The sequence below is a fragment of the Bifidobacterium sp. ESL0825 genome, from assembly GCF_052606465.1.
Genome location: NZ_CP199589.1, coordinates 288,357 through 346,027, shown reverse-complemented (window position 1 = coordinate 346,027; position 57,671 = coordinate 288,357). Strand labels below are relative to the sequence as shown.

Sequence of the window (57,671 nt, the reverse complement as noted above, 5' to 3'; positions counted from 1 at the left end):
GCCCAGGGTCTTGTGGGCTGTGGAGGAGACCACATCGGCATAGGGCACCGGGCTTGGATGCAGACCGGCCGCAACCATGCCGGCGAAGTGGGCCATATCCACCCAGAACTTGGCCCCCACCTCGTCGGCGATCTCCTTCATGGCTGCAAAGTCCTCAATGCGCGGATAGGCGCTCCACCCGCCGATGATCAGGGCCGGATGGGTCTCCAGGGCCCGCTGGCGGATGATCTCAGGCTCGATGCGGAAGGTGTCCGGATCGACCCCGTAGGACTCAGCATGGTAAAAGCGTCCGGAGAAGTTGATCTTCATGCCGTGTGTCAGGTGGCCGCCATGGTCCAGGGCCAGGCCCAGCACGGTGTCGCCGGGCTTGATCAGGGCCTGATAGACGGCGGCGTTGGCCTGGGCGCCCGAATGCGGTTGGACGTTGGCATATTCGGCGCCGAACAGGGCCTTGGCACGGTCCCGGGCCAGGTTCTCGACCTGGTCCACCCACTCGCATCCGCCGTAGTAGCGTTTGCCGGGATAGCCCTCGGCATACTTGTTGGTCAGCACGGATCCCTGGGCCTGCAAGACAGCCTTGGGCACGAAGTTCTCAGAGGCGATCATCTCCAGACCGCCGCGCTGGCGCTCCAACTCTCCATCCAGCAGTGCTGCGATCTCCGGATCCACCTGCGAGATCGAAGAGTTCAGGACATCGTAGGATTGCTGTACCGGGTTCTCTTCGACCATGGGTCGCTCCTTTGTCTGTAACGTACAGCCTCGGATACAGGGGCTGGTGGGCAACACTGTACGCCATGCCGACCCCTGGCAGGCCCTGGCGTCCACAGACAGTTTCCTCCGCGAGCCGAGCAAGGCCATGGTTCGGACCCCTGCACGGGGTAGAATGCCCTGGTAATGATCAGTTCGGCGACATGGCGGAGGGGCAGGCAACCATGAGCACATACCACAGCACCAGAGGCGGCAAGGAGCAGCTGCAGTCCAAGCAGGCCATCAGACGAGGCCTGGCTCCTGACGGCGGACTCTACGTCAGCGATGGACTGGACGCACTGACCATCGACCCTGCCGACGTTGCCGGCCTGGACTACAAGGGCACGGCCAAACTGGTCCTTTCGAGACTGCTGAGCGATTACTCTTCCGCTCAGCTGGACTCCTGCCTGGACGCAGCCTACGGAGAGCAGTGGTCCGATCCGGCAATCACCCCTCTGGTGGACCTGGGCGGCAACGACTTCGTACTGGAGCTCTTCCGCGGGCCCACCTCGGCCTTCAAGGATGTGGCCCTGCAGCTCCTGCCGAGACTGATGGCCCTGGCCGGGGACGATGGCGAACGGATCATGGTGCTCACGGCCACCTCCGGAGACACAGGCAAGGCGGCGCTGGCCGGTTTCGCAGACGCGCCGGGCACGGGCATCACTGTTTTCTATCCTCAGGGCAAGGTCAGTCAGATCCAACGCCTGCAGATGGTCACCCAGGAGGGCGGCAACCTGCAGGTCTGCGCGGTTCGGGGCAATTTCGACGATGCCCAGTCCGCAGTCAAGTCCATCTTCGCCGACGCTGATCTGGCTCATGAGCTGGACGAGAAGGCCTCAACCGTTCTCTCGTCGGCCAACTCCATCAATGTGGGCCGCCTGGCCCCGCAGGTCGTCTACTACTTCCGGGCCTACGGGTCCCTAATGGAATGGGGAGTGATCAGACCTGGGGATCCGGTCGAATTCTGCGTGCCCACCGGCAACTTCGGCGATGTGCTGGCCGGATACTACGCCAAGATGATGGGCCTTCCGGTGGCCCGCCTGACCGTGGCCTCGGACCGCAACCGGGTCCTCAACGACTTCCTGACCACTGGCGTCTATGACCGCAACCGCCCCTTCTACGCCACCACCTCCCCCAGCATGGACATCCTGATCTCCTCCAACCTGGAGCGGATGCTCTACTACATGGCCGGCGGCGACACCGAACTGATTGCCTCGCTTATGGCCGATTTGGAGTCCAAGGGACGCTACCAGGTGCCTGAGGCCCTGCTGACCAGAATCCGCGGGCTCTTCTCCTGCGGCTGGGCCGACGAGGACCAGGTGGGATCAGCCATCAGCGACTGCTGGGAGGACCGGGGATACCTGATCGATCCGCACACGGCCTGCGGTTACCAGGTCATGACCGGACAGACCGACAGGGATCCTGCCGTGCCCCGGGTGCTGCTGTCCACGGCCAGCCCCTATAAGTTCCCCCGGGTGGTCTGCCAATCCCTGGGCCTGGAGACCCCGGACAGCGACTTCGACTGCATGGACATCCTGGCCGAGTCCACCAACACCAGGCCCCCCAAGGCTCTGCGCACCCTGGAAAACGCGCCTGTGCGCTTCCAGGACTGCATCGATCCCGGAGATATGTCCGACTACGTCCGCCACGCGGTCATGCAGTCCTGAAGCCTGAGCGAATTGACTCAGATCTCCTTCCTGGCATAGACCTTGCGAGATATGGCTATCGAAACCATATCAGCCGCCAGAATCACCGCCAGCCCGAGGAGCACCGGCCGCCACAGGTCGGATGTCAAAAAACGCATGATTGAATTCCAGACGGCCCCCCAGTCAAAGGGCAGCCAACTGCCGACAAGGGCCGTTATTGGTACCAAACCAAGAAGCGCCAGAAAAGCTATCACGGCTTTCGCCATTTCCAGCCAATAAAACAGGGGGGCAGCTACTGCAAAGAGCAAAGACTCCGATATGAACAATCCCAGAGCAAACAGGACGGTAGCACGCCAATGGTCCTGACCCTGCAAAAACGAATCAGCAACGCAGAAATAGAATATTGCATAGCCGCAAGACTGAACCAGGACCAGCAGACTTACAGCAGCATAGCGTCCGAATACCTGGTGATCACGTGTTATGGGCAGCAGACCGTTCAACCGAATCGCCGCATTGCTGAAATCGACAAACAAACCAGATACCAGACCTACAATCAGTCCGATTCCCATGCCGGCCACCAATCCCGTCAACGCAGTCCGTGCATCATCCCCATCATGGCCTGTCAGAGCCATGACCAGGTTCAGCAGGATTCCGATGACGGGCGCAGACAGGAAAATCAGCACACCAACCCAAGTTCTCCCTGCTCCTGAGAAACGTTGCATGTCCAGCCTGATCTGCTCGGCTATCGCCTTCATGACTCCACCTCCTTGTTCTTGTCGGCCGCAGCAGGTGGGCCTGCGGTCAGTCTGATGATGTTGTCAAAGTCGGCCCGCTCCACCAGGTAGCGGTCCTCTGAAGGCTCCATGGCGGTTGGGGAAGCCGATGCCAGAAAATTCTTCAAGCGTTCAGTGGGCACCAGAGCCTCAAAACCTGTGGCGGAGCGCTGCAAGCCCATCAGATGCGGCATTTGCCCTCCAGCCAGATCGTCCGGCCCCCCTCTCACTATCTGGAAAGCCTCCACCAACTCGTCCTTGGGGCCGGTGTAGAAGACAGACCCCCGATTGATATACGTGACGAAGTCAGCCACCCGTTCGAGATCCGCGGTGATGTGCGTGGAGAAAAGCACCGAGTGACAACCGTCGCCGATGTAGTCCAGCAGAATATCCATGAGCTCGTCCCTGGCCAGGACATCCAGACCGCTGGTGGGCTCGTCCAGAATCAGGAGCCTTGCATCGTGGCTGAGGGCGACGGCCAGCATCAGCTTCATCTGCATGCCACGGGAAAGCTTGCCGATTTTACGGTTTTCCAGCAGACCGAACCGACGCAGATAGTCGTGATAGCGATCACTGTCCCAAGAGGGATACATGGGTGCCATCACTGGCTCGACGGCCTTGACCTTCCATGCCTCCGGGAAATAAATGGAATCGAAGACCACGCCCAGGTCTGCTTTGACCTCCTCCTCCTGGCTCAAGGGATCACGGCCCAAAATGCTGATTGCTCCGCTGTCCCGGCGGGTCATATTCAGCAAGAGCCGGATCAAGGTGGATTTGCCTGCGCCGTTGGGGCCTATCAATCCCATGATGTAGCCCAAGGGCAGGTCCATGGTGACCTGGTGCAGGCGGAAACCCGTGCCGTCGGCCCTGACATAGCTTTTCCCCAGGTCACTGACGCGCAGGGCATAGTCGACATCTTCGCCAGAGGTTGTCATCACCGGTGATGCGCACATGCTGCTATTCCTTTCCCTCTTCGGACGCGGGCGCAGAACCCTTGTCGCCAAGCAGGCCGTCGAGCAGGCCGCGAATCCGATCCGGCTCCATGCCGGCCCGACGAGCCGTATCGACTGCCTCGCCTAGCAGGGACTGCACGCGGTCCTCCAGATGCTGCCGCATGACCTGGTCGCCGCTGTCGGCCACAAAGGTCCCCTTGCCTTGGATGTTCTCCACCAAACCCTCTTGAGCGAGTTCGGTATAGGCGCGGGTCACGGTCAGCACGGACACCCTGAGCTCCTGTGAGAGATGTCGCAGGGAAGGCAGTCCCTCCCCCGCTTTCAGATCTCCGGTCAGGATGGCCGAACGTATCTGGTCCTCGATCTGCCGATAAATCGGCTGCCCGGACAGGGATGAGATGATCAGCTTCATCCAAGCCCCTTTCATTGATTGTCGGCACGACCCTGGCTGAGCTGTGCCGGTGTTCATATATACACTATAACAATTCAATCATGGAGACAAACTCCGACCTTGATCTTCCAAGGGGTGGTTCATGGATTGATAGATACGTCTCTGGTGCCGAAATCCCCGGCCGATCACAATTTCAGACAAAATCCATTTGGGCCAGGTCGCCGCCGCATTGTTCATGTCGAGGGCGGATACGGTGTCATCAACGAAAATCCAGCATGTTCGTTGCCGCACGGCCGCCAACAGCCGATTGCCTACCGTCAAAGCGTCAGAATGAAAAGCAACAGAAGGACAGATGTCGAGCATGCAGCAGCACGGCCGCAAAAAGCGACAAAGTCGTCAGCAACAAAGTCGTCGCAACTAGTCAAAGTCGCTGAATCGAGGGACTTCGGCATGGCAAAGTTGAGCCGACAATCAGACCTATCGGGCCTGGAGCCTGCTGGAGGCCAGAAGCTCTTGGGCGTGCTTCAGGGAGGTAGTGGACTCGCTGCCCGCCAGCATCCGGGCGATCTCCCGCTCCCTGTCCTCGCCCTCCACCTGGCGGACCAGGGTCTCTACGGCATCGCCGCCTTCACGCCCCTTGGCCACGACGAACTGCCGATCGGCCCAGGAAGCCACCTGCGGCAGGTGGGTGACCACGATCACCTGGGCGGTGACGGCCAACCGGGCCAGACGACGACCCAGCTCGACGGCAGCCCGACCGCCGACTCCAGCATCCACCTCGTCGAAGATGAAGGTCATCGTCGGGTCGCCAACCTGGGAATCCAGACCATTATGCCCATCTCCAGCGCCGTCAGATCCCGATGAGGTCCGGCCTTCGGCGGCCACCAGCTCCAGGGCCAGCATGAGCCGGCTGAGTTCGCCGCCCGAGGCGCTCTTGCCCATGGGCAGAAGGTCCGAACCCGGATACGGCCTGAAGAGAAAGTCGATCTGATCCAGACCATGCCCGTCCATGTCCTGGTCCTGGCGTGGCCTGACACGGATCTCCAGCCCGGCACCCGACATGGCCAGGGAGCGCAATTCGCCGTCGACGAGTTCGCTCAGCCTTCGTGCAGCCTTGCCCCGTGACGCAGACAGATTCCGTGCGGCCTTCAGGGCGCTCCCGCGAAGCTGCTCAACCTGGACCTGAAGCTCCTCCAGCTTCTCAGGTGAGGCATCCATGTCCTCAAGTTCAAACGCAGCCTTCTTGCGCCAGGCCAGAACGTCGTCGATGTCTGGTCCCCAGCGCCGGGTCAGCTCATCCAGATCGTGGATGCGGGCGTTGATCTTGTCCAGATCGCCCTCCTGGCCTTCGTCGTCCAGCTGGCTGCTCAGGGTGAAGACCAGGTCGGACAGGTCGGCATTCAGCGAGCGCAACCTCTGGGCCGACTCTTTAAAGACCCCCTCTACACCGATGCCCTCCAAGGCGGCGATGGCTCGTTCTACCAGGGCCGTAGCCGATGGTGAGTCTGCATCCGGGTCAATCTGGCCGGCGTCCAAGGCGGATAGTGCGGACATGACTCCCTGACTGATCTGGGCAGCATGCTCGATCCGGTCTCTCTGGGCCTTGAGTTCACGATCCTCGCCGGGATGGGGGTCGACACGGTCGATCCGGGCGATGGACTCGCGAAGATAATCAGCCTGGGCCATAGCGCCGGACTGCTGGTTGCGCAGCTCCTCCAGATGGCCCTGGGCCTGTCGGTACTGCCTCCAGGCCTTGGAAAAAGCCTCCAGCTGCAGACCGTCACCGGCATAGGCATCCAGAAATTCGCGCTGCCGGGCCGGACTGGCCATACGCATCTGATCCGCCTGCCCATGGACGGTGACCAGCATGCCAGCCACCTCCTCCAGCAGGCCACGAGGGGCCGTCCTGCCGTTCAGAGCGGCACGGGAACGCCCCTTGACAGGCATGGTTCTCGCCAGGAAGATCTGTCCTTCATCCTCCAAGGGCAGGCCAGCCTCGATTATGGCAGCGGTCACTGGATTCCCGGCTCCTGCCGCACCAGCATCAAAAATCCCCTGGACCCAGGACTCGTGTGCTCCAGGCGACACCAATTGCGGACGGGCAGTGGATCCCGAGATCAGCCTGATGGCGTTGAGCAGCATGGACTTGCCAGCCCCGGTCTCCCCGGTGATGGCCGTCATGCCAGCAGCAGGCCGTAGCAGGGCATGATGGATGGGACCCAGGTCTCGTACTTCCAGCTCTTCCAGCATCAGTGCTCCTTGTTCGACTCCTGCGGCTCCCCCTGGTCCTGCCCGTCTGCAGCCGCCGAGGGGCGATGCTGCTCCCTCCAGCCGACCACCGGCAGGTCGAACTTGGAGACCAGCCGTCTGGTAAAGGGCACCCCGGACAGCCTGGCAAGCCTCAGGATGTCATGGGACTGCCGCACCACGATGCGGGACCGCTTGGGCACTGGCCGTTGACGGCGCCCGTCATTGCAGATCCAGCCGGCCGACTGGGAATCACCCAGAATGTCCAGGGTGAACTGCGACTTTGGACCGATGATCAGGGATCGGGCGAAGAGGGCATGGGCAGCTATGGGCACCATCTGCAGCGACTGCGCATCCGGCCAGACGATGGGCCCGCCCACCGAAAAGGCATAGGCCGTCGATCCGGTCGGGGTGGCCACAATCATGCCGTCGCAGCCGAAGGAGCTCATCTCCACATCGTCCACTCGGACCGATACCTCGATCATCTTGCCCCGATCATATCGTTCCAGGGTCATGTCATTAAGGGCCCAGTCGCTCAGTGGTCGATCGGCTCCGGGTATCCACAGGTCCACATGGGCCACCATGCGCTCGTCGATGGAGTAGTCATGATCAGCCACCCGGCGAATGGCCTCCCCTATCTGGAAGCTCTCGAACTCCGCCAGGAACCCCACGTGACCCAGATTGACCCCCAGGATGGGCACCTGGGTGCCCTTGACCAGCTCCGCAGCACGCAGAATGGTCCCATCGCCGCCCAGAACGATGACGATCTCGGTGTCGTCGGCAACCTTCTGGCTGGGGCTGCCAAACTCCGGGGCGGCGATGTTGTCGACAACCGAGACGCGGAATCCGTCCCGGCGCAGCTGCTCCTCGACCTCGTCCACCAGGTGGCCGCTTGCCCGGACCCGGCTGTGCGTGACCACAACAGCGCTACGAGCACCCATGGGCCCTCCTTCCGGCATCAATGATCATCCTATCGGGCGCGGCCAACAGCGGCGCTCATCGTGGCGGGATCAGGCCAAACGACGACCAGCGGCTGCGGCCATACCCTGCCCGGTCTCATACCGGGGCGATCCCGTCCCGTCCACGGCGTCGGCATCCACCACGACACGGGAGACATCCGTCCTGTCGGGCAACTCGAACATGGTCGCCTCAAGGGTGTGCTCGATGATTCCACGCAGCCCGCGGGCGCCCACCTTGCGCTCCAGGGCGATGGCAGCAACACGGTCCAGGGCAGCATCGGTGAAGACCAGATCGGCCCCGTCATCCAGGAACATGCGCCGGTACTGGTCGACCAGTGCATTGTCCGGTTCGGTCAGCACCCGCCGCAGCTCATGGGCGCCCAGCGGCTCCAGGGTGGAGATGACCGGCAACCGCCCCACGAACTCGGGAAGCAGGCCAAACTGTTCCAGATCCTCGGCCCTGACCTGGCTCATGACCCGATCGTCGGGTACCCTATCGCTCCCCTGAGTTGCCGAGAATCCGCTCTCCCGCAGACCCAGCCGCCGGCGGACGATCTCCTCAAGACCGACGAAGGCGCCGCCGCAGATGAAGAGGATGTTGGCCGTGTCCATGACGACCGTGCGGACATCGCCGTGCCGCCGCGAACCCTGTACCGGCACACGGGCCTGGGTGCCCTCGATGATCTTGAGCAGGGCCTGCTGAACCCCCTCGCCGGACACATCCCTGGTGATGGAGGTGTTCTCGCCAGACTTTCTGGCGATCTTGTCAATTTCATCGATGTAGATGATGCCGCGCTGGGCCAGATCCATGTTGCCGTCGGCAGCCTGAAGCAGCCCCTGCAGGACGGACTCCACGTCCTCGCCCACATATCCGGCCTCGGTAAGGCTGGTGGCATCCACAATAACGAAGGGGACATTCATGATGGTGGCCAGGGTTCGTGCCAGGTAGGTCTTGCCCACGCCGGTGGGACCCATGAGCAGGATGTTGGACTTGTCCACCTGGACGCGCGGGGCCGCATCCTTGCCTCCAAACGTAGCGTCGGCAATACGGCCTCGGTCTCCCAGGTCCATATTGACGCGCTTGTAGTGGTTGTAGACAGCAACAGCCAGGGTGCGCTTGGCGGCCTCCTGGCCGATGACATACCGGTTCAGATAGGCGAATATCTTTGAGGGTGCAGGCAGTGTCACCCGCCGGTCGGCAGCATCCTTGGCCATATCCTCCTGGATGATCTGGGCGCATAGACGTATGCATTCGTCGCAGATGGCGCAGGAAGGCCCTTTGACCAGGCGACGCACCTGGTGCTCGTCCTTGCCGCAGAACTCGCAGCGATTCAGTCCGTCATTGTAGCTGACCACACGGCCCATGGCTCTCCCTTCCTGGAGAATCCGCAAGGATCGCCGAAATCACATTCTGACTGGCATCGTCCATGATGCCAAAAACGTCCGGAGGCCGTGGGTCCCGAGGACCCGCCGCCATCCGGACGATCAATCATGTACGCAGTCACTGGAGCTAATTGCGGTGCTCCAGGACCTCGTCCACCATCCCGTAATCCTTGGCCTGCTGGGCGGTCAGAATGGTGTCCACCTCGATGTCCTTGCGGATCTTGTCGACATCCTGGCCGGTGTGCTTGGCCAGGGTCTCCTCCAGCCAGGTGCGCATGCGCAGCATCTCCCTGGCCTGGATCTCGATCTCGGTGGCCTTGCCGAAGTCCTGCTCCATGGCCGGCTGGTGAATCAGCACACGGGCGTTGGGCAGGATCAGACGCTTGCCCTTGGTTCCGGCCGCCAGAAGAACGGCAGCAGCCGAGGCAGCCTGGCCCAGGCAGACAGTCTGCACATCGGGCTTGATGTACTGCATGGTGTCATAGATGGCGGTCATGGCCGTCATGGATCCCCCCGGCGAGTTGATGTAGATGATCACGTCGCGGTTGGGATCCTGGCTCTCCAGAACCAGGAGCTGGGCCATGATGTCGTCCGAGGAGGTGTCATCCACCTGAACGCCCATGAAGATGATCCTGTCGTCGAAGAGCCTGGTGTAGGGGTCCTGGCGCTTATAGCCGTAGGGGGTGCGCTCCTCGAACTGCGGCAGCACATAGCGGTCGGTGGGCATGGCGCCCAGGCCACGAGGGCCGGCCAGTCGACGGGCCCGTGCTACGAATTGCGCTTCTTCAGATGCCATGTGGAGTGCTCACTTCCCTTGATCCGCGGTCATAGTGCCGTGGGTGGTCACGATCCGGTCGACAAAGCCGTACTCCAGGGCCTGTTGGGCCGTGAACCAGTGATCGTATTCGTTGTCCCGGTAGATCTCTTCCAGGGTGTGGCCGGTCTGCTCGGCCGTCAGCTGGGAGAGTGTGCGCTTCATGTCCATGATCAGCTCGGCGTTGATCCTGACATCAGTGGCCGTGCCTCCGACGCCGCCCGAAGGCTGATGCATGAGCACCCGTGCATGGGAGGTGACGAAGCGCTTGCCCTTGGCCCCGCTGGAGAGCAGGAACTGGCCCATGGAGGCCGCCATGCCGACTGCGACCGTAGCCACGTCGGGCTCGATCAGCTGCATGGTGTCGTAGATGGCCATGCCGGCCGTAATGGAGCCGCCAGGCGAATTGATGTAGAGCCAGATATCCTTCTTGGGATCCTCGGCCGCCAGCATCAGCATCTGTGCGCAGATGACGTTGGCGTTGGCGTCCTTGACCTCGTCCCCCAGCCAGATGATCCTGTCCTTGAGCAGTCGATTGAAGATGGGATCGGTCGGCGCAGGGGCCTCCCCCTCCTCCATCACGGGACTGGTTGCCAATGAGTTGTTCACCCTGTCTCCTTCGATAAACGTATCTGTATTGAGAGTAGCCCCCGCAATCGACGCGGCCACGGTCTTTCCGCTCTTTGCGCAACCGTTGCGACAGGGCCGCACCCAGGCTGTTTCGCCACTGGGTGCGGCCCTGTTCGCTGCTTTGAAAGCTACTCCTGATCCTGGGAGAGCTGGTCAGCCACTTCAGCCGCGGCGGAGGCAGCCTGGACGCTCTCGTCCTGCTCCTCCTGGGCCTCGGGCTCATCCTCGCCCAGGAAACGGCTCAGATCCACCTCCTGGCCATCGGGATCCTTGAAGGTGACGGCCCGCATGCCGGCCAGCATGCCCTTGGAACGGCCGACCTCCTGCACGGCCGAACCCAGCTGGCCGTTGCGGACGATGCCGTTGATGAAGGCGCTGGGATCCATGCCGTACTGCTGAGCGATGGAAGCCAGGAAGTTGGTCACGTCGGCCTGGCTGACCGTGATGCCCAGCTTCTCAGCCAGGGCGTCCAGGGTCATCTGGTCGCGCAGCTCCTTCTCCACGCTCTCCTCAGCCTCGGACTTCTCATCCTTGCTGGCCTTGTCGGGATCCTTGCCGGTGTTCTTGAGCTGATCGGTCACCATGGACTGCTTGATGCCCTTGGGCACCGGGATGTCCAGGCCGTCCTGGAGCTTGGCGATGAAGGCGTCGCGTGCGTCAGTGGCCTGCCGACCCTCGGCATCCACCTGGCACTGCTTGCGCACGTCCTCGCGCAGCTCTTTCAGGGTCTCGAACTCCGAAGCCTCCTTGGCGAACTCGTCGTCCAGGTCGGGCAGCTCCTCAGCCTTGACCGAGTTGACCTTGACCTTGATCTGGGCCTTTTCGCCCTGGTGCTCGCCGGCCTCCAGGGTGCCCTCGAAGGTGGTCTCCTCCCCGGCAGACAGCCCATCCAGGGCCTCATCCAGGCCGTCCAGCATGGTGTTGGAGCCCAGCTCGTAGCTGACCCCCTGCTGGGAGTCCACGGACTCGCCATCGATGACGGCATCCAGGTCGATGTTGGCATAGTCGCCCTTGGAGGCGGGACGATCCACGCTGACCAGGGTGCCGAAGCGCTGACGCAGGTTGTCCAGACGCTTGTCCACGTCCTCGTCGGTGACGGCAGGCTTGGGAACCTCAATCTCCATGCCCTCGATGTCGGGCAGCTCGAACTTGGGACGAATCTCCACCTCAGCGGTGAACTTGAGCTTGGTGTCGTCCTTGGCCGAGGAAGGCATGTCCTTGACATCGATCTGCGGTTGGGCCATGGCGTGCAGCTGCTTCTCCTCCAGAGCCTTGGAGTAGAGCTCGGGCACGCCGGCGTTGACGGCCTCGCCCGCCACGCTGGCAAAGCCCACACGCTGATCGATGATGGGTCCGGGCACATGGCCCTTGCGGAAGCCGGGAATGGTTACCTGCTTGCCGATCTCCTTACGGGCCTGATCCAGGTAGGGGTTCAGCTCATCGGGATCGACGGTGATGGTGAGCCTGACCTTGGTGGGCTCGAGGTTTCTGACGCTGATTTTCACGCTGCGCTCCAATTCATCCAAACCGTTTGATCTGCCAGTAAGGCAACCGTTACATAATAGCGCGAGTCAGGGACTCTGACAGGAGCGAAACCTGCCAGGGACGGGCGCCCTCCTGACGCAGGAAGTCGGCCACATCCCGCTTCTCCGGTTGATCGGTCCAGCAGAGGTTGCGCAGGTAGCGGGGCTTGATCAGAATCTCGTCGGGGGTGTTGGTCTGGCGTCCCACCTCTGTCACCGCCTTGCGCGCTGCCTCCAGCCTGGCATATCGTTCCGGGTGGCGGTGCCGCCAGACCTGCATGGACTTAGGGGCATTGGTCTCCTCACACCGCGGCTTGGGAGGCACAGGCAGCTCTTCGGTGGGCAGATGCAACGCATCCAAAATGGCCTGTTTCCAGACTGAGGGTCTGACCCGGCGCTGGATGGGAGCATAGCGCTCGAACATGCGGTCCTGCTCACCGCCGGTGTGGATTCTGACCCGTTCGTTCAAGGATCGGATGGCTCGGAACTGGGCGTTGTTGCGGGGCTTGAGCCTGCCGGCCTCGATGATGGCCTTGTCGGGCAGGAGCAGCGTCGGAGCGATGTCGTTGCGCCGGGCCAGCTGGTCTCGGGTGGTCCACAGCGAACGGGCCACAGCAAGGCCTCGACGGTCATTGTGCAGGGCATTGATATGCGAAATATGCCGCCAGGGCTGCTCGGGCTCCAGCTTGGGGATTTTGCCCTGCTCCAGCAGCCAGGTGAATTCCTGCCTGGCCCACTCATCCTTGCCGTGACGGCGCAGATCCTCCAGCTCGCACGATCGCACCTGATCCAGCAGCTCCACATCCAAGGCGGCGTAATTGCGCCAATCACGCGGCAGTGGGCGGTAGGACCAGTCTGCGGCGGAGTGCTCCTTGGCCAGGGTCAGCCCCAGATAGTGTGCGGTCACTGCAGACAGGCCGTAATGACCGAGATTAAGCATCCTGGCCGCCAGCTCGGAGTCGAAGAGCGATGAGGGCCTCATGCCCAGTGCGTAGAAGCCTGGCAGATCCTGGGGGGAGTCATGAATGATCCACTGGGCACCATCAACGGCCTTATTGAATTCCGACCAGTCGCAGCCCGCCTGCGTCAGAGCCGGTGGGTCCAGCAGGAATATCCCAGCCCCCTGGCGCTTGAACTGGACCAGGTAGTCGTCGTGACCATAGCGGAAGCCTGATGCGCGTTCAGCGTCCGCGGCCAGCGCACCACTCCCCTGGGACAGCAGCCGACATGCCCGGCGGTATCCGGCCATATCGTCGATGACCGACGGTACACCCTGGGCGGGCTCTGAAAGCAGCTGCGTCTTAGGATCCGTGGTCACCTGCGCTCAACCTCTTTTTTAGTTTGTCTTCCATAACGCCACCGGGCCGACCAGGCCCGGAAAACACTCGCCTGAAAGCATAGTCCATGGCCTCAACCCGCTGACAATCGTTTACCGAGCATGACTGGTCAGCAATTTATCGATTTACAGTATCGGTCATCCATTGGATCCGCCACCCATTGGCTCTTCCAACCATTAAGTCGGTCATTCAGCGTGCAAGGCATTCAGTGAGTCGGTCATTCGCTGATTGGCTGGCTGGCCTGCGCCCGATCAGACAAAACTCCCCACGGCATCTGCCGTGAGGAGTCACAAGTTGATTATTCGGATTTGTCCTAGGACCGCCCGGGAACCACAGTGGGTTCTGCGGCTCAGTAGACCACGAAGCCGTGGGCCTCAAGCTGCTTCTTGACCCGATCCTTCAGGGCCGCCGAAGGGCCTTTGGCGTCCTCCAGCGGGTAGGGGATGCGAAGCTCATGCCACTTGGGCCGTCCAAGCTGATGGAAGGGAAGCACATCAATGTGCTCGATGGCATCCTTGAACTGTTCGCACACCCGCGCGACGTTCTCGACGTTCTCCTCGGAGTCGGTCAGCCCCGGCACCAGCACGAAGCGAACCCAAATCTTGCTGCCACGGGCAGCCAGACGCTTGCCGAATTCGATTGTGGGGGCCAACGTGCCGCCGGTCACCTTCTTGTAGGTGGCCTCGTCGCCGGATTTGACGTCCAGCAGACACAGGTCGATATCGTCAATCATGGCATCGGTGTAGTTGCGATTGAGGAAGCCCGAGGTGTCCAGGCAGGTGTGGACGCCCATCTCCTTGGCAGCGCGAAAAACGCGTGAGACAAAGGCTGCCTGCATCATGGACTCACCGCCGCTGAAGGTGATTCCTCCGCCCGTGCTCTTGAAGAGGTCCTGGTAACGGGCCACCTTGTCGATCATGGCCTGTAGGTATACGGGCTGGCCATCGCGCATCTTCCAGGTGTCAGGATTCTGGCAGTACTGGCAGCGCAGGGGGCATCCGCTCATGAAGACGGTCATCCTTGTGCCCGGCCCGTCCACTGAGGTATTGATGTCCCAGGAGTGAACAAATCCGATGTCGCCCGTGCGCAGGGCATTCATACGGTCGTGCCGGTCCAGTCCAATGGGCGATTCGAACCCCGAAAGGCCGCCCATCAGGGTCTGGCTCTGGTAGACCTTGGATTCCTTGAGCATGTGCGGCTGCGTGGTATGGAAGGTGGTGGTCTCCGTCATTGGATCCTCCTGAAAAAGACGAAAAGGGGGCGGGGCCTTGGTGCGCCCCGCCCCATGATTCACCGTCTCATCAACGGTTGACTATCGCACAAGGGCGATCAGTCGGTCACCGCGCCCTGGTGGAAGGTGCGGGAGATCACGTCGAGCTGCTGCTCGCGGGTCAGCTTGACGAAGTTGACGGCGTAGCCCGAGACGCGCACGGTCAGGTGCGGGTACTTCTCGGGGTGCTCGACGGCATCCTCCAGCTGCTCCTTGCGCAGGACGTTGATGTTGGCGTGGTAGAGCCCGTGGCCGTTGCCGGCGTCCAGGATGCCCACCAGGTTGTTGATGCGCTCATCCTCGTCGCGGCCCAGGCCGTCAGGGGTGATCGTGTTGGTCAGCGAGATGCCGTCCAGGGCGTCGTCGTAGTCGATCTTGCCCACGGAGAACATGGAGGGCAGCATGCCGTGCGAATCCATGCCGTTCTCGGGGTTGGCGCCGGGAGCGTACGGAGTGCCCTTCTTGTGGCCGGAGGGGAAGGACCCGGTGTTCTTGCCATACTCCACGTTGGAAGTAATGGTCAGGATGGACTGGGTCGGCACAGCGCCACGGTAGACAGGCAGGCGCTTGATCTGGCCCATAACGGTGGAGACAGTCCACTTGGCCAGGTCGTCGGCGCGATCGTCGTCGTTGCCGTAGACCGGGAACTCGCCGACGGTCTTGTAGTTGACGATCAGGTCGTCGTCAGCGCCCTCGACATACTCAGGGGTGCCCTTGGCATCCTTGTTGTAGATCGGGTAGACCTTGGCGTACTTGATAGCCGACAGGGAGTCAGCGGCGATGGACAGGCCGGACATGCCGCAACCCAGGGTGCGGTAGACCTCCTTGTCGTGCAGGGCCATCTCAATGGACTCGTAGTCGTACTTATCGTGCATGTAGTGGATGATGTTCAGGGCCTCGACATAGGTCTCGCTCAGCCACTCCAGGGCCTTCTCGTAATTGTCCTTGACCTCTTGGAAGTCCAGAGAACCGTCTTCCTTGGGGGTGACAGGCTTGATCACGTCCTTGTCGATGACCTGCATGCCGGTCATCTCGTCACGGCCGCCGTTCATGGCGTAGAGCAGGGCCTTGGCGGAGTTGACGCGAGCGCCGAAGAACTGCATCTGCTTGCCGACCCTCATGGGGGACACGCAGCAGGCGATGGCAGCGTCATCGCCCCAGTGGGCGCGAATGTCCTTGTCGGACTCGTACTGGATGGCGGAGGTGTCGATGGAGATACGGGCGCAGAAGCGCTTGTAGCCCTCAGGCAGCTTCGGATCCCAGAAGATGGTGATGTTGGGCTCGGGGCCGGGTCCAAGGTGCTCCAGGGTCAGGGTTGCCAGCAGACGGAAGGAGGTCTTGGTGACCATGGGCCTGCCGTCATCGCCGAAGCCAGCGTCGGACCAGGTGGCCCAGTAGGGGTCGCCCGAGAAGATGTTGTCGTAGTCCTTGGTCCGCAGGAAGCGCACGATGCGCAGCTTCATCACGATGTTGTCGATGATCTCCTGGGCATCGGTCTCGTCGATCAGGCCAGCGGCCAGATCACGCTCGAAGTAGACGTCGAAGAATGCGGACAGACGGCCGATGGACATGGCGGCGCCGTCCTGGCTCTTGACCGAGGCCAGGTAGGCCATGTAGGTCCACTGGACAGCTTCCTTGGCGTTCATGGCAGGACGGCTCAGATCCAGGCCGTACTCCTTGCCCAGGTTCAGCAGCTGCTTGAGAGCCTTGATCTGCTCGGCGTGCTCCTCGCGGAAGCGGATCCAGTGCTCGATCTCTTCCTCGGTGAAGTCGTTGCGGTAAGGAATCGAATCCTTGTCGGCCTTCTTGCGGGCAATCAGCTCGTCAATGCCGTAGAGGGCCACACGACGGTAGTCGCCAATGATGCGGCCACGGCCGTAAGCATCGGGCAGACCGGTCAGAATCTTGTTGTGGCGGGCCAGCTTGATCCTCTTGGTGTAAACGTCGAAGACGCCATCGTTGTGGGTCTTGCGATACCGGGTGAAGATCTTCTTGACCTCGGGGTCGGGCTCCTTGCCGGCCTCCTTGAGGGCCTGCTCAACCATGCGCCAGCCGCCGTAGGGCATCATCGCACGCTTGCAGGGCACGTCGGTCTGTATGCCGACAATCACGTCATCCTGAGTCTCGCCGGCAGGCTTGCCGTCGATGTATCCGGCCGGGAAGGCGTCAATGCCCGCCGGAGTGTGGGTGTCCACGTCGTAGACGCGCTGCTTGCGCTCCACGGCGAGGAAATTGTCATCCAGGTAGTTCCACAGGAACTTGGTCTTCTCTGTGGCCGGTGCCAGGAAGGATTCGTCACCGGTGTACGGAGTGTAGTTCTTTTGAATGAAGTCGCGAACGTCGATGTCTTTCTTCCAGTCCTCGCCCTTGAAGCCCTTCCAAGCCTTGGCTTGCAGCTCTGCGGGAGAGACGGTGTTGGTCTCAACTGCTGTCATAGTCAACTCCTTGTTGATATGGTCAATGGCGCTTCCTCACACCACTGTCACTTTCCAGTATAGGGTGCGCACTACCACGGGAAACCGAATCGCGACGTGAGCTATATCACACTAAGGGCAGACTCGCAATGGGCGCCACGCACATATCTTGCAAACTCGCCCGGCACACCGTCTGAGTCCCGATTCCTTCTGCCCGCATGGCTGACTGGTCGCTAACGCTAGTGAGCGATCCAGCAGGAGCTTCATCTGTCAGCTGATGACTGTCCCTGCCCAGGGTCTCCCTCCCAGGCCTGCCGCCAGCGACGGTCTTCTTCATCCCATTCCTTGTTCCGGCGCTTGGCGATCTTCCAGGCATCGAGGGCCTCCTGCCTGCTGCGGTAGGGGCCCATCCGCCTGTCCTGGGGAGACAGCTTGCCCTGCTCGGGTTCGCCGGTGACGGTGTTGAAGTACCAGGCCGTTTGCTCTTGTTCGGAACCCATGGCGATCATTCCCTGAAGGCGTTGGTGACAGGCAGCCGACGGTCACGGCCAAAGGCCAGGGAGGTGACCTTGGGCCCCAGCGGGTACTGACGCCGCTTCCACTCGGCTCGATCCACCAGCCGCATGACCGTGTCGACCGTGTCGGGATCGAAGCCGTCGGCCAGAAGGTCGGCCCGACCATGCGCATGCTCGATGTACGCCTCCAGGACCTTGTCAAGCAGGCTGTAGTCGGGCAGGGAATCAGAGTCCTTCTGCCCTTGGCGCAGCTCGGCCGAAGGCGGCTTGACGATGGAATTGACAGGGATGGGCTCACGTTCGCCCCGTGCCTGGGCCTGGGCGTTACGCCAGCGGGCCAGCTGCCAGACCCGGGTCTTGAGCAGATCCTTGATGGGCGCGTAGCCTCCGACCGCATCGCCATAAATAGTTGAATAACCGCAGGCCAGCTCGGACTTGTTGCCTGTGGCTAGGGCCAGAAGCCCCTCGGCATTGGCGTAGGCCATGACGATGACGCCGCGTATCCGGGCCTGCAGGTTCTCTTCAGCCACCCCTTCCAGATGCAGCTGCCCTTGGAAGGCATTGAATTCCGGGCCTATGGCTTGGACCACGTAACGCACGCCCAGACGCTGGGCCAGGTCGGCGGCATCATCCCGGGAGCCTTCCGAGGAATAGCGGCTGGGCATGGAAATGCCGCGCACGTGCTCCCCCCCGCAGGCATCGGCGGCCATGGTGGCCACCAGGGCCGAGTCGATCCCGCCTGAGAGCCCCAGGCAGACGCCAGTGAAGTGATTCTTGGCCATATAGTCTTGTAGCCCCAGCACGCAGGCCCGATAGACCTCCTCGTCTCCAGGCATCTCTTCGGCCATGCATGACTTGCTGGGCATTGGGCGCTCCCCTCGTGCAGGCAAGGTCCACGTGGACAGATCCTGGACGAACCTGGGCGAGCGCTCCAGCAGGGTGCCATCCTGGTCCACCACAAAGCTGCCGCCGTCGAAGACCAGATCGTCCTGCCCGCCCACCTGGTTCAGGTAGAGCAGAGGCGCACCGACCTGTTTGGCCCGGCGAGCCGCCAGCTCGTAGCGGACATGCCCCTTGCCCTCCTCGAAGGGGGAACCGTTGATGGTCACCAGGAGGTCGATGTCCCGGCCAGCCAGGTCGCTGATGGGATCGCCCTCCTGCCAGATGTCCTCGCAGATGGCCAGCCCTATCCGGTGCCCCTGCACCTCCAGGACCACGGTTCTGTCCCCCGGAGTAAAAATCCTGTACTCATCGAAGACTCCGTAGTTGGGCAGGAAGTGCTTGTCATAGCCGGCCTCGACACGCCCCTGGTGCAGCACTACCAGCCGATTGCGGGGCCTGTCCTGATCCGCGTCGGTGCCCACGGTCCCCACGATCACATGCAAATGGCCCAGACCTTGCTCGTCCAGTTCCCTAGCCAGACGGTCGGCCCGGGACCAGGCGGCCCGACGGAAGCTGGCGCGAAATGCCAGGTCCTCGATCGGGTAACCGGTCAGGCTCATCTCGGGAAAGACCACCAGGGTCGCCCCCTGCTTAGCTGCCTTATGGGAGTAGTCCATAATAATGTCGGCGTTGCCGTCAAGATCGCCCACACAGGTGTCGATCTGAGCCAGAGCCACCAGCAGATCGCCATCCCGCTGCGGCTGTTCGTCTTGTATGCCCATACCCATGATTCTAAACCGTGCGGGGAGGGACCCGGGAAAAGCAGGATCGCGGACGCCTCAGACCTTGTCGGCGCCAGCCTTGCGGGCGGCCCGACGCACCAGCACCGAGGCAGCCAGTCCCACGAGAAGCAGCAGGACTGCAAAGCCCATGGCCCACTGGGCGCCTTGGGTGAATCCCTCGGTCAGGGCATTGGTCACCTGAGGACCCAGGGCTCCCAGCCGACCCCGCGTGCCCTGGGCGCGCAGGCCGACGATGGCATTCCCGGCAGAGGACTGAACGGATCTGACCAGGCCATCGGCCATCTGCGCCGAGATCCCCTTGAGCGCCGTCAGATGCCTTGGCAGCACCAGGCTCAGAGCCAGGGAGAGGGCGGAACCGGAGACTGCAGCACCCAGGGCGGTCCCCCACTGACGAATGGTGGACTGGGTGGCCGAAGCCTGGCCGGACTGGGCCACCGGAACACCGGAGAGCACCAGGCTGGTCAGCTGTGCCGAGGCAAAGCCCAGGCCGGCACCGTAGATGATCAGAGTCAGGGTCATGGGCCAGACCGGCACCGACCCACGCATGAGCAGAATGGACAGGGCCACGCCGACGATCTCCATCAGCAGGCCCGTCTGCACCGTGCCGCCGGCCCCCAGACGGGCTGAGACCACCCGGGCCAGACCGCCCGAAACAACTGACCCCAGAGCCATGACGCCCAGGATGGATCCGGCCCCCAGTGGACTCAGGCCTCTGGCGTTGATCAGGTAGAGGGGCAGGATGAACATGACTGCGAACTGACCAGCGTTGACGATGGCGGCCGTCAGGTTGCCCCAGCCGAAGGTGCCGATGGTGAACATGGAAACGTCCAGGATGACCATCCTGCCCCTGCGCGCCCTGGCCAGCTCGGTCATCGCAAAGGCGGCCAGCAGGGCCAACCCCAGGAGCAGACTGACCGGGACCGGCGACAGCGGTGCCGATGCGGACCAGTGCAGAGGGCCCAAATCGAGTGCAGCGCGGGGGCGCCACCAGCCGTAGGTCTGCCCCTCGATCAGCGCAAAGACCACCAGAGCCGACCCCAGGGCCGAAAGGAGTATGCCCTTCCAGTCGGCAAGCATCCCCCACCGGTCGCCGGTCTGCCGGGGCGCTGACTTGGTCTCGGGCACAAAGACTGCGCTGGTCAGGAGGACGATCAGGCCCAGGGGCAGATTGACCAGGAAAATCCACCGCCATCCGATGGTGCTGGTGAAGACACCGCCCAGGAAGGGGCCGACCGCCGCAGCAGAGGACATGACGGCCCCCCAGATGCCGAATGCAGTAGCCCGGTGACGACCCCGGAAGGTGGCGGACACGGTAGACAGGGTGGATGGCATGACCAGGGAACCGCCGATTCCCTGAACAAGCCGGGCCAGAAGCAGCATTGTGCCGGAGGAGGCCGATGCGGCGAAGACGGAACCCAGCACAAAGATGACCGTGCCCACCTGCAGGATCCGCTTGCGTCCGATCATGTCCCCCAGTCGACCGGAAGGCAGGAGCAGGGCCGCCAGGACGATGCTGTAGAGGGCGGTCACCCACTGGGCCTGAGCCAGGTTGATGTGGATGGCAGCGATGATGGAGGGGATGGAGACGTTGACGATGGACGAATCCAGCACAATCATGGCCAGACCCAGGGCCAGCACCCAGAGGGCACGCCAGGGCGGTGCTGCCTCCTGAGACTCTTGACGGTTCCTCTGGATGCCCATCTTCACGTCCGTACTTGCCGATCCGGTCATCGGAGCTCCCCTCACCCTGGTCTGCGAATTTTTTGCGACTATACGTCGCAAAAACATATCTGGCAAGTTCACTCAGCGCGGACAAGCCGCACGCTGAACCAGTCCTTACAGCTTGGTTCCTCAGCGAATAGGCCATATCATATGCCCCAAGACCGGCCCAGCCCGATTCCGAATCGCTGCACCAAGGAGGCCGGACCAAGGAGAACCATGCCCAGGATCCGCGAATCCACGCTCCAGGAGCACCGTGCCAAGACCTTGGACCAGATCATCGCCGCCGCCGAGGCCATCCTGCGCACTGGCGGACGAGGCCAGCTGACCATGGCCGAGGTAGCCCGGCGCGCCAATCTGGCCCGGAACTCCCTCTACCGCTACGCCCGGGACGCCGACCAGCTCTGCGACATGGTCATGGAACGGCACCTGCCCGACTGGGGCCGTGCCCTGGACCAATCCCTGGGCAAGGCAGAAGACCCGCGCCGGACGATCGAGGTCTGGACCCGCACCAATCTGGAGCAGGCCGGACTGCACGGACACGGCTGGCTGATGAACCTCTACGCCGAGCAGCACGACGAGCAGCTACGCCAGGCCCTGATCTATGGCAACCCCTCGAATCCTCATGAGCCCGCCCCAGGGATCGACCGGTCCACAGACCGGCAGATCCAAGCCCTGCTGGACTTCCACGGGCAGGTCAACCAGCCGCTGATCCAGGCGTGGACAGCCCTGCGCCCAACAGACCCGGCCATGGGCGTGGAGGTGACGCGAGGGATCGTCCAATCCGGCATGCGGCTGATTGATGCCCTGGACCAGGAGCTCGCCACCGAGCAGCGGCAGAAACGACTGACTATCATCATCGAGAAGGTGACCGCCTGCGCCAAGGCCGTCACCGCCACCCTGACGGAAGGATCCACATGCGCCTGATCGGCAACATCTGCTGGCTGCTGCTGGGAGGACTGGCCATTGCCCTGGCATGGGCCCTGATAGGCATCCTGCTCTGCCTGACCGTGGTGGGCATCCCCTTCGGTCTGCAGGCCTTCAAGATGGCCAGACTGACTTTGACCCCCTTTGGCCGACAGGTCATCTATGGAGGCGGGCTGGGATCTTGGCTGGCCAATCTGCTCTGGATCATTCTGGGCGGCTGGTGGCTGGCCCTGGCCTATCTGGTGGCCGGACTGGTCACCATGTTGACCGTGGTGGGCATCCCCTTCGGTCTGCAGGCCTTCAAGATGGCCCGCTTGGCCCTGATGCCCTTCGGATCCTCAGTGTGAGTCGCCATCGTATGAAAGGATTGGTGACATGAGCACAGTTATCATGCATACCTCGGAGGGCGATATTCGCCTGGACCTCTTTGACGATCAGGCCCCTGAAACCGTAGCCAACTTCCTGGACCTGGCCGCAGGCCGCAAAAACTGGACCGACCCCGAGACGGGCCAGAAGCGTCAGGATCCCTTCTATGACGGTCTGACCTTCCACCGGATCATCAAGGACTTCATGATCCAGGGCGGCTGCCCGCTGGGCACGGGCACGGGCGGCCCAGGCTACGAGTTCGATGACGAGATCGATCCCTCTCTGACCTTTGAGGAACCCTACAAGCTGGCCATGGCCAATGCAGGGCTGCGCCGGGATCCGGCCACAGGAAAGACCCACGGCACCAACGGATCACAGTTCTTCATCACCAGCGTGCCCACCCCCTGGCTCAACGGGCATCACACCATCTTCGGCCAGGTGGCTGATGAGGATTCCCGGAAGGTAGTCGACAAGCTGGACGCCGTAGCCACTGATTCGAGCGACCGTCCCCTTGAGCCGGTCTTCATCAACAGCGTCGAAGTCCTCTGAGCCGGGCCGGGGATGGTTTCGAAAAAGACACCCAGCAGATTCCAGCCCGGCACACGCAGCTACACCATGTCCCGAATCAGGGGCACGGAGACATCAATAGAACGCCAGGTCCGGTCATATCTCTTCTCGCGCGGTCTGCGGTTCCGCAAGAACGACAAGAGGTATCCGGGCCATCCCGATGTGGTTCTGCCCAAGTGGAGGGCCATGGTATTCGTCAATGGCTGTTTCTGGCACATGCATCAGGGCTGCGCCAAATTCTCCCTTCCCAAATCCAATGTGGAATATTGGACCACAAAGCTGACAAGGAACCGTCTGCGGGATCAGGAACAGGGCGAAAAACTGAAAGCCATGGGTTGGCGGGTTTTCACAGTCTGGGAGTGCCAGCTGGACACCCGACATGCCGAGGAAACCCTGAAGAAATTGTATGAGGCCATCACAGCAGATGGCCTTCCAAACGAAGGAGTCAAGGATGAGCAGATTGAACGGCAAAGGACAAGAGGCTGAGCAGAAGGGCATGCGGGTCAACTTCGCCATTCTCGGCGCCGGACGGATAGCCAACGCCCTGGCCAAGACGGTGGTCATGATGGCCAAAGACCAGCAATACAGCCATCTGGTTGCCCCATACGCCGTGGCCTCGAGGGATGGGGATCGCGCAGCCGCTTTCGCCAAAAAATATGGATTCGAGCATTCTTATGGTTCCTACCAGGAGCTTCTGGACGATCCCCAAGTGGATCTGGTCTACATCGCCACGCCTCACAGCCTCCACGCCGAGCAGGCCATCGCCTGCATGAAGGCGGGAAAGAACGTGCTGGTCGAAAAGTCCTTCACGGCCAACGCCGACCAGGCCAGGCAGGTCATCGAAACATCCGAGAGCACCGGCCTGCTCTGCACCGAGGCCATCTGGACCAGGTACATGCCCTCGCGCTCCATCATCGACGACATCGTCTCCTCGGGAGAAATCGGCACCGTCAGAACGGTCACCGCCAACCTGGGATATGTGACCGTGGGCAAGGCCAGAATGACCGACCCGGCCCTGGCCGGCGGCGCGCTGCTCGACGTAGGTGTCTACCCTCTCAACTTCATCGACATGGTCATGGGAGCCAAGCCTATTGAGCGGGTCTGCACGGATTGGGTCCGCAGCCCGGAGGGCGTCGACAGCCAGAACTCCACGACCATTCTCTACCAGGACGGATCCATGGGGGCAGCGACCAGCTCCATGGTCTCGGCCAGTGACCGGACCGGCAGCATCTGGGGAGACCAGGGTTACCTGCAGTGCGCCAACATCAACAACGTGGAGTCAATCGACCTGTACGACGCGGATCACCAATTGAAGAAGCGCTACCCCATCCCTGACCAGCTGACCGGTTATGAGTATGAGGTGTCCAGCGCAGCGCAGGCCATTCTGGACGGCGAGACCGAGTGCGCCCAGATGCCCCACAAGGACACCCTGCGCATCATGGAGCTCATGGACTCTCTGCGCCGCCAGTGGGGACTGGTCTTCCCCTTCGAATCATGAACCAGCAATGCGAATGGGGGCTGATGCCGCAATCGCCACGGCATCAGCCCCCATTCAGATCATCCAGGAAAACCCTGTGTCATTCCTTTCTCACGAAGGTCACCAGACGCTGGAGGATGACGAAGACCAGGATCATCAGACCGACCACGATGGTGACGGCCTCAGCCGGGACTCCGAAGTCCGAGGTCAGAGGATCGATGATCGAGCGGACCAGCGCACCTATGACAGAACCCAGCACGTAGCCGTAACCGCCAGTGATCAGGGTGCCGCCGATGACGACCGCAGCTACAGCGTCCAGCTCCCAGCCCACGCCCATGGTGTTCTTGGCTGAACCGATGCCAGCCACATAGACGATGGAAGCGATGGAGGCCAGGACAGCCGAAGTCAGGTAGATGACATACTGCGTCCGCTTGACCGGAAGGCCCATCAGCTCGGCCGAGGACCGGGAACCGCCGATGGCGTAGATGGTACGGCCCGTCCTGGTCTTGTGGAGGATGACATAGCTGACTGCCACAACGACCAGAGCGACTACCACGCCGAAGTTCAGCGAAAGATCATTGGAAATCTTCGGGTTGTCGATGATTTTCAGTCCCTCGCCGCCGATCCAGCTGAAGTTGTTGTTCTGCGGCATATTGAGCGAATCAGTTGAGATGATGGAGGCTATGCCCCTGGCCAGGAACATAGTGGACAGTGTGGCGATGAAGGGCTGCATGTTGAACTCTTCGATGAGCACGCCGGCCAGCAGTCCAAAGACTGCGCCAATGGCGATCATGATGACGATGACCAACCCCGCCGGCACGCCGGCGATCATGAGCTTGACACCGACGACGCCAGTGATGGCGACTATGGCCCCCACGCTCAGATCGATGCCACCGGTGAGAATGGGGAAGGTCATGGCTACTGCCAGGATCACCAGGTAGGCGTGGTCCATGAACAGCGAGGACATGAATCCCAGCCGGATATAAGTGCCGAAGAGCACCTGGCCCATGATCAGCATGAGCAGGAAGATGACCACGGCAGCGACTGTCGGAATGGCCCTGGGGCTCAGCCGGAAACCTGCTTGTCTGCTTGCACTCTTCTTCATCATGCCACCACCTCTGCAGACTGCCTCATGGCACGCCTGCGTTTGAACTCAGCGACCGCGTTGTGCACCTTGGGCGCCTGCATGACGCAGATGATGATGACCACCACAGCGAAGAAGGCTGGCGTGGCGGCTGAATCAATGCCCAGAGTGATGATGGTCTTGCGGATCATCGCAATGATCACGGCGCCGAAAGCGCTTCCCAGCAGCGAGAACTTGCCGCCCAGCAGGGAGGTGCCTCCAATGACCACAGCCAGAATGGCGTACATCTCCAGGTCCTGACCGGTCTTGACCACGTCGACCCTCATCACTGAAGCAGTCGCGAACAGCCCTGCCACAGCGGCCAGCAGACCGGAGATGGCGTAGACCAGGAAGAGGATCCGCCGGGGCTTGATGCCGGTCATTCGGCTGGCTTCCTGGTTGATGCCCACCGACTCGATCATCATGCCGGCTGCCGTCTTCCTCATCAGAAGACCGACAAGGCAGACGATGATCACGGCTATGACGAAATTGGCCGGGATTCCCAGAATGAAGCCATTGGCCATCCAGCGCAACGGTCCGCTGCCGGCCACGCCTGAAGCGTCGGCATTCTGCCCATTGGTGATGACCTTGGCCAGTCCCCTGCCTGCCAGCATCATGATCAGCGTGGTGATGAAGGGCTGGAGTCCCAGAATGGAGACCAAGGCGCCGTTGATGCAGCCCAGAACCAGACCTACGGCCAGGGAGATCAGAATGGCCATCCAGACGTTCACCCCGTTGATCAGCATCTGCATGGCTGCAGCTCCGGCCACGGCCATGAGCGAGCCGACCGAAAGGTCGATGCCCGAGGTCGAGATGACCAGGGTCATGCCGGTGGCGATCATCAGGTATCGCGCAGACTCCTGGATCATGGTGATCAGGGGTCCTGCCAGGCCGCCTGTGCGCGGATTGTATGACAGGCTGAGGAAGGAATGATCCACTAGGGTGCAGACCACAATCAGCGCGAGGAAGGCGACCACGCTCCAAATCAGCTGATTGCCGAATATGCGGCGCAGGAAGGATGGACCTTCATCCTCCGATTGCTGCTTGGTGGGCTTGCTCATCTTTCCTCCTTTCCTTGAGATTGTCCGGAGACCGAGGTGTTGGCTATGTCTTCCACGATGGTCTGCTGGGAAACCGTGTCATCGTTGTCCATCAGGTCGATCTTGTGACGGTCCTTGAGGACGGTTATCTGATCGGAGAGGCGGACGACCTCATCAAGCTCAGAGGAGATGAAGACCACGCTCATGCCCTGAGCGGCCAGATCCAGCACCGTCTGCTGGATCTCCGCCTTGGCGCCGATGTCGATTCCCCTGGTCGGTTCGTCCAGGATCAGCAGCTCAGGATCCGTGGCCAGCCACCTGGCCAGCAGGACCTTCTGCTGGTTTCCTCCTGAAAGGTTCTTGATCAGCCTGTCGGGATCGGCCGGGCGGACATTGAGCTCCTTGATGTACTTGTCGACTATCCGATCGGCTTCCTTCCTGGGGATTGGCCTGAACATGCCCCGGGTGGCCTGGAGGGCCAGGATGATGTTCTCCCTGACCGTCAGGTCGCCGATGATGCCCTCATCCCTTCTGTTCTCCGTAGAGTAGGCAATCTTGTTCTTCAGGGCGTTGGCCGGGCTGTCGATGGAGATCTTCTTCCCATCAAAGGTGTAGGTACCCTTGTCGGGCTTGTCTGCGCCGAAGAGCAGGCGGCCGATTTCGGTTCTGCCGGAACCCAGCAGGCCGGCCAGTCCCATGATCTTGCCCTTGAAAAGATCCATGTCGAAGGGGTAGATGCTGCCCTTTCTGCCGAAGCCGCGGACGCTGGCCAGAGGCCGGTCTGTTGCGGCTTGGGGTGTCTCTTTCCTCGACTTGGTGCCGATCAGCGAGAGCTCATCGGCGTTCTTGCCGATCATCTTGGTAATAAGGACATCGCGCGGCATGTCCTTGACCATGGTCTCCTCGACGAATTTGCCATTGCGCAGAATGGTCATCCTGTCGGCGATCTCGTAGACCTGGTCCAGGAAGTGGGAAACAAACAGTATGGCGATGCCCCGGTCCCTGACCTTGCGCATGATCCGGAAAAGATCCTGAACCTCATTGGCATCCAGCGAAGATGTCGGCTCATCCAGGATCAGGACCTTGGCATCGATGACCATGGCCCTGGCGATGGCTACCAGTTGCTGCATGGCTATGGATATCTCATTGAGCGGTGTGTGAGGATCCAGATCCGTCAGGCCCATCTGGGCCAGAAAGCCTTTGGCCGCCTCATGGGTCTTGCGCCAGTTGATGCCCAGGTGCCCCCTCACCTCGTGCCCGAGCATGACGTTTTCGCCCACACTCAGATTGGTGCACAGGTTGACTTCCTGGTAGACCGTGGCGATGCCGGCGTTCTGCGCATCGGCTGTGCCGTTGAAAATCCTGTTTTGGCCGTTGACGGTGATGGTTCCCGCGTTGATTTTGTATACCCCGGTGAGCGCCTTGATCATGGTCGATTTGCCTGCGCCGTTCTCCCCCATGAGGGCATGGACCTCACCGGGGAACAGACGCAGATCGACATTGTCGAGCGCCTTGACACCAGGGAATTCAATGCTGATTCCCTTCATGGAGACCAAGGGTGCTTCTTTTGTCATTGTCTTGCCTCATCAAACTGAATGCTGATCGGGGGGCGGTACCGCGGCCCAAAGACCCTTTCCCGCCCATGAAAAACGGCGTACCGCAACCTTCCCGGGTGCGCCGTCCTGTGCGTCCTACGCGATCAGCGATAGATCAGTACGCTCTGGAATCGATGACCTTCCTGGCCTCATCGGCGGTGAAGACCTTCGAATCAATGACGATGTTCTTCTTGACCTTCTTGCCGTCCAGGTAATCCTTGACGGTCTTGGCGGTCGTTTCGCCGAAGAGCGGGTTGTACTCGATCACCAGCGACAGATCGCCGTCGATCAGGGCCTTCAGAGCAGGCTTGGTGCCATCGATGGTGATGATCTTGACCTTGCCCTTAAGACCTGCGGCATCGACAGCCTGTGCAGCGCCCAGGCCCATCTCGTCGTTCTGCGAGAAGATGAACTGGACATTCTGGCTCTTGTACTTGTCCAGCAGTCCGGCGGTGACGGTCTTGGCCTCGTCAGTGGACCAGTTGGCCGACTGGCTCTCCAGAACCTTGATGTTGCCACCGATCTTGGAATCCCAGCCCTTCTGGCGGTCCTTGACCACCGACAGGCCGGCAGGGCCCTCCAGAATCAGGCCATTGGCTCCATCGGGGAAGTTCTTGTTGACGAACTCTGCCGCCTGCTGCCCTGCCCACTCGTTGGAAGGTCCGATGTGGGAGGCGACCAGGCTTTCGTCCTTGGTCTGCACGTTGCGGTCGACCAGGAAGACCGGGATCTCGGCCTCCTTGGCCTTCTTCAGCGACTCATCCCATCCGCTGTCCTCGGTGGAGGACAGGACGATGGCATCAACCTCGTCGTTGACGAACTTGTTGAAGGCCTGGATCTGCTTCTGCTGATCGTTGTTCTGGGTCGGCGAATAGATCATGTTGAATCCGGCATTCTTGAAGGCCTTCTTCAGATCGTTCTCGTTGGCCGTGCGGAAGCCGCCCTCAGGACCTACAGCAACGAATCCGATGGTCTTCTGCTTGTCGCCGCCCTTGCTGGAGCTGGACCCGGAAGAGCCGCAAGCTCCCATGGCCAAGACCGCAGCCGAGGCCGTGGCGATGGTCAGCGCCTTCTTCAGTACTGTATTCATTGTTCTCCTCCTTGAGTAGTCAGCATCGAAGCCACAGCATTATGATCATCGATGATGACATCCACGATTTTCAGTATCGTTTTTCCTCTTGCCGAGCTCAAGGCGCAGTGATAACAAATCGATAACAGTTCAGCCACACCGACAGCCAAGCTGCAGCCGAGCCGCAGCCGGTACCACCCATCCCGGTGATTGTCACCTGCCGCTGGTAACCGTATCCACCTGGGAATCAATGATGTACCACATGCCCTCCAGGGCTCCGGAAAGGCAGTGAACGATGCCCGAACGGTCCAGGGCGATCAGGCTCTGCATCTGATTGACCTGCCCTGCAGCCAAGCCGGTGGTTCCGGCCGGCAGATGCTGGATCGTCTCCGGACCAGGGGCGATCTGGGAATGGCCGCCCGCATCCATGTCGCCATCCTTGTAGACCAGGGTGTCGTCGTTGTAGAAGGTCAAGGCCCTGATATCCCGATGTCGGGCGATGACCTGGATCTGGTCGCTCAAGCCCTTCGGCCGCTGATTCTCGCCTCGGACAATACCCAGCATGACCAGGGTGTTCATACCCTGCGAACCATCTTCGAGCACCAGGCATAGACGCTGCCCCTCAGGTGCCACAGTCAGGGCGACCACACGCCGCCCATGCAGCCAGGGCAGGGCGAATTCCAAGGCACCCGGCTTGCCTGCGTCGACCAGAATGGCGGAATCACTCTGCCTGACAGCCCAAACCTCATCGGTGAAACTGCCGGCTATGGCGGTAATGGGTGTGCCGGCAAACAGTTTTCCGCAGGATGAAGCATCGGGTTTCAGACAGGTCACCTGGCCCTGATCAGACAGCAGCGCACCGCCATTGGAGGAAAAGACCAGCCCCCTGGGCTCATGAAAGACGGGAGGCTGACCGACCCTGATCAGGTTCGAGGAGTTGAAACCTACCACCCCGCTGCTGCCCAGACTGTAGATGCGGTTGGAAGTCTGCCCTGAAGCTATGGTCAGGTCGTCATCCGCGTGGGAATAGTCAATCCCTGACGCATCGACCACCCGCAGATCAAACTCGCCATTGCCGTCGCCCAAGAGCATCCGCATTTGATGGACCAGCATGGCCCTGTTTTCGCTGCTCAGGGAGGCGAAGGAGCTGCTGACCCTGATTTCCATGCGTCCCTTGACCTGCTGCACCGCATCGACTGCCAGGGAGACCTTGGCGGTGTTGAAGTTCGTCACGGAATCCCGCAGCCAGGCCGGAGGGCCCTTCAGCAGTTCCTTCAGGGCCAGGGTCCTCCAGTTTCGCCAGCCGAACCAGCGGTTGTCGGGAACAGGCACACCCTTGGCCAAGGGGAACTGATAGATGACGACCTGACGGTAGACCTGCATGAAATCATCCGAAGAGATCACTATCCCCGCCGGGGCCTTGCTGATCCGCCATTGGCCGCGCACTTTAGCGAGCTCAAACCGTTCGGTCCTGTACCCTGAGCCGCAGTCCTGCTCGGTGACGGAGAATATTCCATGGGCGTCCAAGGAGCCAATGCACTCGGTGGTCAGGTCAAGGGCAGTCCTCTTCCCGCTGCCCTCGTCATCCACGCGGTCATAGACAGGAGAACCCTTATAGATCGAGACGGATGCATTGAAATCCCATCCCGCAAAGGCCCGCTTGGTCATGTAGGACTTGGCGACAGCAAAGCCATCGCTTTGAATGCCGGTAGGCAGAGCCGCCAGGAAGCCCTTGACAATGCTCTCTGGCACGGCTCCGTCCACAGGACCTTCCGGGGAGGAGAAGACGCGATGGGGCTGATTCTCGATGGGACTGAGCTGACGGACCGACCCTGAGGTCGGCAGCCCGAATGGATTGGCGCAGCCTCCTGCGACCAGAGCAGCCACCATGGCCATACACATCCCCAGCATCCGCACAGGGCGAAAGGCTCTTGGCCAGCGTGACGGTCTGAAAATGCTCATGATGCAGCCTCTTCGAAGAAGCCTTCCACGTCCAGACCATGGCCAGGCTGGAATCGGACCGGCGCACTCCCCTGATCCAGTTGCTCACAGACATCCCTGGGCAGGGTCAGCAGGAACCAGGTCCCCTTCCCAACCTGCGAGCGCACCTGGAGCAGGCCATGCATGAGGTTGGTATTGTCCAAGGCGATCGACAGCCCCAGACCTGTACCGCCCGTCAACCGAGACCGCGACGGATCGGCCCGCCAGAACCGTTCGAATATATGAGTCAGGTCTTCGGGCGCAATGCCGGTTCCCCAGTCGCGCACACTGAATACCACGGCCTGCTCCGAGACGGCCAGCCGCAGCTGCACCGGCCCGTCCTCGGCGAAATCGATGGCATTGTTGACCAGGTTGCGCAGAATCGAAGTGCAACGGCTGGCATCGACGGTGATCATCACCTTGTGGTCGGGAAGGAGCGCCTTCACGGGAACCCCTTTCGTCCTGGCTATCTGGGCGACCTGCTGAACCACGTTGCGGACCAGATCGCAGGCATCGCGCAGGTCCGGATTCAGCGATGTCTGGCCAGCCTCGTACCTGGATATTTCGAGAAGATCCTCAAGCATGCTGGCGAAGCGCGACACCTGCTTGTCCAGCAATTCCACGGTCCTGCGCTTGCTGGGATCCAGGTCGTCCCGAGTCTTGAAGAGCAGGTCCGTGGCCATGCGGATGGTGGTGACCGGGGTCCGCAGCTCATGGCTGACGTCTGATACAAACCTGCGCTGGTAGGCTTCGGCCTCCTCCAGCTGACCGATCTTCTCATTGATGGAATCAGCCATCACGTTGAAGGAACGCTGCAGGGTGCCCAGCTCATCGGTCCGGTCCTCAGTGACCCGGACGTCCGACTCCCCTTGGGCCAATCCCTTGGCGGCACCTGCCACCTTGGTCACCGGACGGATGACTGAGTGAAGGGCCAGGAACACGATGATCCCCATCACAACGCTGGTCACCACGCTGACCGCAAGAAGGGCCATCTGCACGGAGAGCACGGAGCGCTGCTGGTCTGCGAAGGAGTAGATGGCATAGAACTCGATCCCTCCGGTAGTGGCCGGCCTCAGCATGGACCCCATGACGATGCCCGGGACCGGGTACTGACCCTTGTCGGCCGTGTTGATCATCTGCGAGTATGAGTGGCTGCCATTTGAGACGACGGCATTCCTGATTTCCGGGGTGATCAGGTCGCTGTCTCCCGGGGCAGTGGATACAGGGACGAACCTGCGGGCTGTGGAGTCATCCGGCCAGATGAAGACCCCAACCATGTTGGGCGCCCCCTCATTCTGAACGTTGGCTGCCATATTGACCACCAGTTTCTGATAGCTGCCCTCATCACCGGTGATGTCTGCGGAGTCAAGTCCTCCCTGAGCCCTGGTCAGCTCAGCGGCAAAGTCGGCCTGTGCCTGTCGCAGAACCTGGTTCAAGAGGGAGGTCCTGACCGAATACAGGGAGGCTGTCATGAAGACGACGCCGATCAGGAGTGCCGAAACCGTTGCCAGAAGGACCATTCGTATCTGCAGGGAGCTCCTGACTGCTCTGTAGAGCCTGCGCAGGAACATCCCGACTGCGGAAGACACGACCCTGTGCCTCGTGCGACTGCTCATGATCCTGGCTGCTCAGCCGCATACTTGTAACCGATGCCCCGAACCGTCTCGATGATTCTGGGATTTTCGGGATCGTCTTCGATCTTCTGCCTGAGACGCTGCACGTGGACGTTGACCAGACGGGTATCGCCCATATCCTGGTAATCCCAGACCTTCCGCAGCAGCTCTCCCCGGCTGAGCACCTCCCCGGGATGCGAGGCCAGCACGTAGAGCAGCTCGAACTCCGTGGGTGTCAAGGAAAGCTGCCTGCCCCGCTTGACCGCAGTGTGCTCCTGGCGGTTGATCTCTATCAGGCCATGGATGGCGGCCGGTGACTCCTGCCCCTCCTGATCAGCCCGGACCGAGACCGGACGCAGACGTGCATGGATCCTGGCCAGGAGTTCATCGGTGCTGAAGGGCTTGACCACATAGTCATCGGCTCCAGCCTCCAGACCCTCGACGATGTTCTTGGTATCGGATTTGGCCGTCAGCATGATGATGGGGACATTGGATCTGGACCTGATCCACCGGGCGATGCCAATCCCATCCATGCCGGGCAGCATGATATCCAGCAGCACCAGATCAGGTTCCACCGTAGGGAATATCTCCACTGCCCTGGATCCATCCGTACAGGTCACCGGCCTGTAGGACTTCGTCTGCAGCACTATTGACAGCATCTCGCCCAGATCCCTGTCATCGTCGACAATCAGTATCGTGGCCGGCTCTTTCACAAGAAGCCCTCCCTCGTTCTCAGCATGCCATTATGCTCACTTGCTTCTAAGCAGAACGATAGCAGGGTTGGTCGGGGCTGAACCCGCCGACGGATCTTGGCGGGAATTGGCAGGGTTGACCTATTTGATGCGACGGACCCGGCCATGCTCCACCATATAGGCACGCCGCGCTAGATCGATCATGGGCAGATCGAAGGCCGAATCGGTGTAAAAGGCGTCAATGGCCGCCTTCTGGCCCAAGATCCGCTGAAAGTGCAGGGGCTTGTCAGGCCCGAAGTTGAGGTAGCCCACGGTCAGGGATTCCAAATCCAGGGTGGAGCCGATGCAGCGGGTGATGCCCAGTCGGCGGCAGGCCTCCCCCGCCACCAGATCGAAGGAGGCGGTCACCACCACATCGTCAGCCTGGGGGGTGTACCAATCCATGATCTTGTGCATGTTGGCATCCCAGAATTGGTTGACCAGCCGGTCCATGTCAAAGCCGGGACGCGAGGTCAGCCGACGCAGGTAGCGCGAGCCCACCCGGCGCATGGCCGAGTCCAGCTGCTCGAGTGTGACCCGGCCCAGACGGTAGCGGACGGCATAGAAGAGGGCAATCGGCAGGTAGCCAAGCACCCGCGGATCCTTGCGGGCGGTGAACAGGTAGAAGTCAAGCAGACTCTCGCCATCGTAGATGGTGCCATCGAAGTCCAGTACCCGCATGCCAGTCCTTTCCAAATCTCAGCGCTAAAAAGCGAACATCTTAGCATACCGTGGAGCAATGACGGTGATAGTCCCCGACTTCCATGGGTCATACTCCCCCAAATGCTGACCCGCACAGCCTCGTGAACAGGCAGTCCCTTTTCAGCCCACGAGCACGAAGGAGACAGAAATCCCTAGACGATCGGCCGTGACAGGCCTCGATCGGAATCGGCGTCTGGGCAATCATGGCCTGCCTGATCCATGTCCTGATCGTGGATCATCCCCATGGTGTCGACGGTATTGATATGATGAAAATGCGTTGTTCATATAAGGCCGAGGTTTGGGACTTGTCGAAAATAGGCCTGGAAGGGGAACGGCGCCGAAGGGGTCCATGCGGTCAATCATGTCCGCCGAGCTCTTTGATTTTCCTTACCAGCTAGGGGGCAGCAGCGATGTTGAAGAAGAGCCACTACCACAACCTGAGCAGCTGCATAGCCGGAATCTACCGGCATGCACGCAATGACACCAGCCGGTACATGGGCGACTCCACCTTACGGGGCACTCAAGGTGATCTGATCGTATATCTCTATGATCATCCAGGCCTCAGTCAGCGGCAGATCGCCCGGGATCTGTGCGTAGACCCCAGTCTGCTGGCCAGGGATCTCAAGGCTCTGAAGGCCCAGGGCCTGGTCAGCCGTGAACAGAACCCAGCCGATCACCGCGTCAATATCATCGCCCTGACCAGGTCGGGCGCAGACATCGCGCGCAAACGGATCAGGTCGGTCAACAACTGGTGGACGGACCTGTTCAAGCAGAATCCCGATATCGACCCCGAGACCTTCCAGACCGAGCTGCGCTGCGTCTACAACCGGCTGCTGGCCAATCAGCTCTGACCCGCTTACCGCAGAATCAGCCCACCGAACGGCCGGAGGTCTCCCAGCCCATCAGGCCTACAACCAGCATGGAGGCCAGGGCAACCAGGCTGATGGTGACGAAGATCGAGGTGCTCCCCCATACGCTGAGCATGGCACCGATCAGCACGGGCATGAGCACATTGCAGAGCTTGGCAACGGCATTGGCAATGCCCACGCAACGGAAGCGGACCGTGGTCGGGAAGAGCTCGGGCGCATAGACGGCCACCACTGAAGACATGAGGACGTAGAGGCTGGCCATGAGCAGGATGCCCACCAGGATGGCCGTGACCTGGCTGGTCTGCGCGGCGTAGAGCATACCGAAAACCGCTGTCAGCAGGAAGGCGGTGACGATGATCCGCTTACGACCTATCCGGTCCAAAAGCAGGGATCCGATCAGGCAGCCCAGGGGGGCACCCAGCATCATCAGGGTGCTGATCCACAGGGATCCGCTCAGATTGATGCCCCGCTTGAGCAGGATGGTGGGCACCCAGGAGGTGAAGGCGTAGGAGCAGACATTGGTGGCCGAGACTGCCACAGTGGCCACAATCAGGCCGCGGACAATGCTGCCCGAAGCCTTGGCAGGTGCTTGAGTGCCTTCATCCTTCCCAACAAGGGCGGAGCCACTGGCAGAACCGGAGCCTGAATTACCCTGAGCGTTGTTGGCCTCCAGAAGCTCGACCACCTGGGTGGCCTCGTCTATCCGCCCGTGCTGGGCCAGCCATCGAGGGGACTCAGGGATGTCACGCCGCAGGTACCAGATCAACGCCGCTGCCAGACCAATGCCCACGAAGAGCGGCCGCCAGGACCAGCGCGGAATGATCCAGGCGCACAGGAGCATGGCCAGGGGCACTCCGGTGTTGGCCACCAGCGAGACGATGGCGCTCCAGCGGCCGCGATGCTTGATGGGAGCGAATTCGTTGACCATGGAGAATCCGGTGACGATTTCGGCGCCAAGACCCAGGCCGGCCCCCAGGCGGCAGACCGAGAGGACGGCCATGTTCGGGGCCAGAGCGCCCAGCAGGGTAAAGCCGCCGAAGAGCAGCAGGTTGATCTGATAGGCGGTCTTGCGCCCCCGCAGGTCTCCGATGAATCCGGCCAGCAGCGAGCCCACCAGGAGCCCCAGGAAACCAGCCGACAGGAAGAGGGAATTCTGGGCGACCGTGGACCACCCGGTGCTCAGTGCTGAACTGGCTACTGCGCTGCCCACATAGACATCGATGCTGTCCATGAGCATTCCCGCAGCCACCAGGGCCACGATCTTGTAAAAAGTAGCCGATTCACGAGCATTGTCTACTCGCCGGGTAATCTCGCGGACCGCCAGGTCGTCCTCGGCCACGCCGAGGCCCTTTGATTGTTCGGATATGTCTGCATTGTCAATGACCGCTGTCGACATCGTCACCCTCGCGCCCGTGCATGAGGCAGGCATGCCCCATGCGTCCATGCCAGACCTGCCGACGACGACAGGCTCCTTGTGGGAGCGTGGCGAACGTCACTATGGAAGGCCTGGACCCTGCGGCGTTTCGGTCATTGTGTGGCTGCTCAACGTCTATTGGGTGCCCAGTATAGGAGTCTGGACGGTCATTGCCCAGACCCGGCGTTTCCCCCCGGCCCGGCTGCCCTGTCCAGGATGGCCCTGATGGCCTCCAGTCGTGGACCCAGCTGACGCTCATAGCCACGATCATTGGGGTGGTAGTAGCGTCGTCCGACCAGTTCGTCGGGCATGTACTGCTGGGGCGCCACCGCATCCGGCGCATCGTGGGCATACTGGTAGCCCTCATGGTTGCCCCAGGCCTTCATCAGCTTGGTGGGGGCATTGCGCAGGTGCAGGGGAACCTGGCCGATATGCCCGGCGTCCACATCCTCCAGGGCTTGGTTGATGGCCAGGTAGGAGGCGTTGGACTTGGGCGCAGTGGCCACGGCGATGACTGCCTCGGCCAGGATCAGCCGGGCCTCCGGCATGCCCACCATGGCCACGGCCTGGGCAGCCGCGACCGTGATCTCCAGCACCTCCGGAGAGGCCATGCCCACCTCCTCGGCGGAGGCGATCATGATCCGTCGGGCGATGAAACGCGGGTCCTCGCCTGCCCGGATCATCCGAGCCAGGTAGTGCAGGGCCGCATCCACGTCGGAACCCCGCATGGACTTGATGAAGGCCGAGGCCACGTCATAGTGGTCGTCGCCCTTCTTGTCATAGCGGACGGCGGCCACGTCCATGACCGAGGAGACCACCTTGGCATTGATCAGGGGCCGACGCGCCCCCTTGGCACGAGGCCCGCCTTCGGTGACGGCCCCGGCCGCAGCCTCCAGAATGGTCAGAGCACGACGGGCGTCGCCCCCGGCAAAACGCACGATCTGGTCCAGAGCCTCTGCATCCAGCCGCACCTGGTCCTTGAGCCCCCGCTGGTCCTTGACGGCCCTGCGGACCAGCTTGGCCAGGTCCCGGTCGTCCAGGGCCTCCAGCTTGACCACCACCGAGCGGGAAAGCAGGGGCGCAATGACCGAAAAGCTGGGATTCTCCGTGGTGGCTGCGATAAAAGTCACATCCCGGTTCTCCACGCTGGGCAGCAGGGCATCCTGCTGGGACTTGGAAAAGCGGTGGACCTCATCGATGAAGAGGACCGTCTCCTGGCCCTGGCTGACCAGCCGCTCCCGAGCCTGGGCGAGGACCTGCCGCACCTCCTTGACCCCCGAGGTGACGGCCGAAAGCTCCTCGAAATGCCGCCCGGACTGTCGGGCGACGATGTAGGCCAGGGTGGTCTTGCCCACCCCGGGAGGACCGAAAAGAATGACCGAGCTGGGAGCCGTCAGGCGGTTGTTCGGATCCGACCGGGCCAGCCGCTCCAAAGGGGTTCCAGGAGCCGTGACCTTGTCCTGGCCGACCACCTCGTCCAGGCTCTTGGGCCGCATCCTGACCGCCAGAGGCAGGGTGTGCTCCTCGGGGGGATCCGCCGCCTGGAAGAGATCATCAACCATCTGCAATACCTCATTCCTCGGGGCCCTATGGCTCCCCGCCTTCACCAGCATAGGCCTGCGCCTGCCACAAACAGCAAGACGAACGCGCTAGACTAGAAACCTATATGACCGTATCGCCCAGCGCGTAGTTGGGTCCCGGAAACCCGGTGTGTGTACAGTTTACTGGTCATCCGCCTGAACATCTTCAGGTAGGCCCATGGGCGGCAGCAAGGCCTGCGCCCTGAAACAACCGGGACCGGCACAGTAGGAGCAATAAGGAGAATCGCCAGTGATCGCCAAGCATGTTCGCCAGGGATGGACATCCGGTCCAGGCAGGTGGGCCATGGGCCTGCTTGCCCTGGTCCTGGGGCTCTCAGCCCTGATTGTCGCCCCCCTGGCCACGCCGGCGCAGGCGGCCCAGGACTCACCCGCCGCGCAGGCGGTCCACGGACGCACCTTCCGCGTCGCCACCGACACCACTTTCGCCCCCTTTGAATTCCGCGACTCCTCCGGCAAGCTGGTCGGCATCGACATGGATCTGATCCGCAAGATCGCCGACATCGAGGGGTTCTCGGTGCAGATCCAGTCCCTGGGCTTCAACGCCGCCCTGCAGGCCTTGAACTCCCAGCAGGCCGACGTGGTCATAGCCGGCATGACCATCACCGACCAGCGCAAGCAGGTCTACGACTTCACCGACCCATATTTCGACTCCGGCGTGCAGATGGCCATTGCCAAGGACAACGACCAGATCCACAGCTACAAGGATCTGCGAGGCAGCGTGGTGGCCGTCAAGACCGGCAGCGAGGGCGAGGCTTTCGCCAAGCAGCGTGCGGCCCAGTACGGGTTTAGCGTCAAGGCGGTGGACCAGTCCTCCACCATGTACGAGATGGTCAAGTCCGGCAACGCCCAGGCGGTCATCGACGACTACCCGGTCCTGGCCTACGGCATCGCCCAAGGCAACGGGCTGAAGACCGTGACCAAGAAGGAGCCTGGCGCCTCCTACGGAGCGGCCGTCCGCAAGGGCGAGAACAAGGAGTTCGTGGCCGCCTTCAACGAGGGACTGGCCAGGATGAAGGCCGACGGCAGCTATAAACAGCTGGTCGATGCCTATGTGGGCAGCGGCCAGTCCAGCAAGAGCGCCCCCGCCTCCAGGCCAGGATTCTTCGAGCTGGTCCGCCAGGCCTTCCCCTCCCTGATGCTGGGCCTGCGCAACACCCTAGCCATCACGGCCATATCCTTCGTCATCGCCCTGGCCATCGGCATCATCCTGGGACTGTGGCGGATCAGCCCCAACCGCATCCTGTCCTGGATCGCCCGGATCTATGTGGCGGTCTTCAGGGGCACACCCGTCCTGGTCTGGGCCTTCTTCTTCTACCTGGGCGTCCCCCAGCTGATCGGCCACCGCATCAGCATCTGGCTGGCCGGCGCGCTGACCCTGTCCCTGAACTCCGGAGCCTACCTGGTGGAGATCGTGCGCGGGGCCATCGAGTCGGTGGATGTCGGGCAGATGGAGGGGGCCCGCAGCCTGGGCCTGACACGTCGCATGGCCCTGCGCCGGGTCATCCTGCCCCAGGCCGTCAGATTCGCCACGCCCTCCATCATCAACCAGCTGGTCATCATGCTCAAGGACTCCTCCCTGCTGCTGGCCATCGGCTTCGGCGAGCTGCTCTACCAGGCCCAGCAGATCTACGCGGCCAACTTCCGCGTGACCGAGACCCTGTTCATGGTGGGCGTCATCTACTTCGTCGCCATCAGCGCCCTGACCTGGATGGCCAATATGCTCGATAGGAGGCTGCATCGATGAACTTCGAGGACCCGGACATGGACACCGGACGACTGACCCGTCGCATCCGCCAGAACCAAAGTCGCCTCAACCAGGGAACTTCCCAGGCGGCCGTATCCATCCGCGACCTGCATAAGCGCTACGGCGACACCGAGGTCCTCAAGGGGATCGACATGGAGGTCAAGCCGGGCGAGGTCATCTCCATCATCGGCCCCTCGGGCGCGGGCAAGTCCACCCTGCTGCGCTGCATCAACGCCCTGGAGATGCCCACTTCGGGCACCATCAGCGTCTATGGGATCGACATTTCCGATCCAAAGACCAACATCGACAAGCTGCGCGAGCACGTGGGCATGGTCTTCCAGCACTTCAACCTCTTCCCCAACATGAGCGTGGCCGACAACATCACGCTGGCCCCCCATATGCTGCACAAGACCCCCAAGGAGGATGCCCGGCAGCAGGCCCTGGAACTGCTGGAGACCGTAGGGCTTCAGGAGAAGGCGGACGCAAGGCCCACGGACCTGTCGGGCGGGCAGCAGCAGCGTGTGGCCATCGCCCGCGCACTGGCCATGCACCCGGACATCATGCTCTTCGACGAGGCGACCTCGGCCCTGGATCCGGAGATGGTGGGCGACGTGCTTGAAGTCATCCGCTCCCTGGCCGAGGGCGGCATGACCATGATTCTGGTCACCCACGAGATGGCCTTCGCCCGGGAGGTCTCCTCCAGGGTGATCTTCACCGATGCCGGGATCATCGAGGAGGAGGGCACGCCCGAACAGATCTTCGGCCACCCGCAGAGCCCTCGGCTGCAGTCCTTCCTCTCCAAGGTCCTATGAAGCCGCGGGTCTAGAGGTCCATCAGCTCCTCGATGGGACCCACCCGGTACTCCTTGAAGACCACCTGGCCGCTCCCCTGGGTGGCATCCAGATCCACAATGCCGGCGATGCCCCAGTCGCGATCCCCTTCGACGTCGTCGAAGATCTGCTGGACCCGCCAGGTGCGGCCCTTTCGCTCATCACGGTCATCCAGGCTGAAGAAGTCCGAGGACCTGGCCTGGGCATCGGTCAAAATCTGCTCATGGTCCTCATAGAGGTCATCCAGTGCATCGCTCCAGGCCCGCAGGCCGTAGCCCCAGTCTGCATCCAGGTCGGCCAGGGCCTCCGGCCGGTCGGCAGCCACCAGCTCCACCCGCTGGAACATGGCGTTGCGCACCAGCAGGGTCAGCCCACGCCGGTCAGCCACCACCTGGTCCTCCACCTTGGGCGGGGCGGCATCTAGCCCGCTAGGAACTTCGCCGTTTTCGGCCCTGCCCGCGGCCTCCCACTCATCCACCAGGCTGGAGTCCACCGAGCGCACGATCAGTCCCAGCCAGGCCAGGATGTCCTCCAGCCGCTCATCCATGAACTCTTCGGGAACCGTCCTGCTGAGCGCCCGATAGGCATCCGACAGATAGCGCAGCAGGGTCCCCTCCGACCGGGATATTCCGTAGCGGGCGATGTAGCCGTTGAAGTCCGAGGCTGTCTCGATCATGTCCCGCAGCACGGACTTGGGATGGATCTCATAGTCGTTGGCCCAGGGAACGTCCCGACGGTAGCGGTCGAAGGCCTCGCCCAGCAGCTCCTCCAGGGGCTTGGGCCAAGTCACCTCCTGCAGGCGCTCCATCCGTTCCTCGTACTCCAGGCCATCCTCCTTCATCTGCTGGATGGCCGCGTCGCGGGCCTGCCGCTGCTGGGCCTTGAGTATCTGCCGGGGATCCTCCAGGGTGGCCTCGACCATGGAGAGCAGGTTCATGTCGTAATCAGGATCCTCAGGATCCAGCAGCTCCAGGGCGGCCAGCAGGAAGGGCGAAAGGGGCTGGTCCAGGGCGAAGTCCTCGGGCAGGTCCACGGTCGTGAAGTAGTCCAGGCCGCCGTCCGGGTTCTTTTCGGTCTCGATGACCCCGGTGTCGGTCAGAGTCTGGAAGATCTCGTCGGCCCGGTCCTGCAGATGCTCCTTCTGCTGCGGGGTCTGACGGGAGTCCTCGATCAGGTCCTCCACCCGCCTCCTGGCATCGCCGCCCTGGTCGACCTCGTTGAGAACCATGGCGTGGGAGATCTTCAGGTGCGGCGTCAGGGTCTCGGGACGGGCCTCAATCAGCTTGTCGAAGGTTCCCTTGCCCCAGGTGACGAACCCCTCCTGTGGCTTCTTGCGTTTGATCCGCTTGAGCTTCTTGGGGTCGTTGCCAGCCTTGGCCACGGCCCTGGCGTTCTCAATCTCGTATTCGGGGGCCTCGGCCACGACCAGTCCGCTGGTGTCGAAGCCCATGCGTCCGGCTCTGCCAGCGATCTGGTGGAATTCCCGGGCCCGCAGACGGCGCATCTTGTAGCCGTCGAACTTGGTCAGTCCGGTCAGCAGGACGGTATGGATGGGCACGTTGATGCCGACCCCCAGGGTGTCCGTGCCGCAGATGACCGGCAGAAGGCCATCCTGGGCCAGCTGCTCCACCAGGCGCCGGTACCGGGGCAGCATGCCGGCATGGTGGACCCCGACCCCGGTGCGCAGCAGCCGCTGCAGAATCCTGCCGAAGGCCGTGGTGAAGCGGGTGCCGGCCATGGCCTCCTTGATCCGGTCGCGCTGCCCCCGGTCCGAGACCCCCGTGCTGGACAGGGCCTGGGCCGTCTCCAGGGCGGCATCCTGGGAGAAATGAACGATATAGACCGGCGAATCCCCATCGGCCAGCAAGGACTCCACGGTGTTGGGCAATGGGGTGTCCACATAACGGTAGTCCAGAGGCACCGGTCGGGGGGCATCAGCCACGATGTCCACACCCACCCCGGTTTTGCGCTCCAGGTCCACGGCGATCTGATCCACGTCGCCCAGGGTGGCAGACATGAGCAGGAACTGCACATCGGGCAGGGTCAGCAGAGGCACCTGCCAGGCCCAGCCACGGTCCGGGTCCCCGTAATAGTGGAACTCATCCATGGCCACGCAGCCGATATCGGCATGGCGACCCTCCCTGAGCGCCTGGTTGGCCAGGATCTCGGCCGTGCAGCAGATGACCGGGGCATCCGTGTTGATATGGGTGTCGCCGGTGATCATGCCCACCCGGTCGCGACCCAGAACCGAAACCAGGTCGAAGAACTTCTCGGAGACCAGAGCCTTGATGGGAGCCGTGTAGTAGGAGCGCCGCCCGGTGCACAAGGCGATGAAATGCATGGCCAGGGCCACCATGGACTTGCCCGAGCCGGTCGGGGTCGACAGGATCACATGGTCGCCTGAAACCAGGGAGAGCACGGCCTCCTCCTGGTGCGGCCAGGGGGTGATGCCCCGGGAAGCCACCCAGGAGAAGAAGCGGTCGTAGATCTGATCCTCGGTCAGGTTGCGGGGGCCTCCCGCCTCGGGGACCAGGTCGCCCAGGGAGGGAGGCTGGTCGGTTGAGGCGGTTGAGGAATCAGTATGTTCTTGGACCATGTCCACCAGTCTATCCGGCCAGGCACACAAGTCCGGCCGGAGACCGGCTTGGAATCATGGGAGCTGAGGACCGGTCAGCCCTGGTCTTTGCCCTCCTGCTTCTTGCCCTCGTCCTTCTGATCGCCGTCGGAGCGGCCGCCACGTCCAGGCTTGAGGAAGTCCGGAATCTCCAGACTCGCCTTGTGCGGATCGACCAGCGTGTCGGGCTGGGTCCTGTCATAGCCCTGGATGTAGCGGGTCTTCCTCCAGTGCTGGATGGAGGCGTTGGATCCACGGTGATGTGCATGGTACTGCAGCGGCGCGCCGCCGTACCGGTCCTCGTCCACCTCCTTGGCCACGGCTATCTGGTTGACATTGGAGGGATCCATGATGGCCACGGGCGCGGCAGGCTCCACGAAGTCGGCGGGGGCGGCAGTGCGCTCCTGCATCTTCTTGGGCAGCCAGCGGGCGAAGTGGGACAGCAAGAAGCAGACGAAGAAGTAGACCACCGAGGCCACCACCAGGGTCTGCAGGATGTTGAAGTACATGGAACCCAGACGACGGGACTCCTGCAGCAGATCCGTGTACATGATGATGGAGCCCAGGGCCGTGTCCTTGAGGACCACGACCAGCTGGGTCACGGCCGCCGGCAGCATGGCGTAGACGGCCTGGGGAACCTCGATCTGCATCAGCGACTGGGTCCTGGTCAGCCCCAGGGCCAGGGAGGCCTCGCGCTGGCCGTTGGGCAGGTTGCCCACACCCGAACGGATCAGCTCAGCCACCACGGAGCCGTTGTAGAGGATCAGGCCCAGCACGACGGCCCAGTAGGAGGCCTGGCTGATTCCGGCAAAGGCGAACCAGCGCCAGAAGAAGATCATCATCATCAGCACCGGGACGGCCCGGCAGAACTCCACAATAACGCCCGAGACTGCCCTTGCCAGCCCGTTGGGCAGCAGACGGCCGATGCCGAAGACGAACCCAAAGATGACCGAGCCTATCACTGCCACAACCGAGGCCTTGATGGTCAGCCAGAGCCCGGGCAGGTAGAAGTCGGACCAGGCTTCGTAGTCCAGGGCCGGACGCCAGAGCTCCCAGCTCAGCTGGTTCTCGCCGTCCGGAGGGTTGTGCAGCCTCATCAGCACCAGGATGACCACGATGGCGAAGATGACGGCGGCTATCCAGTTGACGATTCGTATGGTGCGCCGGCCCTTGGGACCGGGCTGATCGAAGAGCAGCGAGCTCTCATTGTCCTGTGCCATGGCCGCTCACCTCCTCACTGCCAGCTTGTTGGACAGGTACGTGGTCAAGGCTCCGATGGGCAGAACCAGGATCACGTATCCCAGGGCGAAGATCAGGAAGATGGCCACAATGGCGTTGGCGTGGAACTCGATCATCTCGCTCATCAGGGAGGAGCTCTCGGAAGCCACGGAAGCGGCTGCAGCCACGGTGGAGTTCTTCAGCAGGGCGATGAAGGTGTTGCCCAGGGGCGCCACCGACCCGCGGAAGGCCTGGGGCAGAATGATCTGCGAGGCCGACTGGAAGAAGCTCAGCCCCAGGGCACGGGCCGCCTCGGCCTGGCCCAGGGGCACCGTGTTGATGCCCGAGCGCAGGGACTCGCAGACGAAGGCCGCCGTATACAGGGACAGGCCCGTCACCGCCAGCCAGAAGAAGTTGACGGAGAATTCCGGCGAGAAGCTGATCTTGAGCTGGGCGAAGGCACCCAGGACCATGAAGACCATGATGATGGTCAGTGGCATGTTCTGGAAGAACTCCACATACCCTCGGCCGACGGCCCGCAGGGAGGAGATGGGCGAGATGCGCATGATCACCAGGATGATGCCCAGAATCAGCGAGAAGAGGGCCGACCAGAGGGTCAGCTGGATGTTGACCCAGAAGGCCGCCGGGATGTCGTAGTCGGAAAACAGTTCGATGATGGTTGACATCTCACTCCCCTTCCGTGGGCTTGGGCGGATTGAACCGCGGGTCGGGTTTGTAGTGGGTGCCCCGGGTGTTGTTCTCCAGCGCCCGCTGCCAGGAGCCGTTGGCCTCCATGTCGGCCAGGGCCGCATTGATCTTGTGGGCCAGCTTGGTATTGCCCTTCTTGATGCCCACGCCGTAGTACTCCTGGGTGAAGGGCTTGCCCACCAGCCGCAGTCTTCCCCGGGATGCGGAGGCCAGGCCGGCCAGGATGATGTCGTCGGTGGTGACCGCATCGACGATGCCGGAGAAGAGGGCGGTGGCGCATTCGGCGTAGCCGGGCTGCTCCATCAGCTGGACCTCCTTGGCAAACTTTTTCTTGACGGTGACGGCCGAGGTGGATCCGGTCACTGAGCACAGACGCTTGCCGTTGAGGTCCTCGGGGCCGCGGATATGGTGGTCCTCCTTGCGCACCAGCAGGTCCTGGCCGGCCACGATGTAGGGTCCGGCGAAGGAGACGGCCCGCTTGCGCTCATCCGTTATGGAGTATGAGGCCAGGATCATGTCCACGTCGCCGTTCTGGAGCATGGCCTCCCGCTGCTTGGAGGGGGCCTCCTTCCAGACGATATCGTCGGCGCTGTAGCCCAGCTTGTCGGCGATGTAGGTGGCCACGTCCACGTCGAAGCCCACATAGGTCCCGGCCTTCTTGAAGCCCAGACCGGGCTGGTCGAACTTGATGCCCACCCGGATCTTGCCTGCCTCCTTGTCGGAGCCGCAGGCCGCCAGGGAGACCAGGCAACCCAGAGCGCACAGGATCGCGGTCAGATTCCTGGCCAGCCGTTTCAGCGGCCGGCCCATGCCATGCATGCTTGCATTCATGCGGATATGCTTCCCTCCTGCTTCAGTGGGTCAGAATCTTGGACAGGAAGTCGGCGGCCCGCTGGGTCTTGGGGTGGTCGAAGAAGTCGTCGGGGTCATCCTTTTCCAGGATCCGCCCATCGGCCATGAAGACGATATGGTCGGCCGCCTGACGGGCAAAGCCCATCTCATGGGTCACGCAGATCATGGTCATGCCCTCCTGGGCCAGCTGGATCATGACATCCAGCACTTCGTTGACCATCTCCGGGTCCAGGGCTGATGTGGGCTCGTCGAAGAGCATGATCTTGGGCTGCATGGCCAGGGCGCGGGCGATGGCCACACGCTGCTGCTGCCCGCCGGAGAGCTGGGAGGGCATCTTGGAGGCTTGGGATTCCACGCCCACCCGGGCCAAGAGGTCCATGGCCAGGTCCTCGGCATCCTTCTTGGGCATGTGGCGCACCTTGATGGGCGCCAGGGTCATGTTCTCCAGGATGGTCTTGTTGGCGAACAGGTTGAAGGACTGGAAGACCATGCCCACCTCGGCCCTGAGCCGAGCCAGGTCGCGTCCCTCCTGGGGCAGGGGCTCCCCCTCGATCCTGATGACGCCGGAGTCTATGGACTCCAGGCGGTTGATGGTCCGGCACATGGTGGACTTGCCGGAGCCTGAGGGCCCGACCACCACCAGCACCTCGCCGGTGTCGACCTGCAGGTTGATGTCCTTGAGGACGTGCAGGCTGCCAAAATGCTTCTCGACGTGGGCCAGCTCGACCAGCGGCCCGGACTTGTCCTTGACGGGGCGATCCGAGGCCGGTTTCTCCGGCAGAATCCGCTCCGACGGATGTTTGGTTGTTTCGCTCATACTGGGCAGTTTACTCATCCTTTGTTGCAGAACGGCCATAGAAACGGTTCTCCCGTCAAGCCGAAGCAAGGGCAAAGCCCGGCCCGATCGGTCCGCAGCGCATAACAAGGCATACACAATAAGGGCCGGAACCCCGCAGGATTCCAGCCCTTTGAAGACTCTCGCCGATCAGCGGCGGGATGCGCTCAGTCGGCATCCTCCTCATCCGGCTCCCAGTCCACGCCGGTCTCGGCGCGTTGCTGGTCGGAGATGGGGGCCGGAGCCCCGGTCATGGGATCCTGGCCGCCGCCGGACTTGGGGAAGGCGATGACGTCGCGGATGGAATCCGCCCCCGTCAGGATCTGTGCGGTCCTGTCCCAGCCGAAGGCGATGCCCGCGTGGGGCGGAGCGCCGAACTTGAAGGCATCCAGCAGGAAGCCGAACTTCTCCTGGGCCTCCTCGGGGCCGATGCCCAGCACCTTGAAGATCCGGTCCTGGATGTCGTCACGGTGGATACGCACCGAGCCGCCGCCCATCTCCTCGCCGTTGCAGACGATGTCGTAGGAGTCGCTCATGGCGTGCTCGGGATCCTCGTCGAAACGGTCGATCCAGTCGGCCGAGGGCATGGTGAAGGGGTGGTGCATGGAGGTCCACTTGGAATGGCCCACGGCCACATCGTCGTCATCCGGGTCGTCGGTGGGCTTGAAGAGCGGGAAGTCCACCACCCAGGTCAGGGCGAACTCGTCGGGCTTGAGCAGCCCCTGGCGGCGGGCGATCTCCACACGGGCCGCACCCAGCAGGGTCTGCGAGGCCTCGCGGGGTCCGGCTGCAAAGAAGACGGCATCCCCGTCCGAGGCGCCCACAGCCTCCTTGAGGCCCTGGCGCTCGGCATCAGACAGGTTCTTGGCCACGGGACCCTTGAGGGTGCCGTCGCCGGTGAACTGGACATAGGCCAGACCCTTGGCACCCCGCTGGCGGGCCCACTCCTGCCAGGCATCGAACTGCCTGCGGGGCAGGTTGGCCGCGCCCTGGTAGACCACGGCACCCACATAGGGGGCCTGGAAGACCCGGAAGGGCGTGTCCTTGAAGTACTCGGTCAGCTCGACGATGGGGTTGCCGAAGCGCAGGTCAGGCTTGTCGGAGCCGTACTTGTCCATGGCTTCCTGCCAGCTGATCCTGGGAATGGGCAGGGTGACCTCGAATCCTGCAGCCTTCCAGACCTCGGCGATGACCTGCTCAGCCATGGCCATGACGTCCTCCTGGGAGGCGAAGCTCATCTCGATGTCCAGCTGGGTGAACTCGGGCTGCCTGTCGGCACGGAAGTCCTCGTCGCGGTAGCAGCGGGCGATCTGGTAGTAACGCTCGAAGCCGCCCACCATCAGCAGCTGCTTGAGCAACTGGGGGGACTGCGGCAGGGCGTACCAGGATCCGGGCACCAGACGGGCCGGCACCAGGAAGTCGCGGGCGCCCTCGGGGGTGGACTTGATCAGGGTCGGCGTCTCGATCTCGCAGAAGTCCATCTTGTCCAGGGCGGCACGGGCGGCACGGTTCATGGCGGCCCTCAGGCGGATGTTGCGCTGCATGGAGGGGCGGCGCAGGTCAAGATAACGGTAGCGCAGCCGCACATCCTCGCCGGGCAGCTTGTTCTCGGCCTCGTTCTCCAGGGCTGTGGACACCTGGAAGGGCAGGGCGGCCGACTTGGCCAGAACCTCGATCTTGTCGGCCACGATCTCGATGTGCCCGGTGGACAGATGCTCGTTGTCGTTGCCCTCGGGGCGTTCGCGCACCTTGCCGGTGACCTGGATCACGTACTCGCTGCGCAGGGGCCGGGCCTCTTCCTCGTCGTAGATGACGATCTGCACCAGACCGGAACGGTCACGCAGGTCGATGAAGGCCACGCCTCCGTGATCCCGGCGGCGATCCACCCACCCGGCCACCGTCACCTGGCGACCGACCATATCCTGCGTGACATCCGTGGCGTAGCTCGTTCTGTAAGCCGACTGGCCCATGCTTTCCTGTACCTCCATAATGCTCGGCCTGCCCCTGCGTCAGGCCTGGTATTCCACACTCTGCCGGGCATACAGGCTATCCGGCGTCCACGACACCAGGTCAGCCGGAATCTGTTCGCCGGTGATGATGTTCTTGACCTGGTCGCCCTCCTGCTGGCCCTCCTTGGCGGGGAACCAGACATAGGGGATGCCCAGGCGGTCGGCATAGCGGATCTGCTTGCCGATCTTGGCTGCGGTGGGAGCCACGTCAGCGGCGATCCCCCTGGTCCTCAGGTCCTGGGCGATGTGGTTGCTGGCGGTGCGATCCTCCTCATCCCAGACGGCGACCATGACCGCAGCCGGGGAGACCCGGGAGGCCTGGACCCCCTGGGCCAGCAGGTAGGAGAGCAGGCGTGAAAGCCCGATGGACAGCCCCACACCCGGGTAGGTGCGGTTGCCCTGGCTGGCCAGGTTGTCATAGCGGCCGCCTGAGCAGATGGACCCTAGGGACTGCGCCCCCTCCAGGAAGGTCTCGTAGACCGAGCCGGTGTAGTAGTCCAACCCGCGGGCGATCTTCAGGTCGGCGATGACCGAGCCGGGCCGGATGCGGGCGGCCTCGTCGATGATCATGGCCAGCGTCTCCAGCCCCTCGATGGCCAGGGCATATGAAGAAGACTCCTTATCGATGCCAACCTTGTCGACCAGGGCGTCGAAGCGCTGGCGCAGCTGCTGGCCATCGTCGGCGGTCAGCTCAGCCAGATCCAGGCAGGCCCTGGCCTGGTCCTCATTGGCGCCGCACTCGCTGACCAGCAGGCTGGCCACCTCATCGGGACCGATCTTGTCCAGCTTGTCGATCTCGCGCAGAACGCCCTCGACATCCTCCAGGCCCAGACCCCGGTAGAACCCCTCGGAAAGCTTGCGGTTGTTGGCGTGCACGGTGGGCTTGGGCAAGCCGAAGGCCCGCAGCTCCTCCAGGGCGCTCAGCATGACCAGGGGGACCTCGACCTCGTAGTGGTCGGGCAGTTCCCCGTTGCCGATCACATCTATATCAGCCTGGACGAACTCCCTAAAGCGTCCCTCCTGGGGGCGCTCCCCACGCCAGACCTTCTGGATCTGCCAGCGCTTGAAGGGGAAGGTCAGATCGTTGCTGTGCTCCACCACGTAGCGGCTCAGCGGCACGGTCAGGTCAAAATGCAGGCCCAGCCGGCGCTCCACCGGCACATCCTTTTCCTGCCCCAGGTCCTGAAGACGGGAAAGCAGGTAGATCTCCTTGCTGGTCTCCCCCTTCTTGAGCAGGCTGGATCCCTCTTCCACGGCCCTGGTCTCAATGCCGATGTAGCCGTTCAATTCGAAGACCTTGCGGAGCGTGTCGGTGATGCGCTGCTCCACCACTCGTTGTGAAGGAAGCCATTCAGGGAAACCGGATAGAGATGTGCCTTTTGCCATAAGAACCTATACTATAGGAGGTCAAGGAAAATGGTATTGCCATATTTTGCGATCTCTCCAACACACAAGCCTAAGGAGCTGGCCATGGCCGACAACACCGCCATTACACCCGAGAACACCTCGACACCGCAGAAGGACCACACCGTGGATGCGGCGGGCCAGGTCGCCGCTGCGCCGGCACCCGAAGCCGGCCAGGGACAGGCAGCCGCCGAGCAAACTGCTCCCGCAGAGGATGCTCCGACCCAGAGCGCACCGGCACCGGCTGTGCCCAAGCCCAAGGCAGTCCCCTCCCCTGCGGCTTTGGCCCACAAGGCCCCTCGCGTCAAGGCCGCTCCAGCCGCTCCCTCATACAGCCAGGAAGAGATCGACAAGGCCGAAGCCTTCGGCCGGGTGGACGAGCAGGGCAACGTATTCGTCCGCGAGGGCGATCAGGAGCGCCAGGTAGGCCAGTTCCCCAACGCAGACACAAAGGAGGCCCTGAACCTCTATGCCCGCCGATACCTGGACCTCAAGGAGAAGCTGAACCTCTTTGCCTCCAGGTTGCGCAGCCCCAAGATCAAGGCCCACGAGATCGACGAGTCTCTCACCTCGCTCAAAGAGGAGACCAAGCAGCCCGAGGCCGTCGGCGACCTCGCCGCCCTCCGCACACAGCTGGATCAGCTGGCTGAACAGGGGCAGGCGCGCAAGGCCGAGCTGGCGCAGGCCCGCAAGGATGCCATGGCCAAGGCCATCAAGGAGCGTACTGCCATCGTGGAGAAGGCCGAAGATCTGGCCGCATCCCTGGGCGACTCCACCAACTGGCGGTCCACAGCGGACAAGTTCCGTTCCCTCTTCGAGCAGTGGCAGCATCACCAGCGCACGACCATCCGCATCGACAAGGCCGACGCGGACGCGCTCTGGAAGCGCTTCTCATCCGCCCGCACCACCTTCAACCAGGCCCGCCGCAAGTGGGCCCAGCAGCGTGATGCTCAGCGGTCCGAGACCAAGCGGATCAAGGAGGAGATCATCGCCGAGGCCGACCAGATCAAGGACTCCACCGACTGGGGACCCACCTCCCACCAGTTCAATGAGCTCATGGACCGTTGGAAGCAGGCCGGACGGGCAGGACGCCAGGATGACGACGCCCTCTGGGCTCGGTTCCGCCAGGCCGCGGATGTCTTCTTCAACGCCCGCCAGGCAGACCGGGACAAGACCTCGGTCAACGAGCGCGAAAATCTGACCAAGAAAGAAGCCTTGGTGGCCAAGGCCGAAGCTCTGCTGCCCGTCAAGGATGCCAAGGCCGCCAAGCAGGCGCGGCAGGAGCTGGCCAAGATTCAGGAGGAATGGGACGGCATCGGCTTTGTCCCCCGCGACGACGTGCGCCGGATCGAGGGCAGGATGGATGCTGTGGACCGGCAGATCAAGGCCGTGGAGGATGCAGCCTGGAACCAGTCCGACCCCGAGGCCGATGCCCGAGTCTCCAGCTTCGAGCAGCAGCTGGCCGCCCAGCTTGAGGATCTGGATCGTCGGATCGCCGCCGAGCAGGATCCGGCCAAGAAGCAGGAGCTTGAGGCCGAGAAGGCCACCAAGGAGCAGTGGATGAACGCTGTGCGCTGATCGCACCCGTTTCCGTCAGGGCCCCCGGCCTGGTCATTGACCACCGGGGGTCCTTCTGTAACCACCGTTCACAGCCGTCTTTCAGACTGTGGCCCAGTGAATTTTCAAGGCTGGAAGCAAATGATCACTTCGACTGCACAACAGGAAGAATGCCGTCGAAAAAGTGCAGAGGATAAGCGGATATATTGGCGGCTGAGAGGGAAGGTCAGATGGCCCGCATATGGGGACTGGCCGAGCCCTTGGCTCCGGTCAGCCGATAAGCATCGAAGACCCCGTCGATCTTCCTGACGGCCGCCAGGAGCGTGTTCAGATGCTGGGGATCGCCCATCTCGAAGACGAACTGGCTGACCGCCACCCGGTCACGGCCAGTGGACTGGCTGCCCGACAGGATGTTGACGCCATGGTCGGACAGCACCTGGGTGATATCCGAGAGCAGGTGGGGCCGGTCCAGGGCCTCCACCTGGATCTGGACCATGAAGGTGCCCTGTTTGCCCGTCCAAGAGACCTCGATGATCCGTTCGGGCTGCTTCTTGCGCAGGTCCAGAAGGTTCTGGCAGTCGGACCGATGGACCGAGACGCCCTGGTTGCGGGTGATGAACCCGGTGATGGGATCTCCCGGCACTGGGGTGCAGCAACGGGCCAGCTTGACCCAGACATCGTCCACGCCCTTGACCGAGATCCCCTGGGAGGTCTCCGGCCGGCTGGACTTGGCGACCCGCTGCAGAGGAATGGCCTCCTGCTCCACCTCGTCCTCAAGGGCCGACCGTCCAGCGTCATGAACCAGCCGGGAGATCACGTTCTGGGTGGAGACCTGTCCGTCGCCAATGGCAGCGTAGACCGCCTTCTCATTGGGATAGTTGAGCTCGTCGGCGGCCCCCACCATGGCTTCGGGGGTCAACAGGGTGGCCACGGGCAGGTTCCGCTTGCGCATGGCGCGGATCAGCTCGTCCTTGCCCTCCTCGATGGTCTCCGAACGACGCTCCTTGCTGAACCACTGACGGATCTTGCTGCGGGCGCGGGGGCTCTTGGCGAAGCTGAGCCAGTCGCGCGAGGGTCCGTCGGTGTCCGACTTGCTGGTCAGGATCTCGACCGTGTCCCCGTTGCGAAGCTTGGTATCCAGCGGGACCAGACGGCCATTCACCCTGGCGCCCATGGTTCTGTGTCCCACCTCGGTGTGGACGGCATAGGCGAAGTCCACGGGCGTGGACTCGGCCGGCAGGGAGATGATCTTGCCCTTGGGGGTGAACACATAGACCTCGGCCGAGCCCAGATCGTCTTTCAGGGAGCCCAAAAATTCGTTGGAGTCCGGAGTCTCGCTGGTCCAGTCGGCCAGCTGCTGGATCCAGGTCAGGTTGTCCTCCTGGGTCAGCTCCCCCTCCTGGCGTTCGCGCTTGACATCGGACTTGTCCGGCTGGGAGAGCTCACGGCCTGCGGAACCGTTCTCCTTGTACTTCCAGTGGGCGGCGATGCCGAACTCGGCCCTGCGGTGCATCTGCCAGGTTCGGATCTGGATCTCGACCGGCTTGCCGCCCGGGCCCACCACCGTGGTGTGCAGGGACTGGTAGCGGTTGGTCTTGGGCATGGCGATGTAGTCCTTGAACCGCCCAGGCACCGGGCTCCAGCGTGCATGGACGGCGCCCAGGGCCGCATAGCAGTCGCGGATGGTGTCCACGATGATGCGCACCCCTACCAGGTCGTAGATGTTGGCGAAATCGTGCCCTCGCACGATCATCTTCTGGTAGATGCTGAAGTAGTCCTTGGGCCGGCCGGTCACCTGAGCCTTGATGCCCTGGGCATCCAGATCCTCGTGGATCTCGTCCAGGATCTGCTTCAGGTAGACCTCCCGCTGGCCCGCCCTGCGGGAGACCAGCACTACGATTTCGTTGTAGATCTTGGGATAGAGGGTCTTGAAGCTGAGCTCCTCCAGCTCGGTCTTGATGGCGTTCATGCCCAGCCGGTTGGCAAGAGGGGCGTAGACATCAAGGGTCTCGCGGGCCTTGCGCTGGGCTGACGAAGCCTTGACGTAGCGCCAGGTGCGGGCGTTGTGGACCCGGTCGGCCAGCTTGACCACCAGGACGCGCACATCCCGGCTCATGGCCACGATCATCTTGCGGATGGTCTCGGCCTGGGCCGAATCGCCGTAGTCCATCTTGGATATCTTGGTGACCCCATCCACCAGGCCGGCCACGGTGTCGCCGAACTCATTGCGGCACTGCTCCAGGGTGTAGTCGGTGTCCTCCACGGTGTCGTGCAGCAGGCCGGCCGAAACCACCGTGGGACCCATGCCCAGGTCGGCCAGGATCTGGGCCACAGCCAGCGGATGAATGATGTAGGGCTCGCCGGACTTGCGCCTTTGGTTGGCATGCTGGACTACAGCCCGGTCATAGGCGCGCTGGAGCATGGACAGGTCCTCGCCGGGATGGTGGGCGGCGCAGATCTCCCGGATGGGCATCAGGGGGTTGAGCGCATCGTCGCTGATCTCGCAGCCCAAGGCTCTGGAGGACAGGCCGGACGGGGCCTGCTCGCCGACATCATTGCTGCAGACGCTGCCCTCCGGAGTGACCATTCAAGCCTCCAATATCCTGAATATAATGCACCAATCCTACACTTGCGCCTGACCCATTCAGGCCGTCCGTGTCCGAAGGATGCCTCATCGGCCCGTCGAGCCGAATCCGGCATCCGAACGCACCGAGCCAGGCAGACGTTCTGCGGGCACGAAACGGGCCTGCACGTAGCGCTGAATGACCAGCTGGGCAATGCGCTCCCCAGGCTCGAAGTGAACCGACTCATGCGGATCCAAGTTGATCAGCGGCACCTTGATCTCGCCCCGGTACCCGGCATCGATGGTTCCTGGCGCGTTGAGCACGGTCACCCCCATCTTGACTGCCAACCCCGAGCGTGGGTGAACCAGGCCGACGTACCCGTTGGGCAGGGCCAGAGCGACACCGGTGGGAACCAGCGCCCGCTGGAAGGGGGCCAGGTCCACGGCCACCCTGGCTCGCAGATCGGCTCCTGCATCGCCAGGCATGGCGTATTCCGGCACCTCGGCCCCATCCAAGGATTCGAACAGGACCTCGACCGTTTCTGGCTCGTTGTAGGACTCGTCGTAGGCCATCAGGCGGCGCACTCCTTGCAGACGGGCTTGCCGTCGGGGGTTGTGTAGGCCAGCTGGCTCCGGTGTTTGACCAGGAAGCAGTTGGAGCAGATGAATTCATCGCCCTGCATGGGAATGACAGTCACCGAAGAGTCCTCATTGCTCAGGTCGGCGCCCGGCAGCTCATAGTCCTCGGCGATGGCGTTCTCGTCGTCGTCCAGATCGGCCCCGGCATCCTGGCCGCTTTTGCCCAGCTCCTGCAGGGATTCCTCGTCTTCGTCCTTGTCTCGCGGGGTATCGTAATCCTGTGCCATCGTGTACCCTTTCCTTGTTCGGCCGGCCACCTCGTATACCGGTCATTTCACACGATATGTACTGCGCATAGGATACACGATTTCAAAAGCACGTAAAATACGAACCATAGGGCACAATGGAAATACCTGAGGCCGTGTAAAGGAACCGTAAGAGGATAGGGGCGTGCATGTCTGAGAATGGGACCAGGGTGGCCAGCTTTGACCATGTCGACGACAGGGGCGATCTGGTCTTCGTCTGTGACCACCGGCACTTCGCCGTAAGGGTCGACGATGCGCTTGATCGCGCCATTCTTGAGGCCAAGCAGGTCAAGGAGGAAGAGGACGTGGACCCCCAGACCGGCAAGTCCAAGCCCCTGCCCGTCTCAGCCATTCAGGCGGCTGTGCGCGCCGGTGCCCGCCCCGAGCAGGTGGCTCAGCAATACGCTGTCAACGAAGCGCTGGTACGGCGTTTCGCGGCTCCCGTGGAAACCGAGAAGAAGTACGCCATCGAACAGTTCCTGACCATGCCGGCGCCCAAGGGGTCGGGAGGGCGAAACTATCAGGAACTGATCGGCAAGGTGCTGGCCCGTGCGGGGGTCAGCCTGACACAGGTTTCCTGGCAGGCCACCAGACGAGGGTACGAACCCTGGAACATCAACGGCGTGTTTACGCTGGACAAGCGGATTTTCAACGCCCGCTGGGCATGGAACATGCATGACAACACGGTGACCTGCCTGAACGGGGCCGCAAGGATGCTGCTGGACAATTCCACAGACGACCATGGGCAGGAGCGACCCGCTAGGGACCAGGGCCCTGCTGAGGAGATTGACGATCAGACCGACAGACGGCCTCCAAGCCAGAAGGATGCCTTCAGCCAAATCGAAGAAGAGGGCGGTGAGCGTCAGGCGGCGCTCACGGCCTGGCTCTATGGCAAGCCCAAGGAAGGCCAGGACCAGACAGCCGAGCGGGAGCCCAGCCACCCCAGTGCAGAACTGACCGAGGATCCCGATACGGCCGAGCATCCTCCCATCAGAGACAACGAATCCACCATGGTCCTGCCCGTGCAGAACCATGGGCAGCCCCAGCAAGAGGATCAAGGCGATGATGCCGGACAGGACGAGCAGGAGGATCAGCCCAAGGAGGGCCGCCGCAGCAAGCGGGCCAAAAAGCACTCCGGGCGTTCGGCCGTGCCCAGCTGGGATGAGATCCTCTTCGGCAAGTAGTCAGACCAGGTCGATCAGGCAGGGGATCTGCGTCTCCAGACGGGTCCATGAGCCGTGGACGCCAGGCAGCCTGGTCGCTGCATCGGTCTGATCAGCCGAATTCACTAAGGTGATCCGATCGCCGGCCAGCACCAGAAGGTCGCCGATCATGGGTCTAATCCGGGAATCCACAGGACCGAAGATTCCCCGTTCGATGGCCTGGCCCCGGGTCAGCACCCAGGCTCGCTCCCCCAGACGCCCCCGCCAACGGGCGGCCACGACCTGGGGATCCGCCCCCTGGTCCAGATAGAGCATGACCGCCCTGGGCTCGCCGCCCACCAGTCGCACATCCCGGCTCAGCTCCGGATCCTGGGCGATGTCAATGCGCTGGTTCGGATCGGACTCAACCATGCCATGATCGGCTACGATCACCGTCAGTGTCCCGGCGGGCAGGCGGCGATGAAGCTCGGCCAGCTGTGCATCGGTCGCTTCAAGAGCGGCCACCCACTCCTCGCCCTCCCAGCCGCTGTGATGGCCCACCTTGTCCACATCGCGGATGTAGAGGTAGGTCAGCCCCGGCTGGCTGGCAGCTTGGCAGGCGGCCAGAAGACGCTGACGGGAGTGGTTGTGGGCCAGGTACTCCCCGCCGCGCAGAGCCGCACGGGTCAGGGCTGAGTCGCGAAAACGCGGCAGGCCCGAGGAGGTGACACGCACCCCTTGCGCCTGGAGGGTCTCGAAGACCGTGGGACGGCGTTGCAGGCGCTCGGGATCCTGAGCCCCCCTGAACTGGATCATCTGGCCCAGCTGGCCGGTGTCCGGATTCAGCTGGGTGTAGCCGGTCATGCCGGTCAGCCCGGGGCTGGTTCCGGTGCCGAAGACGCCCATGGCCGCCACGGTCGTCGAGGGCAGGCTGGTGTAGAGGGGACGCTGGTTGATGGGTTCGGACAGCAGCGAGCGCAGGTAGGGCACATGGCCCTGGCGGCTGACCAGATTCCAGAATCCCAGCCCATCCACCAGGACGACGACCACCGACCGGGCCTCCGGCAGTCCCAGGGCCTCCTGGAGGGCCTTGGCAGACGGGTGGACGTCGGTGGCCACGGGCGTTCCCAGGCAGGCGCTCAGGGCGGGCAGGACGGCGGACAGATGCCTGGCCCCGCCAACACGGTTGTCCTCCGCCCGGTCCCCGTATTGGATAGGCGGACTCGGCTGC

General features: G+C 62.5%; 48 protein-coding genes (2 of these 48 cut by a window edge). 11 read left to right on the top strand and 37 right to left on the bottom strand.

The window, feature by feature from the left end:
* On the bottom strand, nt 1–729 hold the 5' portion of the coding sequence (gene glyA / locus ACUIAG_RS01335) for a serine hydroxymethyltransferase (RefSeq protein ID WP_024627946.1). It extends 579 nt beyond the left edge of the window; the window shows 729 of its 1,308 coding nt (coding positions 1–729); its start codon is at nt 727–729; its stop codon lies beyond the left edge, outside the window.
* A 203-nt stretch (nt 730–932) separates the two neighbouring features.
* Between glyA and thrC the strand changes: the two genes are divergently transcribed.
* Complete coding sequence (gene thrC / locus ACUIAG_RS01330) at nt 933–2,414, top strand: threonine synthase (protein ID WP_445339917.1); 1,482 nt, start codon at nt 933–935, stop codon at nt 2,412–2,414.
* Nucleotides 2,415–2,431: 17 nt separating this feature from the next.
* Here thrC and ACUIAG_RS01325 read toward each other — a convergent pair whose 3' ends face one another.
* The 15 genes from ACUIAG_RS01325 to ACUIAG_RS01255 form a co-directional block, all read right to left on the bottom strand.
* Nucleotides 2,432–3,148, bottom strand: a complete 717-nt coding sequence (locus ACUIAG_RS01325; protein ID WP_445339916.1) for an ABC-2 transporter permease — start codon at nt 3,146–3,148, stop codon at nt 2,432–2,434.
* Nucleotides 3,145–4,101: an ABC transporter ATP-binding protein gene (locus tag ACUIAG_RS01320; RefSeq protein WP_445340347.1), complete on the bottom strand. Its 957-nt coding sequence runs from the start codon at nt 4,099–4,101 to the stop codon at nt 3,145–3,147. The genes ACUIAG_RS01325 and ACUIAG_RS01320 overlap by 4 nt, the downstream gene beginning before the upstream one ends.
* Before the next feature lie 22 nt (nt 4,102–4,123).
* Nucleotides 4,124–4,531, bottom strand: a complete 408-nt coding sequence (locus tag ACUIAG_RS01315) for a GntR family transcriptional regulator (protein ID WP_144086031.1) — start codon at nt 4,529–4,531, stop codon at nt 4,124–4,126.
* Between the two features lie 456 nt (nt 4,532–4,987).
* The gene (locus tag ACUIAG_RS01310; protein WP_445339915.1) at nt 4,988–6,760 is read right to left on the bottom strand and encodes a DNA repair protein RecN; all 1,773 of its coding nucleotides are present in this window, start codon (nt 6,758–6,760) and stop codon (nt 4,988–4,990) included.
* On the bottom strand, nt 6,760–7,698 hold the full coding sequence (locus ACUIAG_RS01305) for an NAD kinase (RefSeq protein ID WP_445339914.1): 939 nt from the start codon (nt 7,696–7,698) through the stop codon (nt 6,760–6,762). The genes ACUIAG_RS01310 and ACUIAG_RS01305 overlap by 1 nt, the downstream gene beginning before the upstream one ends.
* 69 nt (nt 7,699–7,767) lie before the next feature.
* On the bottom strand, nt 7,768–9,081 hold the full coding sequence (gene clpX / locus ACUIAG_RS01300; RefSeq protein WP_445339913.1) for an ATP-dependent Clp protease ATP-binding subunit ClpX: 1,314 nt from the start codon (nt 9,079–9,081) through the stop codon (nt 7,768–7,770).
* A 145-nt stretch (nt 9,082–9,226) separates the two neighbouring features.
* Nucleotides 9,227–9,895 (bottom strand): ATP-dependent Clp protease proteolytic subunit, encoded by a 669-nt coding sequence (locus tag ACUIAG_RS01295; RefSeq protein WP_045924202.1) that lies wholly within the window; start codon nt 9,893–9,895, stop codon nt 9,227–9,229.
* 9 nt (nt 9,896–9,904) lie between these two features.
* Nucleotides 9,905–10,492 (bottom strand): ATP-dependent Clp protease proteolytic subunit, encoded by a 588-nt coding sequence (locus tag ACUIAG_RS01290; RefSeq protein ID WP_029676324.1) that lies wholly within the window; start codon nt 10,490–10,492, stop codon nt 9,905–9,907.
* 179 nt (nt 10,493–10,671) lie between these two features.
* Nucleotides 10,672–12,048 (bottom strand): trigger factor, encoded by a 1,377-nt coding sequence (gene tig, locus ACUIAG_RS01285; protein WP_313839277.1) that lies wholly within the window; start codon nt 12,046–12,048, stop codon nt 10,672–10,674.
* A 49-nt stretch (nt 12,049–12,097) separates the two neighbouring features.
* On the bottom strand, nt 12,098–13,384 hold the full coding sequence (locus tag ACUIAG_RS01280) for an HRDC domain-containing protein (RefSeq protein WP_445339912.1): 1,287 nt from the start codon (nt 13,382–13,384) through the stop codon (nt 12,098–12,100).
* 368 nt (nt 13,385–13,752) lie between these two features.
* On the bottom strand, nt 13,753–14,634 hold the full coding sequence (gene pflA / locus ACUIAG_RS01275) for a pyruvate formate-lyase-activating protein (protein WP_015021700.1): 882 nt from the start codon (nt 14,632–14,634) through the stop codon (nt 13,753–13,755).
* 98 nt (nt 14,635–14,732) lie between these two features.
* A complete protein-coding gene (gene pflB / locus ACUIAG_RS01270; protein ID WP_045924199.1) occupies nt 14,733–17,108 on the bottom strand; it encodes a formate C-acetyltransferase in 2,376 nt (791 codons plus the stop codon).
* 242 nt (nt 17,109–17,350) lie between these two features.
* Nucleotides 17,351–17,587: a hypothetical protein gene (locus ACUIAG_RS01265; protein WP_101432280.1), complete on the bottom strand. Its 237-nt coding sequence runs from the start codon at nt 17,585–17,587 to the stop codon at nt 17,351–17,353.
* 5 nt (nt 17,588–17,592) lie between these two features.
* Nucleotides 17,593–19,272 (bottom strand): NAD+ synthase, encoded by a 1,680-nt coding sequence (locus ACUIAG_RS01260; RefSeq protein ID WP_445339911.1) that lies wholly within the window; start codon nt 19,270–19,272, stop codon nt 17,593–17,595.
* Between the two features lie 51 nt (nt 19,273–19,323).
* Nucleotides 19,324–21,018, bottom strand: coding sequence for an MFS transporter (locus ACUIAG_RS01255; RefSeq protein ID WP_445339910.1), 1,695 nt, complete (start codon nt 21,016–21,018; stop codon nt 19,324–19,326).
* A 207-nt stretch (nt 21,019–21,225) separates the two neighbouring features.
* Here ACUIAG_RS01255 and ACUIAG_RS01250 point away from each other — a divergent pair, with 207 nt between their 5' ends.
* From ACUIAG_RS01250 to ACUIAG_RS01230, 5 genes are read left to right on the top strand one after another with little or no spacing between them, the layout of a single operon-like run.
* Complete coding sequence (locus ACUIAG_RS01250; protein ID WP_445339909.1) at nt 21,226–21,933, top strand: TetR/AcrR family transcriptional regulator; 708 nt, start codon at nt 21,226–21,228, stop codon at nt 21,931–21,933.
* A complete protein-coding gene (locus ACUIAG_RS01245; RefSeq protein WP_045924197.1) occupies nt 21,924–22,280 on the top strand; it encodes a YccF domain-containing protein in 357 nt (118 codons plus the stop codon). Before ACUIAG_RS01250 ends, ACUIAG_RS01245 begins: the two co-directional genes overlap by 10 nt.
* Nucleotides 22,281–22,308: 28 nt before the next feature.
* A complete protein-coding gene (locus tag ACUIAG_RS01240) occupies nt 22,309–22,848 on the top strand; it encodes a peptidylprolyl isomerase (RefSeq protein ID WP_445339908.1) in 540 nt (179 codons plus the stop codon).
* 12 nt (nt 22,849–22,860) lie between these two features.
* Complete coding sequence (locus tag ACUIAG_RS01235; protein ID WP_445339907.1) at nt 22,861–23,352, top strand: very short patch repair endonuclease; 492 nt, start codon at nt 22,861–22,863, stop codon at nt 23,350–23,352.
* The gene (locus ACUIAG_RS01230; RefSeq protein ID WP_445339906.1) at nt 23,318–24,364 is read left to right on the top strand and encodes a Gfo/Idh/MocA family protein; all 1,047 of its coding nucleotides are present in this window, start codon (nt 23,318–23,320) and stop codon (nt 24,362–24,364) included. Before ACUIAG_RS01235 ends, ACUIAG_RS01230 begins: the two co-directional genes overlap by 35 nt.
* 79 nt (nt 24,365–24,443) lie before the next feature.
* Here the strand turns inward: ACUIAG_RS01230 and ACUIAG_RS01225 are convergent, their stop codons facing one another.
* From ACUIAG_RS01225 to ACUIAG_RS01190, 8 genes are all read right to left on the bottom strand, one after another.
* The gene (locus tag ACUIAG_RS01225) at nt 24,444–25,451 is read right to left on the bottom strand and encodes an ABC transporter permease (RefSeq protein WP_229132901.1); all 1,008 of its coding nucleotides are present in this window, start codon (nt 25,449–25,451) and stop codon (nt 24,444–24,446) included.
* Complete coding sequence (locus tag ACUIAG_RS01220) at nt 25,448–26,527, bottom strand: ABC transporter permease (RefSeq protein ID WP_445339905.1); 1,080 nt, start codon at nt 26,525–26,527, stop codon at nt 25,448–25,450. Before ACUIAG_RS01220 ends, ACUIAG_RS01225 begins: the two co-directional genes overlap by 4 nt.
* Nucleotides 26,524–28,080 (bottom strand): sugar ABC transporter ATP-binding protein, encoded by a 1,557-nt coding sequence (locus ACUIAG_RS01215; protein WP_144086018.1) that lies wholly within the window; start codon nt 28,078–28,080, stop codon nt 26,524–26,526. The genes ACUIAG_RS01220 and ACUIAG_RS01215 overlap by 4 nt, the downstream gene beginning before the upstream one ends.
* A 136-nt stretch (nt 28,081–28,216) precedes the next feature.
* A complete protein-coding gene (locus tag ACUIAG_RS01210) occupies nt 28,217–29,191 on the bottom strand; it encodes an ABC transporter substrate-binding protein (RefSeq protein ID WP_445339904.1) in 975 nt (324 codons plus the stop codon).
* 192 nt (nt 29,192–29,383) lie between these two features.
* A complete protein-coding gene (locus tag ACUIAG_RS01205; protein ID WP_445339903.1) occupies nt 29,384–31,066 on the bottom strand; it encodes an LpqB family beta-propeller domain-containing protein in 1,683 nt (560 codons plus the stop codon).
* 62 nt (nt 31,067–31,128) lie between these two features.
* Nucleotides 31,129–32,766 carry an MtrAB system histidine kinase MtrB gene (gene mtrB, locus ACUIAG_RS01200; protein ID WP_445339902.1) on the bottom strand — a complete coding sequence of 546 codons (1,638 nt, stop codon included), beginning with the start codon at nt 32,764–32,766 and terminating at the stop codon, nt 31,129–31,131.
* Entirely contained in the window at nt 32,763–33,476 is a 714-nt protein-coding gene (mtrA, locus tag ACUIAG_RS01195; protein ID WP_260804502.1) for an MtrAB system response regulator MtrA, read from the bottom strand. Before mtrA ends, mtrB begins: the two co-directional genes overlap by 4 nt.
* Before the next feature lie 120 nt (nt 33,477–33,596).
* A complete protein-coding gene (locus ACUIAG_RS01190; protein WP_445339901.1) occupies nt 33,597–34,175 on the bottom strand; it encodes a haloacid dehalogenase-like hydrolase in 579 nt (192 codons plus the stop codon).
* Nucleotides 34,176–34,606: 431 nt separating this feature from the next.
* Here ACUIAG_RS01190 and ACUIAG_RS01185 point away from each other — a divergent pair, with 431 nt between their 5' ends.
* Complete coding sequence (locus tag ACUIAG_RS01185) at nt 34,607–35,047, top strand: MarR family winged helix-turn-helix transcriptional regulator (protein WP_045924188.1); 441 nt, start codon at nt 34,607–34,609, stop codon at nt 35,045–35,047.
* Between the two features lie 16 nt (nt 35,048–35,063).
* On the opposite strand, the gene ACUIAG_RS01180 is transcribed toward ACUIAG_RS01185, so the two are convergent.
* Nucleotides 35,064–36,461: an MFS transporter gene (locus ACUIAG_RS01180; protein WP_156147908.1), complete on the bottom strand. Its 1,398-nt coding sequence runs from the start codon at nt 36,459–36,461 to the stop codon at nt 35,064–35,066.
* Nucleotides 36,462–36,646: 185 nt separating this feature from the next.
* Complete coding sequence (locus ACUIAG_RS01175) at nt 36,647–38,041, bottom strand: replication-associated recombination protein A (protein WP_445339900.1); 1,395 nt, start codon at nt 38,039–38,041, stop codon at nt 36,647–36,649.
* A gap of 268 nt (nt 38,042–38,309) precedes the next feature.
* On the opposite strand from ACUIAG_RS01175, the gene ACUIAG_RS01170 reads away from it, so the two are divergent.
* Both ACUIAG_RS01170 and ACUIAG_RS01165 read left to right on the top strand, forming a co-directional pair.
* Complete coding sequence (locus ACUIAG_RS01170; protein ID WP_445339899.1) at nt 38,310–39,824, top strand: amino acid ABC transporter substrate-binding protein/permease; 1,515 nt, start codon at nt 38,310–38,312, stop codon at nt 39,822–39,824.
* Nucleotides 39,821–40,636, top strand: coding sequence for an amino acid ABC transporter ATP-binding protein (locus tag ACUIAG_RS01165; RefSeq protein WP_445339898.1), 816 nt, complete (start codon nt 39,821–39,823; stop codon nt 40,634–40,636). The genes ACUIAG_RS01170 and ACUIAG_RS01165 overlap by 4 nt, the downstream gene beginning before the upstream one ends.
* A 10-nt stretch (nt 40,637–40,646) precedes the next feature.
* Here the strand turns inward: ACUIAG_RS01165 and ACUIAG_RS01160 are convergent, their stop codons facing one another.
* From ACUIAG_RS01160 to hisS, 7 genes are all read right to left on the bottom strand, one after another.
* Nucleotides 40,647–43,250, bottom strand: a complete 2,604-nt coding sequence (locus tag ACUIAG_RS01160) for a DEAD/DEAH box helicase (protein WP_445339897.1) — start codon at nt 43,248–43,250, stop codon at nt 40,647–40,649.
* A gap of 74 nt (nt 43,251–43,324) precedes the next feature.
* Nucleotides 43,325–44,488 carry an amino acid ABC transporter permease gene (locus ACUIAG_RS01155; protein ID WP_445339896.1) on the bottom strand — a complete coding sequence of 388 codons (1,164 nt, stop codon included), beginning with the start codon at nt 44,486–44,488 and terminating at the stop codon, nt 43,325–43,327.
* Between the two features lie 6 nt (nt 44,489–44,494).
* Entirely contained in the window at nt 44,495–45,172 is a 678-nt protein-coding gene (locus tag ACUIAG_RS01150) for an amino acid ABC transporter permease (protein ID WP_024627819.1), read from the bottom strand.
* A 1-nt stretch (nt 45,173) separates the two neighbouring features.
* Nucleotides 45,174–46,004 (bottom strand): glutamate ABC transporter substrate-binding protein, encoded by an 831-nt coding sequence (locus ACUIAG_RS01145; RefSeq protein WP_180335391.1) that lies wholly within the window; start codon nt 46,002–46,004, stop codon nt 45,174–45,176.
* Between the two features lie 43 nt (nt 46,005–46,047).
* Nucleotides 46,048–46,863 carry an amino acid ABC transporter ATP-binding protein gene (locus ACUIAG_RS01140; RefSeq protein ID WP_284143466.1) on the bottom strand — a complete coding sequence of 272 codons (816 nt, stop codon included), beginning with the start codon at nt 46,861–46,863 and terminating at the stop codon, nt 46,048–46,050.
* A 185-nt stretch (nt 46,864–47,048) separates the two neighbouring features.
* The gene (gene aspS, locus ACUIAG_RS01135; RefSeq protein ID WP_445340346.1) at nt 47,049–48,851 is read right to left on the bottom strand and encodes an aspartate--tRNA ligase; all 1,803 of its coding nucleotides are present in this window, start codon (nt 48,849–48,851) and stop codon (nt 47,049–47,051) included.
* A gap of 39 nt (nt 48,852–48,890) precedes the next feature.
* Nucleotides 48,891–50,276, bottom strand: coding sequence for a histidine--tRNA ligase (hisS, locus tag ACUIAG_RS01130; RefSeq protein ID WP_445339895.1), 1,386 nt, complete (start codon nt 50,274–50,276; stop codon nt 48,891–48,893).
* Between the two features lie 84 nt (nt 50,277–50,360).
* Between hisS and ACUIAG_RS01125 the strand changes: the two genes are divergently transcribed.
* Entirely contained in the window at nt 50,361–51,872 is a 1,512-nt protein-coding gene (locus ACUIAG_RS01125; protein ID WP_229132929.1) for a DUF349 domain-containing protein, read from the top strand.
* A gap of 205 nt (nt 51,873–52,077) precedes the next feature.
* Here the strand turns inward: ACUIAG_RS01125 and ACUIAG_RS01120 are convergent, their stop codons facing one another.
* The 3 genes from ACUIAG_RS01120 to ACUIAG_RS01110 all read right to left on the bottom strand — a co-directional run bounded on the left by ACUIAG_RS01120 (nt 52,078) and on the right by ACUIAG_RS01110 (nt 55,280).
* Entirely contained in the window at nt 52,078–54,438 is a 2,361-nt protein-coding gene (locus ACUIAG_RS01120; RefSeq protein WP_445339894.1) for a RelA/SpoT family protein, read from the bottom strand.
* 84 nt (nt 54,439–54,522) lie between these two features.
* Nucleotides 54,523–54,987, bottom strand: coding sequence for a dUTP diphosphatase (gene dut / locus ACUIAG_RS01115; RefSeq protein ID WP_313842219.1), 465 nt, complete (start codon nt 54,985–54,987; stop codon nt 54,523–54,525).
* Nucleotides 54,987–55,280 carry a DUF4193 domain-containing protein gene (locus ACUIAG_RS01110; protein ID WP_024627827.1) on the bottom strand — a complete coding sequence of 98 codons (294 nt, stop codon included), beginning with the start codon at nt 55,278–55,280 and terminating at the stop codon, nt 54,987–54,989. The genes dut and ACUIAG_RS01110 overlap by 1 nt, the downstream gene beginning before the upstream one ends.
* Before the next feature lie 167 nt (nt 55,281–55,447).
* On the opposite strand from ACUIAG_RS01110, the gene sepH reads away from it, so the two are divergent.
* Nucleotides 55,448–56,482: a septation protein SepH gene (sepH, locus tag ACUIAG_RS01105; RefSeq protein WP_445339893.1), complete on the top strand. Its 1,035-nt coding sequence runs from the start codon at nt 55,448–55,450 to the stop codon at nt 56,480–56,482.
* Here sepH and ACUIAG_RS01100 read toward each other — a convergent pair whose 3' ends face one another.
* A protein-coding gene (locus ACUIAG_RS01100) for an alkaline phosphatase family protein (RefSeq protein WP_445339892.1) crosses the window boundary here: on the bottom strand, nt 56,483–57,671 show its 3' portion. The gene runs 35 nt beyond the window's last position; the window shows 1,189 of its 1,224 coding nt (coding positions 36–1,224); its start codon lies beyond the right edge, outside the window; it ends in the stop codon at nt 56,483–56,485.

Coding starts and splice junctions, on each gene's coding strand:
- thrC (WP_445339917.1), top strand. CDS start 933: ATGAGCACATACCACAGCACCAGAGGCGGCAAGGAGCAGCTGCAGTCC.
- ACUIAG_RS01325 (WP_445339916.1), bottom strand. CDS start 3,148: ATGAAGGCGATAGCCGAGCAGATCAGGCTGGACATGCAACGTTTCTCA.
- ACUIAG_RS01320 (WP_445340347.1), bottom strand. CDS start 4,101: ATGACAACCTCTGGCGAAGATGTCGACTATGCCCTGCGCGTCAGTGAC.
- ACUIAG_RS01315 (WP_144086031.1), bottom strand. CDS start 4,531: ATGAAGCTGATCATCTCATCCCTGTCCGGGCAGCCGATTTATCGGCAG.
- ACUIAG_RS01310 (WP_445339915.1), bottom strand. CDS start 6,760: ATGCTGGAAGAGCTGGAAGTACGAGACCTGGGTCCCATCCATCATGCC.
- ACUIAG_RS01305 (WP_445339914.1), bottom strand. CDS start 7,698: ATGGGTGCTCGTAGCGCTGTTGTGGTCACGCACAGCCGGGTCCGGGCA.
- clpX (WP_445339913.1), bottom strand. CDS start 9,081: ATGGGCCGTGTGGTCAGCTACAATGACGGACTGAATCGCTGCGAGTTC.
- ACUIAG_RS01295 (WP_045924202.1), bottom strand. CDS start 9,895: ATGGCATCTGAAGAAGCGCAATTCGTAGCACGGGCCCGTCGACTGGCC.
- ACUIAG_RS01290 (WP_029676324.1), bottom strand. CDS start 10,492: ATGGAGGAGGGGGAGGCCCCTGCGCCGACCGATCCCATCTTCAATCGA.
- pflA (WP_015021700.1), bottom strand. CDS start 14,634: ATGACGGAGACCACCACCTTCCATACCACGCAGCCGCACATGCTCAAG.
- pflB (WP_045924199.1), bottom strand. CDS start 17,108: ATGACAGCAGTTGAGACCAACACCGTCTCTCCCGCAGAGCTGCAAGCC.
- ACUIAG_RS01265 (WP_101432280.1), bottom strand. CDS start 17,587: ATGGGTTCCGAACAAGAGCAAACGGCCTGGTACTTCAACACCGTCACC.
- ACUIAG_RS01260 (WP_445339911.1), bottom strand. CDS start 19,272: ATGGGTATGGGCATACAAGACGAACAGCCGCAGCGGGATGGCGATCTG.
- ACUIAG_RS01255 (WP_445339910.1), bottom strand. CDS start 21,018: ATGACCGGATCGGCAAGTACGGACGTGAAGATGGGCATCCAGAGGAAC.
- ACUIAG_RS01250 (WP_445339909.1), top strand. CDS start 21,226: ATGCCCAGGATCCGCGAATCCACGCTCCAGGAGCACCGTGCCAAGACC.
- ACUIAG_RS01245 (WP_045924197.1), top strand. CDS start 21,924: ATGCGCCTGATCGGCAACATCTGCTGGCTGCTGCTGGGAGGACTGGCC.
- ACUIAG_RS01240 (WP_445339908.1), top strand. CDS start 22,309: ATGAGCACAGTTATCATGCATACCTCGGAGGGCGATATTCGCCTGGAC.
- ACUIAG_RS01235 (WP_445339907.1), top strand. CDS start 22,861: ATGGTTTCGAAAAAGACACCCAGCAGATTCCAGCCCGGCACACGCAGC.
- ACUIAG_RS01230 (WP_445339906.1), top strand. CDS start 23,318: ATGAGCAGATTGAACGGCAAAGGACAAGAGGCTGAGCAGAAGGGCATG.
- ACUIAG_RS01225 (WP_229132901.1), bottom strand. CDS start 25,451: ATGATGAAGAAGAGTGCAAGCAGACAAGCAGGTTTCCGGCTGAGCCCC.
- ACUIAG_RS01220 (WP_445339905.1), bottom strand. CDS start 26,527: ATGAGCAAGCCCACCAAGCAGCAATCGGAGGATGAAGGTCCATCCTTC.
- ACUIAG_RS01215 (WP_144086018.1), bottom strand. CDS start 28,080: ATGACAAAAGAAGCACCCTTGGTCTCCATGAAGGGAATCAGCATTGAA.
- ACUIAG_RS01210 (WP_445339904.1), bottom strand. CDS start 29,191: ATGAATACAGTACTGAAGAAGGCGCTGACCATCGCCACGGCCTCGGCT.
- ACUIAG_RS01205 (WP_445339903.1), bottom strand. CDS start 31,066: ATGGCCATGGTGGCTGCTCTGGTCGCAGGAGGCTGCGCCAATCCATTC.
- mtrB (WP_445339902.1), bottom strand. CDS start 32,766: ATGAGCAGTCGCACGAGGCACAGGGTCGTGTCTTCCGCAGTCGGGATG.
- ACUIAG_RS01190 (WP_445339901.1), bottom strand. CDS start 34,175: ATGCGGGTACTGGACTTCGATGGCACCATCTACGATGGCGAGAGTCTG.
- ACUIAG_RS01185 (WP_045924188.1), top strand. CDS start 34,607: ATGTTGAAGAAGAGCCACTACCACAACCTGAGCAGCTGCATAGCCGGA.
- ACUIAG_RS01180 (WP_156147908.1), bottom strand. CDS start 36,461: ATGTCGACAGCGGTCATTGACAATGCAGACATATCCGAACAATCAAAG.
- ACUIAG_RS01175 (WP_445339900.1), bottom strand. CDS start 38,041: ATGGTTGATGATCTCTTCCAGGCGGCGGATCCCCCCGAGGAGCACACC.
- ACUIAG_RS01165 (WP_445339898.1), top strand. CDS start 39,821: ATGAACTTCGAGGACCCGGACATGGACACCGGACGACTGACCCGTCGC.
- ACUIAG_RS01160 (WP_445339897.1), bottom strand. CDS start 43,250: ATGGTCCAAGAACATACTGATTCCTCAACCGCCTCAACCGACCAGCCT.
- ACUIAG_RS01155 (WP_445339896.1), bottom strand. CDS start 44,488: ATGGCACAGGACAATGAGAGCTCGCTGCTCTTCGATCAGCCCGGTCCC.
- ACUIAG_RS01150 (WP_024627819.1), bottom strand. CDS start 45,172: ATGTCAACCATCATCGAACTGTTTTCCGACTACGACATCCCGGCGGCC.
- ACUIAG_RS01145 (WP_180335391.1), bottom strand. CDS start 46,004: ATGGGCCGGCCGCTGAAACGGCTGGCCAGGAATCTGACCGCGATCCTG.
- ACUIAG_RS01140 (WP_284143466.1), bottom strand. CDS start 46,863: ATGAGCGAAACAACCAAACATCCGTCGGAGCGGATTCTGCCGGAGAAA.
- aspS (WP_445340346.1), bottom strand. CDS start 48,851: ATGGGCCAGTCGGCTTACAGAACGAGCTACGCCACGGATGTCACGCAG.
- hisS (WP_445339895.1), bottom strand. CDS start 50,276: ATGGCAAAAGGCACATCTCTATCCGGTTTCCCTGAATGGCTTCCTTCA.
- ACUIAG_RS01125 (WP_229132929.1), top strand. CDS start 50,361: ATGGCCGACAACACCGCCATTACACCCGAGAACACCTCGACACCGCAG.
- ACUIAG_RS01120 (WP_445339894.1), bottom strand. CDS start 54,438: ATGGTCACTCCGGAGGGCAGCGTCTGCAGCAATGATGTCGGCGAGCAG.
- dut (WP_313842219.1), bottom strand. CDS start 54,987: ATGGCCTACGACGAGTCCTACAACGAGCCAGAAACGGTCGAGGTCCTG.
- ACUIAG_RS01110 (WP_024627827.1), bottom strand. CDS start 55,280: ATGGCACAGGATTACGATACCCCGCGAGACAAGGACGAAGACGAGGAA.
- sepH (WP_445339893.1), top strand. CDS start 55,448: ATGTCTGAGAATGGGACCAGGGTGGCCAGCTTTGACCATGTCGACGAC.